This is a genomic window from Halostella salina (genome assembly GCF_003675855.1).
GTDB lineage: Archaea > Halobacteriota > Halobacteria > Halobacteriales > Natronoarchaeaceae > Halostella > Halostella salina.
This window is the reverse complement of record NZ_RCIH01000011.1, coordinates 54,286-95,578: the sequence shown is the minus strand read 5'-3', so window position 1 is coordinate 95,578 and position 41,293 is coordinate 54,286. Positions and strand designations below refer to the sequence as shown.

Here is a 41,293-nt window from a genome sequence, read left to right as displayed (position 1 = left end):
AGCCCTCCCTCGCTTCGCTCGGGAGGACGGGGAAGGGCAGGCTGTCGACCAGTACGGCACCCGTGAGCGAGTGAGCGGAGCGAACGAGCGAACGGTCCGACGACTGAACGGAGCGAAGCGAAGTGAAGGAGGAGTGATTTTGGTCGAGCTTTTGCCGAGGGAGCGCGCCGACGGCGCGCGACCGCAGCGCAAAAGGTCGTCGTTAAAAGCTCGTCTTTAGTCCTCGTACGCCAGGTTCATCATCCACTGCGAGAAGGCGTCGCTGTTGGCGTCGACCTCCTCCTCGCCGATGAACGGCGAGAGCATGTCGCCGGCCATCAGCAGCGAGAAATCGAGGTCGCGGGCGGTCGGCGAGATGAGGTAGGTGTTGTGGCCGTCGTACACCGTCTCCTCGCGCTCGACCAGCCCTTTCTCGACCAGCGACTCGGCGATGCGGCTCCCCTTGCGGGAGTTGACGTCGAGCTCCTTCCAGAACTCGCTCTGGTGGATGCCACCCGTCTCGCGGACGAGTTCGAGCGCCCGCCGCTCGTCCTCGCTCAACTCCTCGTCGGTCGCCGACGCGCTCACGCGGGACACCTCCGGACGGAACTGCTCGGGGCTACCATGTGTCCCCAGTATGTGGTTCCGGCCGGTTTAAATCTGCCCTTCAACCTCGCGGTAGGCGGTCTCGCAGGGCGGCCCGTCGGCGAAGCGGTAGCGCGCCCCGTCCGCACCGATCGCGATCAGCGACGACGAGCGCGTGCCGAAGCCGTCGCCGTGGACGCAGACGCCGTACTCGTGGTCGCCGAGCACGTCCCCGGCGCGGTCGAGCCACGCCGCGGCCGTCTCGCCCGGTTCGGGCGTCAGCGCCGTCCGGACGCGCCGGGCGTTGTCAGCTTGCTCGCCGCCCGCCTCGGGACGGGCATCCGGTACGTCGAACCGGCCGTCCGCGCCGACGTTGACGACGACGTGGACGCCCGGGTCGAGCCGGGAGAACCGGAGGCTCCCGTCCCACTCGAACAGCAGCGCTGCGTCGGCGTCGGCCAGCAGGAGGTTGAACCCGTCGAACTCGTGGTCGCCGGCTTCACGTTCGACGAAGCGGGCGGCGGCCTCGGCCGAACCGTGCCGGAGCGCGTCGCGGACGAGCAGGCCCCGCGAGCGGTCGCCGGCGAGGTCGGCGTCGACCCAGCGGTTCGTCACCGCGACCAGCAGGCCATGTTCGTTGTAGCCGATCCACGTCCCGCCGGCCTCGGCGTCGCGCGGCGCGACGACGCGAGGGTCGTCCTCGATGGCTGCGGGCGGCTCCGAGGGCCGGTCGACCAGCTCGTCGCGGTTCGCCGCGACGGCGACCGGCGCGTCCTCGAACACCCGCCAGGCGAGGGTGAGCGTGCACACGGGACGGGGTACGGCTGGGCGGCGCTTAAAGTTCGGCGACGAACCCCGGATCAGCGCTCGCCGGGGGCCTCGCGCAGGCGCTCGCGGACGGCGGCGCGGTCGACGGTGCCGGAGGCGGTCCGCGGTATCTCGTCGGCGAAGGCGACCGTCTTGGGGTGTTTGAAGCCGGCGAGCCGGCCGGCACAGAACTCCCGGACGGCACGCTTGGAGAGGTCGCCAACGACCAGCGCGGCGACGCGTTCGCCCCACTCGGGGTCGTCGAGGCCGACGACGGCAACGTCCTCGACGGCGGGATGGTCGCGGATCGCGCCGGCGACCTCCCGCGGGTCGACGTTCTCGCCGCCGGTGACGATGCGGTCCTCGCGCCGGCTGTGCATCCACAGGCGGCCGTCCTCGTCGCGGTAGCCCACGTCGCCGGTCCGGAGGCCGCGCTCGCAGAACGCCTCGGCGGTCGTCTCCGGGTCGTCGTAGTACCCCGGCGTCACGGTCGGTCCGCTGACGACGAGTTCGCCGGGTTCGCCGGGCGGGCACGGCTCGCCGGTATCGTCGACCACCGTCACCTCAGTCATCGAGAGGGGCCGGCCGACCGTCCCGACGTGGTCGACGGCCTCCGTGGGGGTCGCCGTGGCTATCTGCGACGCCGCCTCCGTCATCCCGTAGGTGGGACAGACCGGGACGCCGAGGTCGGCACAGCGCTCGATCAGGGCGTCCGGCGCGGGCGCGCCGCCGAGCAGGACAAAGCGGAGCGAGTCGGCCAGCCCCTCGCGCTCGTCGAGCATCCGGCGGAGCATCGTCGGGACGAGCGAGACGGCCGTCGCCCCGCGCTCGGCGATTGCGTCGGCCGTCGCCGCGGCGTCGAACTCGCGCTGGACCACGACGGTCGTCCCGTACGTCGCCGAGCGGACCACCGGCGCGAGGCCGCCCATGTGGTACATCGGGAGCGGGTCGAACCAGCGGTCGTCGGGGACGACGCCGAGCCGGAACGCGGAGCCGGCGGCGTTGGCAAGCAGGTTGCCGACGGTGAGCACCACTGGTTTCGGCCGCCCGCCGGTCCCCGAGGTCGAGAGGATGCAGGCCGGGTCGTCGAGCCCGCGCGCGACGGGGTCGACGGCGTCGGGGTCGACGTCCGCAAGGGCGGCGAGCCGGTCGTCGGTCACGGCCGCGGCGTCCGGCGGCGCGTCGACGGAGGCCACCGGCGTCTCGCCCGCGGCGTCTATGGCCGTCAGTTCGGTGTCGCGCTCGGCGACGAGCAGGTCGAGGTCGACGCGGTCGACCTGCGCGTCGAGTTCGGCGGTGGTCAGCCGGACGTTCAGCGGGACCAGCGTCGCGCCGAGCCTGGCGGTCGCGTGGATCAGCCGGACGAAGGCGAGGCGGGAGTCCATGAGGACGCCGATGTGGTCGCCCGCGCCGACGCCGAGCGCGGCGAGGCGGCCGGCCGTCTCGTCGACCGCCCGGTCGAGTTCGGCGTAGGTGCGCGACTCGCCCGACCCGTGGACCACGACCGCCGTCGTGTCCGGCGCGCTCTCTGCCTGTCTTGTCACCGGGTCTCGAAGCTGCCAGGTCACGCCGACCACGCCCCCGTCGTTCCGTTGCCCGGCAGCTGTGGCACGTGGACCGCCCCGTCGCTCACCGGTGCCGGGTCGGCGGTGAGGTCACGCTCCAGTCGGCCGCCCGTCGCCAGCCCGCAGGGGGCGACCGGCGCGAGCGAGGCCGCGAGGTGGACCGCCGCGGTCCGCGCGACGACGGCGTCTATCGTCGTCGTGACGACCGGCGTGACGCCCGCCGCCCGAGCGCGGAGCGCAGCCTCGCGGGCGCGGTCGACGCCGCCCAGCGCCATCGGCTTGAGTATCAGCGCGTCGGCCGCGTCCGCGTTCAGGACGGCGTCGACGCCGCCCGCGGCGAGGCTCTCGTCGGCGGCCACGCCGACCGGACCGCCGCGGAGCGCGGCCAGCCCGGACAGGTCCTCGGTCGGGAGCGGCTGCTCGACGAACTCGACGCCGAACTCGGCGAACGCGTCGAGCGCCCGCTCCGCAGTCGCGCGGTCCCACGCGCCGTTCGCATCGGCCCGGAGCGAGACCTCTGGACCGACGGCGTCGCGGACGGCCCGGAGCCGCCGGGCGTCGGCGTCGACCGCGCGCGCGCCGACCTTCACCTTCACGCAGTCGACGCCGTCAGCCACGGCGGCCTCGGCGGCCGCTGCGGTCTCGTCCGGCGGCGCGTCGCCGACGGTCGCGTTGACCGGGACCGCGGTGACGGCGTCGTCCCCGCCGAGGTAGCGGTAGAGCGGGAGGCCGGCCTCGCTTGCCCGCAGGTCCGCGAGGGCGAGGGAGAGTCCGTGGCGCGCCGCGGGGCCGTCGACGGCGGCCAGCGCGGCGTCCGGCCCCTCCGGCAGCGCACGGGCGGCGCGGTCGAGCCCGGCGCGGCAGTCGGCGAGCGACTCGGTCCAGCCGGGGAGCGGCGACGCCTCCCCCAGCCCCCGGTTGCCGTCGTCGGCCACCCGGACGAGGACGCCCGTTCGCTCGGCTATCTCCCCCCGCGAAGTTCGCAGGGGGCGGTCGAGCGGCAGCGCGAAGTCGCGGCGGTCCAGTTGCATCACCACACCAGCCCCAGCGCGAACAGCGCCGAATGGGCGGCGAGCAGTTTCCCGGTCCGTTCCAGCGCGGGGTTGAGCGCCTCACCCGATCGCTCCGTGCAGACGGTCCGCGCGACGACGGCGGCGTAGGGGAGCGTCAGCAGCGGCAGCAGGGCTGTCGGCCCGAAGTCGGTCGCGGCGAAGTAGACGGGCACGGCGTAGGCCAGCGCGAGCAGGCCGACGTACTCGACCCGGCTCCAGCGGTAGCCGAGCAGGACTGCAAGCGTCGTCTTGCCCGCCTCGGCGTCCGTCTCCATGTCGCGGACGTTGTTCACGACGATGATCCCCGTCGAGATGGCGGCCACGGGGAGGCTGGCAAGCAGCGCCGTCGTCGTTACCGTCCCGGCTGGTATCGCGACGGTGAGCGGTTCGGCCAGCACCGCGGCAGCCTGCACGTAGTAGGTGCCCGTCACCGCGATCACGCCGAAGAAGACGAACACGAACAGGTCGCCCAGCCCGTGGTAGCCGAGCGGGTACGGCCCGCCGGTGTAGGCGATGCCGCTCGCAACTGACAGCAGGCCGATCGCGAGGATCGGCACGCCGCCGACGTAGACGAGGTAGGTGCCGGACAGCACCGCGAGGCCGAAGGTGAGAAACGCCGCGCGCTTGACCTCCGCGGCGGAGATGAGGCCGGACTGCGTGACGCGGGTGAACCCCTCGCGGTCCTCGGTGTCAGCGCCCTTCGCCGCGTCGTAGTAGTCGTTGGCGAAGTTCGTCCCGACCTGTATCAGCGCCGCGCCGACGAACGCGACCAGCGCCGGCAACGGCGCGAACACGCCGTCCCGGGCGGCCAGCCCGGTCCCGACGATCACCGGCGCGGCCGCCGCGGGGAGGGTCTGTGGCCGGGCGGCCATCAGCCACGCCCGCGTCCGCGAAACGTCCGCGGCGTTGGCGACTTCGGTCATTGTCGGCGCTAGGGCCGGGCCCGCCATATCCCCTGTGGTTGCGGGGCGGTCCGTCGGGGTTCGGTCGCTGCGGCGGGCACTAGCATACGCCGCCTACGGCGGCGTTTCTCCGTCAGAGCGAAGCTCTGACGAGCCCTCACTCACTTCGTTCGTGAGGACCCCGCGAGCGCCCGCGGCGCTCGCGGCCTTTTTCATCGAAGTTTTTGCCGGGAGGGTACCCGCAGCAGGCCGAAGGCCTGTGAGGACACCCGACCGGGAAAAAGTTCGTTTAGTAGTGCCAGGGGAAGTCGTCGAAGTCGGGCTCGCGGTCCTCGACGAACGCGTCGCGGCCCTCCTGGGCCTCGTCGGTCATGTAGCCCAGCCGGGTCGCCTCGCCAGCGAACACCTGCTGGCCGACCATGCCGTCGTCGGCCGCGTTGAAGCCGAACTTCAGCATCCGCATCGCGGTGGGGCTCTTGCTGGCCATCGTATCGGCCCACTCTAGCGCCACGTCCTCCAGTTCGTCGTGAGGGACCGCCTCGTTGGCCATGCCCATCTCGACGGCCTCCTCGGCGTCGTAGTTCTTCCCGAGGAAGAAGATCTCGCGGGCCTTCTTCTGGCCGACCTGCCGGGCGAGGTACGCCGAGCCGAAGCCGGCGTCGAAGCTCGCCACGTCGGGGTCGGTCTGCTTGAACACGGCGTGGTCGGCGCTGGCGAGCGTGAGGTCGCAGACGACGTGGAGGCTGTGGCCGCCGCCGACCGCCCAGCCCGGGACGACGGCGACGACGGGCTTCGGCATGAACCGGATGAGCCGCTGGACTTCGAGGATGTGGAGGCGGCCGGTGTCCGAGGCTCCTTCCTCGTCGCCCTCGTACTGGTAGCCGTCCTCGCCGCGGATCGTCTGGTCGCCGCCCGAGCAGAACGCCCAGCCGCCGTCCTTCGGCGACGGGCCGTTGCCGGTGAGCAGGACGCAGCCCACGTCGGTCTGCCGGCGGGCGTGGTCCAGCGCGTCGTACAGTTCGTCGACCGTGCCGGGGCGGAAGGCGTTGCGCACCGCGGGGCGGTCGAAGGCGATCCGCACCGCGTCCACGTCGACCGCGCGGTGATAGGTGATGTCGTCGAAGTCGAACCGCTCGACCGGCTCCCAGCGCTCGTCGGCCATCAGTTCCGAAACCATCGTTTCCCGGGAGTCGGGCCGGCAGGGAAAAATAGGTTCCCGTCGCGGTCGCCCGCCTCGCTTCGCTCGCCTCACGACCGCGACGGAGTTCGCAAACCCACCGCGTTTGCTCACTCCCGTCGCGGCCGCACGTCGCGACGCCACTCGCGGCCGTGACGACGTTCGTCGGGTCGCGCCCGTCGGATGGCCGGGGCGCTTTTGTCACCGCGGCGGCAACAGGCCGGGAAGCGCCGCATGGCGGAGACGTACTACGACGTGCTCGGGGTCGGGCGCGACGCCTCGCAGGACGAGATCGAGGACGCCTACCGCGAGAAGGTCAAGGAGACCCACCCGGACGTGAGCGACGCGCCCGACGCGAGCGAGCGGTTCCGCGAGGTGACCCGCGCCGAGGAGGTGCTGGGCAATGCCGACGAGCGCGCCCGCTACGACCGCCTCGGCCACGACGCGTACGTCCGCCACATCCACGGCGGCAACGCCGCCGGAACCGAGCAGTCGCCGTGGACGGCCGAGCGCGAGGACGCCGCCGACGCGACGAATTCGGCCGACTCGACGGATTCGAATGGCTCAACGGATCCGAGCGACGCCGCCGAGCAGTGGGCGACCGACGAGGCGACCGGCTTCGGGAGCGACGACGGAACTGCGACCGACCGACGCGAGGACCGGTCGACCGCGGGCGAACGCGGGGCGACCGCCGCCGGCGGCCAGTCGCGCTCCAGCCGCCGCCAGCAGTTCTACCGGGAACGCACGGGCCGGGAGGAGTCGTCGTCCTATGCCGTTCGGGACTGGGGCCAGGCGGCGGCGCGCGAGGACCGGGTCAGGGTGCCGCTCACGCCCGACCGCGTGATGTTCCTCGCCGGCATGCTGTTCCTCTACCCGGTGATGGTCGCCAGCACGTTCCTCCCGGCATTCCCGCTGCTCGCCCGGCTGGTCGTCGGCGGCTGTACGCTGCTGGTCACCGGCTACCTCCTCACCGTCCCGCCGCTCGGCACCGTCCTGTTCGGCGTCTGGAGCGTGCTCGCGCCGCTCGGCGTCGTCGCGCTCTCGGCCGACCCGTTCTCGCTGGCCGCGGTGGCGGCCGTCGGCGGGGCGTGGTCGCTGTTCGCCTTCGCTGTCGGCCTCGAACGGGCGCTCAGCCCGTGATCAGGCCAGGTCAGCGACGACGGCGTCGCGGATCGCCTCGCGCTCGCGGTGGCTCCGCTCGGCGTCGAACGGGACTTCGATCACCTGCGTCCCACCGCTGTCGAGCGACGCCCGGTAGGCCTCGCGGAACGCGTCCCGGTCCCGGGCGCGGACGAACTCCAGCCCGTACAGCTCCGCGGCGGGCGCGAAGTCCAGCCCGTGGGGCGTCTTGAACTGCTCGGTGAACGGGGGATCGAAGGCCTCGACCGGGAGCATGTGGAAGATACCGCCGCCGTCGTTGTTCACGACGACGACCGTGGCGTCGACGCCGCAGCGCCCGACCGCGAGCAGGCCGTTCATGTCGTGGTAGAAGGCGAGGTCGCCCGTCACCAGCACGAGCGGGTCGGCCGTCGCGCTCCCGGCTCCCAGCGCCGTGCTGACGATGCCGTCGATGCCGCTCGCGCCGCGGTTGCCGAGGACGGTCAGGTCGGCCGCCCACGGCGCGCCGAAGCGGTCCAGGTCCCGGACCGGCATGCTGTTCGACACGAACAGCGTCGCGGGGTCGGGTGCGTCCTCGACGACAGTCGCCAGCACGTCGCCCTCGAACCGGCGCTCGCCGCGGGCGTCCGCGACGGTGGCCCAGTGCCGGTCCTCGGCGGCGGTCCAGCGCTCGCGCCAGCCGGCGTCGGCACCGTCGTCGACGCGGTCGGCGAGGGCGTCGAGCAGTCGCCCCGGGTCGGCGACGACGAGGTCCGTCGCCGCGAACTCCGCCTCGCGCCAGCCCCCGGCCGGATCGACGACGAACTGGCGCGGGCCGGTTCGTCGGAGGTACTTCCGCAGGGGCTTGGACGTGGGCGACGCGCCGACTCGCACGACGAGATCCGGGTCCGGCCAGTCGTCGGTCACTGCCGGGTCGACGAAACTGTCGTAGCCGCCGAGCACCGGCGCGTCGTCGACGTGTGGCCCGTACCGCACGCCGGACAGCGGGTCGGCGAGCACCGGGAACCCGGTCGTCTCGGCGAAGTCGGCGACGGTCCCCGGCTCGGGCGCTGCGTCGTCGGCCGGCCCCGCGACGACGAGGCCGCGGTCCGCGTCCGAGACGGCCGCGGCGAGGTCGGCGACGCGGTCGTCGGAGAGCGCCGGCCGGCCGGCAGTCGTCCGGACGTGCGGGCGCTCGGGTGCGGCCGTCCGGCGGTCCTCGTTCTCGGTTCCCTCGGGCGGTTCCAGCCGCTTCCGGAACGGGCAGTTGAGGTGGACCGGGCCGGCGGGCGTCCCGGTCGCCTCGGCGAGCGCGCGGGCCGCCGTCGTCCGGAGCGAGCGGAGGGTGCGGCCCGCCGCTTCCGGTTCTGGCAGTTCGCGGAACCAGCGGACGGCGTCGCCGTACAGCTTCGTCTGGTCGACGGTCTGGTTCGCGCCGCTGTCCCGCAGTTCGGGCGGGCGGTCGGCAGTGAGCAGGAGCAGCGGGACGCGCGCCTGGCTGGCCTCGATGACGGCCGGGTGGAAGTTCGCGGCGGCGGTGCCGGAGGTGCAGACCAGCGGCGTCACCTCGCCCGTCCGGCGAGCGCGCCCCAGCGCGAAGTACGCCGCTGAGCGCTCGTCCAGATGCGAGTAGACCCGCACGTCGTCGTTGCGTGCAAAGGCCATCGTGAGCGGCGTCGACCGGCTCCCGGGCGCGATGCAGACCGCGTCGACCCCGCCGGCGGCGAGTTCGGCGACGAGGGCGTCGGCCCACGCCTCGTTGTGTTCCGCGGCGGTCATCGTTCGAGGGCGTCCAGAACCGGCCGGTACTTCAGCTGGATCTCGTCCCACTCGCGTTCGGGGTCGCTGTCGGCGACGATGCCGGCTCCGGCAAACAGCGTCGCCGCGTCGCCGCGGGCGACGGCCGACCGGATCGCCACCGCGAACGTCCCGTTGCCGGCCGCGTCGAACCAGCCGACCGGCGCGGCGTACCACCCCCGGTCGAACGTCTCGGTCTCGCGGATGGTCCGCAGGGCGCGGTCCGGCGGCAGGCCGCCGACAGCGGGCGTCGGGTGGAGCGCCTCGACCACGTCGAGGACGTGTTCGGCGTCGTCCAGATCCGCCGAGACGGGCGTCCGGAGGTGCTGGACCGTGTCTAACTTCCGGACGGTCCGCGGACCGGTGCGGACGGATGCGGCGAAGGGAGCGATCTGCTCGCGGACCGCCTCGGTGACGATCTCGTGTTCGCGCACGTCCTTCTCGCTGTCCAGCAGTTCCCGGGCGAGCCACTCGTCCTCCTCGGGCGTGTCGCCCCGGCCGGTCGAGCCGGCGAGCGCCTCGGTCTCCAGCCGCCGGCCCGACACCGACGCGAGGCGCTCCGGGGTCGCGCCGAACAGGGTCGACCCGTCGGCCCGACCTGCGTCGCCGGCGTCACCGGGCGCGCGCCCGTCGATGAGAAAGCGGTGGCAGTCCGGGTACGTCGCCCGGAGCGCGGCGAGCGCGTCCGGGACCGAGAGGTCCCGTTCCAGCCGCGTCCCGAGCGCCTGCGCGAGGACGACCTTCGTCAGGTCGCCGCCGTCGATCCGGGCGAGCGCGCCCTCGACCTGCTCGCGCCACTCGTCGCGTCCGGTGGTCGGTCGCCGTTCCGCGACACCCGGTGGTGCCGCCGGCGGGCCGGGGCCGGGGAGGTCCTGCAGGGTTGCCGCGGCTGCGTCGAGTCGGTTATCGACCTCGGACTGGTCGTCCGGTCCGACGGCGTTTACCGTGACCCAGGCGTCGTCGCCGTCGGTCGTGACCTGCACGCGCGGCAGGACGAAGTAAGCGGGCGGAAATCCCTCCCACGGCGGTTCCGGGTCGTGGTCGTCGTGGAAGGCAAACCCCCCGAACAGTCGCGGGCGGGCAGGCGGCGCTGCGCCGTCGTCGAACGAGCCGAACAGGTCGTCGGCCGCCTCGCGGACCGCCGCGAAGCGGTTCTCGTCCGCGACGACCGTGGCGGCCGCGCCACAGCCGGCGACGGTCGGCTCGCCGGGCGCGGCCCAGACGGCTCTCGGGGCGTCGAAGGCGTCGAGAGCTGTCCGGACCGGGACGGCGGGTATCGCCCGGCTCCGCGTTACGAGCGGGGCGTCCGCGGCCGGTCCGCTGCGCTGTGTCTCCATCGCCGAGAAGTTAGGGTTGTCCGCCCTTCAGGCTGTCCCATTCGGGCGGTTCGAGCGCTCAGTCCTGACAGCAGCCGCCGGCTTCCTCGCCGAAGTCGACGGCCAGCGGCTCCGAGATCGCCTCGTTGACCGCTTCGAGGCGCGCGTCGAGCGCGTTCTGGGCGTCGTGGTACTCCGCCATGACGGGGATCTCGTGCAGTTCCTGCTGTGCGCGCTGGACCTCGCGGAGGTCCTCCTGGCTCGCCTCGCCGGTCTGCCGGGCGAGCATGAACTCCTGGCGGATCTCCTCGAACTCCTCTATCTTCGCCTGGGCCTCGTCGGACGCCTCGACGGCCGCTTTCTTCTCCTCGAACTCCCGATACTCGGGCAGGTCGGCGATCGCCTCGCCGAGCTCCCGGCCGAGCGCCTCGACGTCTTCGTCGGCCGTCTCCGCGGCAGCGTCGGTCTCGATGCTCATGCTCGCCGGTTAGGACCCGATCCGTTTGAACCTGCCGGAACACCGGGGTCTCGGCCGGCAACGGTGCCCGATCCTGCTCGACGAGATCGGTTAATATTTCCGAGAAACGGACTCCCATACGACAGTGTGACGTGGTACCGTTACTTCGAGAAAATTGATGCATACGGGGTGATTACGGAGTATATCCCCGCGGTCTCTCGCAGGAGGAGTTTACAATGGATATATACAAATTCAGAAACGTCTGGACGTTCGTCGCTCTCGCCGTCGTGTGGGGGTCGTCGTTTATCGCGATCAAATCGGGGCTCGCGTCGCTCCCGCCGGTGCTGTTCGCCGCGCTGCGGTACGACATCGCCGCGCTGGTGGTGCTCGGGTACGCAGCCATCCGGTCGGAGCGCTGGATCCCCCGTGCCGGCCCCGAACTGCGTCTCGTCGCGACGGGCGGAACGCTGATGGTCGGGCTCCACTTCGCGCTGCTGTTCTCCGGCCAGCAGTACGTCAGCTCCGCGATCGGCGCGATCGTGCTCAGCCTCACACCCGTCGTCACGCCGCCGATCGCCTTCCTGCTGCTGGACGACGAGACGCTGTCGCGGCCCGGGGTCGCCGGCGTCCTGCTCGGCCTCGTCGGCGTCGCGGTCGTCGCGAACCCGACCGGCTCGTCGCTCGACGGCGGGATCCTCGGCGTCGGGCTGCTGTTCCTCTCGGCGCTCTCCTTCGCGCTCGGGTCGGTGCTGACGCGGCGGTTCCGCGTCGGCCTCGGCACCGTGCCGACGCAGGCGTGGATGCTGGCCGTCGGTGCGCTCGTGTTGCACGCCATCAGCGCGGCGACAGGGGAGTCGCTCGCGGCCGCCTCGTGGTCGCCCCGTGTCGTCGCCGGCCTGCTGTATCTCGCCGTCGTTGCCGGGGCCGGTGGGTTCCTGCTCTACTTCGACCTGCTGGAGCGCACCGGGCCGAACGAGGCGAGCCTCGTCAACTACGCCACGCCGGCCGTCGCCGCGGTCGCCGGCTGGGCGGCGCTGGGCGAGACGATCACCGCCTCGACCGTGGCCGGGTTCGCCGTCATCGTCGCCGGGTTCGCGCTGCTGAAGTGGGAGTCGTTGTCCGCGCTCGTGAGCGATTCCGAGCCGACCTCCGACCGTCGGCCGGCGGGTGGCGGCTCCGTCGTCGTGCAGGGGAACGTCTACCTGAAAGACGCCGAATAGGCGACCGCGACCCCGCCGCAGATCGTTCCCGTACCACCGGAACCCCGAAGCGTCGCCGTTAAACGGCCTCGGTGGCTACAACGGTCCAATGAGCCAGGAGTCGGAGTTCTCGGAGGGGGACCTGCGAAACACGGGCATGTCCCTCAAGCACGACCGCGAGTGGGACTACGAACTCGACCGCATCGTCGAGGCCGTAGAGGAGCGCGACGCGAAGAAGGTCGGCCTGCAGTTCCCGGAGGGGCTGAAACGTCGCGGCCCTCGGGTGGCCGACGACATCCGCGAACTCGTCCCCGACGACGTGACCGTGATGCTGTCGGGCCAGCCCTGTTACGGGGCCTGTGACCTCGACACCTTCCTGATGAAGCGGACCGACGTGTTCGTCCACTTCGGCCACTCGCCGATGAAGAACACGGACAAGGTGATCTACGTCCCGCTGTTCTCGAACGTCGACGTGTTCCCCATCATGGAGGAGGCGCTGGAGGAACTGCCGGGCGACGAGGTCGGCCTCGTCACCACCGCCCAGCACATGAACCAGTTCGAGGACATGAAGGCGTGGCTGGAGGAGCGCGGCTACGAGGTCCACACGCGCCGCGGCGACGACCGCCTGACCCACGAGGGACAGGTGCTCGGCTGCAACTACGCCTCCGCCGAGGTCGACGCCGACCAGGTGCTGTACGTCGGCGGCGGGAAGTTCCACCCGCTCGGCCTCGCGATGGAGCACCCCGACAAGAAGGTCGTCATCGGCGACCCCGTCAACAACGTCGTCACGGTGGCCGACACGGAGAAGTTCATGAAGCAGCGCTACGCGTCGGTCCACAAGGCGATGGACGCCGAGAAGTGGGGCGTCATCTTCTGCACGAAGATCGGCCAGGGCCGCTGGGAGCAGGCCCAGGACATTCTGGACGACAACGACAACGCCTACCTCATCACGATGGACGAGGTGACGCCGGACCGCCTGCGCAACTTCGACATGGACGCGTTCGTCAACACCGGCTGTCCGCGGATCACCACCGACGACGGCCCGCAGTTCCACAAGCCGATGCTGACGCCCGGCGAGTACGAGATCGCGGTCGGCAACAAGCCACTGGACGAGCTCTCCTTCGACACGTTCCACGGCACCTGGTAACGGCGCTTCCGCCGACTCCTTACGCCGGGTTCTCGAACACCAGACAGTACGAGTGGTCGAAGCCGTAGCCGTAGCTGCCCTCGCGGTCGGGGTAGCCGTCGCCCTCCCACGCCACGACGACCTCGCCCCGGAACGCGAGCGACTCGGCCGCGCTGTCGGCCAGGTCCCACGCGAGCGTCGTCACCTCGCCGTCGTGGCGCATGTTCACCACCTCGATCACGAGGTGGCCGCCCGGCGCGAGCACGTCGGCGACGTTGGCGAACGCGGTCGCGGCGTCGTCGAGGTACTCCGCGTACGTACTCTCGCCGGCGTAGTTCTCGAAGGGGTTGCGCTCCATCCCCTCGACACAGAACGGCGGCGAGGTGAAGGCGAGTTCGCAGGCCGGGAACGCGTCGGCGTCCAGTTCGAGGACATCGGCGTTGCGCACCTCGCCCCCGTCCAGTTTGTCGCGGACGTACTCGACGCGGTCGGGTTCGTACTCGATGCCGTAGGGAACGCGGTCAAGGCGTTCGGCGGTCCGGAGCGTCGTCCCGAATCCGGCGAAGGGGTCGAAGACGCGGTCGCCGGGGTCGGTGTACTCGCGGAGAAAATGCTCCACGAGCGCATCCGGGGTTCGGATCTCGTCGTGGCCCTGGGGCATCTCGTGGCGGTGGTCGTACTCGAACGAGAGTACCGTCTCCATGGCCTCGGATCCGGGAACCCACGTCAAGTGCTTTCTCCCGGTATGAGAGACAGAACCACGCGGCCCGTCTTTCCACGCGGCCAGCGCGAGCGCGCGGCGCTCCGACGCGCCGCGTGCGAGCGTCCGGGGAAGGGCAGGCACTCGAAGCGTGCGCCAGCGACCGCTGGCGCTCGCGCAGACTAGCGGTACCTGGAACGAGCGCCCGTGGCGCTCGTTGGCGGACATAGAAAGGGCGACGCGGCGGACGCCAGTCCGCCGCGAGGGCTTTCTGCCAAAGAATGATAGTAGTGGCCTCAGTATGCCTCCGATAATGGTTGAAAGTAAGGAAACCGACAACCGTCTCTTCGAGTGGTACCGGACCTACATCGGGGAGCCGGACGCCCGCACGGACGTCTACCTCGGGTTCGGGCTGTTCTTCGGTGGGATCGCGCTGGGGGTCATCGCACTGGTACTGTTCCTCTGGGGGAGCGCCGCGGAGCCGCGAACGGCCGCCTACTTCGCGCGGATGGGACCGGCCTACACGCTCGGCATGCTGTCGCTGCCGGCGGCGATGATCGGCATCGTCGTGTTGCTGCCGGTCGAGCAGCGGGCGCAGTACGCCGCCGCGGTCGGCGGCGCGATCAACCTCGCCGCAGTGGTCGGCTTCAACGCCGTGTACCCCGACGACTGGAACGGCTACGGCGCGGACTACACGCTGGAGGTCGTCGCCGCGTACGCCACCGGCCTGACCGTCGTCGTCGGCGCGACCGGCGCGGCGCTGGTCGCCCACCAGCTCGCGCGGGTCCAGCCCCAGCCCGGCGACATCGAGCCGGTCGAGGACGAGGACGACGACGGCGAGGCGATCTCCGACGAGCAGATCGAGTCCGACATCGAGAGCGCGATGGAGGACGTGGAGCTGTCGTGGGGCGGCGTCGAGAAACACGAGGGCCGGAAGATCTCGGTCAACACCGACGCCGACATCGACGTGTCCGGGATGGACGTAGACGCCGAGACCTCGCGGTCGACCGGCGTCGACTCGCAGGTCCAGGGGCTCCGGCAGATGAAAGGCGGCGAGAAGAAAACCGCAACGTCGGAATCTACTGTCGACGACCAGACGGCGAAGTTGAACGAACTCCGACAGCAAAAGCGGGAGGACGACGAAGCGTCGAGTTCCGACGACGGCGGCCTGCCGGGGCTGCTCTCCCGGCTCCGTAGCAAGCTCGGATTGAGCTAATATATAAAATAGATAGATATATTCGATTATTTAGATAGGTGCGGTTTTCGGCGCTCGAATAAATTATAGGAGTCGATTTCTTGAGTTTTTTCACATAGATTTATTATCGGGGGGTGGACTTGTATCACCCATGGCCAAAGGCCTAGACGTCGGCACGATGAACATCCTGTCGGCCCAGCAGGACGGCAGCGACACGGTGTTCGTACAGCAGCGCAACTCCTTCGTCGAGATCGAGTACTCCGATATGGCGGAGCAGATGCTCTCCCGGAGCGAAGTCCTCCACATCCGGAAGGACGATACGGTGTACGTCGTGGGCGACGACGCCCTGAACTTCGCCAACATCTTCAACCGCGAGACGCGCCGCCCGATGAAACACGGGATCCTCTCCAGCGACGAGCAGTCCGCGATCCCGATGATGAAGCTCATCATCGAGCAGGTCGTCGGCGAGCCCGACCGCCCGAACGAGAAGCTCTACTTCTCGACGCCGGCCGACCCGATCGACTCGGACCTCTCGACGCTGTATCACCAGAAGACGATCGAGTCGTTCCTCGACGACATGGGGTACGACGCCGAGCCGATCAACGAGGGGATGGCAGTCGTCTACTCCGAACTCGCGGACAACAACTTCACCGGCCTCGGCATCTCCTTCGGCGCGGGCATGACGAACGTCTGCCTGTCGTACTACGCGGTGCCCGTGATGAAGTTCTCCGTCGCCCGCGGCGGCGACTGGGTCGACGAGCAGGCCGCGCAGGCGACCGGCACGCCCGTCGACAAGGTCACCTCCATCAAGGAGGAGGACTTCGAACTCGACTTCACCACCGACGTGGGCGGAGTCGAGGGCGCGCTGTCGATCTACTACGAGAACCTGCTCGACTACGTCATCGAGCGCGTCGTCCAGGAGGTCGACGAGGAGGACGTCGAGGAGGGGCTCGACGTGCCCGTCGTCGTCACCGGCGGCACCTCCAGCCCCGACGGGTTCGAGGAGCTGTTCCGTGACCATCTCGAGGACGCGAACATCCCGTTCTCGATCAGCGGCGTGACCCACGCCAGCGAGCCGCTGTACAGCGTCGCGCGTGGCGGCCTAGTCGCCGCGCGGTCGGACGAGGAAGACCCCGACGCGGGCGGCGCGGCGGACGACGCGGAGGCCGAAGCGGCCGCCGCCGACGAGTAACCGGGGTCGAAGCGCAACTCACTCGGCGTTCTTTTCGTTGAACCTGCGGAACGCGTCCTGCCAGGACTCGACTTCGACGGGTTCGCTCTCGTGTTCGACCGAGACGCCGACGTAGCCACACCGCTCGCACACCTGCGCGTCGTGGCCCTCCAGCGTGTACCGCTCCACCTCGGCGTCACACCGTGGACAGTCCATAGTTGTCGTTGCGGCCGTCGGTCACTAATAACCTCGTTTTCAACGGTCTGTCGGCGTAAATTGACCGTGCGGAGGTTGTTCGGCGCGTCCGGGAGCGATCCGGGGGACTATTAATTACCAATAGTTATCAGCAAAGCTTTTTGTATACGCAGTAGATATGGGTTGATACCATGAGTACGACGCCGACGCCGAACGTGGAACACGCCGTCGAGAGCTGTCAGCGGACGAACGTCGAACCCGTGAGCATCCCCGCGGACACGCTCGACTCGACCGCGCCCGAGTACCTGCGCGACCTCAAGCGCGAACTGAGCGAGGAGGGGCTTCACCCCGCCGACCTGCGTATCGAGGCCTGCTTCGACGAGGACTGCTCGCTCGCGACTCAAGAGGAGATCGACCGCGTTCGCGGCTACGTCCGCGCCGCCGCCTTCCTCGGAGCCGCCCGCATCACGGTCGATTTCGACGAGGTGGCCGACGAGCGGAAGGTCCGGCCTGCGCTCGAAGCGTGTGCCGAGCGCGCCCGCCGCGACGGCGTGACGCTGTCAGTCGACGGCCCGATCGCGCTGTGAGCACCCGGAGCGCGCTCTCCCGCCAGCTCGGCGTCGTCACGGGGTTCGACGATCCGGACGCCGCCCTCGAACAGTACCCCACGCCGCCGGATCTCGCCGCCTCCATTATCCACGTCGCCGACCTCCGCGGCGACGTGGAGGGCCGAACCGTCGTCGATCTGGGGACCGGGACGGGGATGCTCGCACTCGCCGCCGCGCTCCGCGGTCCCGAGCGCGTCGTCGGCATCGACCTCGACCCGTCGCCGCTCCGGACGGCGCGGGACAACGAGCGCAAGGTCGCCGCCTCCGCCGACGTGGGGTGGGTGCAGGGCGACGCCACCGACCAGCCGCTGTCGGTCGACGGCGTCACCGTCGTGATGAACCCGCCGTTCGGCGCGCAGGACGGCAACGAGCACGCCGACCGCGCGTTCCTCGAAGCCGCCGCCGGGATCGCCGCCGTCTCCTACTCCGTCCACAACGCGGGCAGCCGCGAGTTCGTCGAGTCGTTCGCCGCCGACGCCGGCGGCGAGGTGACGGAGGCGTTCGCGGCGGAGCTGGCACTCGACCGGCAGTTCGACCACCACGACGCCGACCGCGAGACGATCGACGCCGAGGTCTTCCGGATCGACTGGACCGCGCAGTAGGTGGTTGTCGGGTCCCCGTTCGGCGTGGGTTTCTAAACGTCGAGCTCCCACCGCTGGTCCGTGCGCCGGTCCAGCGCGTCGCTCGCGCGCTCGGCGATGCGATACGTGCGTCGCTCCGCGACCACTGCGCCCGTCCGCGCCAGATGTTCGAGGTGGGCGTACGCCTCCCCCGGTCCGTGGAGGATGTGGATGCCGGATAGCTCCCCGAACAGCTCGGCGCTGACCGCCCACGGGTCGAGCGGCCCGGACTCGTCGAGCGCAGTGAGGACGCGCCACGCGCGCTCCTCGTGATGCCGGGCGATGTGTTCGGCGCGGGCAGTCGGGTCGTCGATCGGGTCGCGGTGTCCGGGCCAGGCCCGCGAGTACCCCGCGTCCGCGATACGACGGAGGGCACGGAGGTATTTCTCCAGCGGTTTCCGCACCCGGACGTCGGCCCCGCCGACGTTCGGCGTGTACTCGGGAAGCAGCGCATCCCCCGTGAACACGACGTCGGATCCGTCGAGCGTCGTCTCGAACATACACAGTCCTGCGGCGTGGCCCGACGTGTGGACGACGCGCAGGTCGCGCCCGTTGACAGTGAAGGTATCGCCGTCGGACATCGGGGTAACCTCCGGCGCGTCGAGCGTCGTGGGGTCGACCATCCGGTCCCGGAGTTCCGCCCGTTTCGGCTCCGGGATCCCCCACTCCTCGAAGTAACGTTCCTGCGCGTCGTGGAAGGCAGCCCACGCGTCGTCGTCGCCGCCGACCAGCGGGGCGTCCTCGGCGTGGACGAACACGTCAGCGCCGCTCGCCGCCTGGATCTCCCCGGCCAGTCCGGTGTGGTCGTGGTGCCAGTGAGTCAGCAAGATCCGGTCGATGTCCGCGACCGACACCCCGTGGCTGTCGAGCGCGTCCGTTAGCTGTGTCCGCGTCGCCTCCATCCAGTCGCCGGTGTCGAGCAGGACCGTTTCCGGTCCGTCGTCGAAGAGATAGGCGTTGTTGTTCCCCTCGAACGCCGAGTTCGACAACATGATGCGTTCCATTCCGGATACTACCCGAACGTCGTCCTTCGAGAGTATCACTGTTCCGGCGGCGGCTCCCGGCGTCCGACTGCCTACCGGAACCCCTCGCGTTCAGCGACCCGGACGCGGGTGCCGTTCGCCACCGCGAACAGCGCGTCGTCGTCGCGGGCGAACGCCACGCCGGCGACCGTCACCGACCCGTTGGCCGAGGGCATCGGCTCCCTGGCGAGCAGGCGGTCCCCCTCCGTCACCCGCAGGGCGAACCCGCCCCGCTCGGTGGCGACGACGCTGACATTCGTCCCGCCGACGCGTGGCTCCGCATTCGCCGGCGATGAGTTGAACACGTGTTCGGGGGCCGCCCCGTCGGCCCGGAGCCAGACGTTGTACGCCGTCCCGCCGCCGACGGCCGACCAGCCGACCCGGCGCGCGTCGACCGTCGAGTCCCAGCCGACGCCGCCGAGGCGGATCCGCTCGAACCCGTCGTAGGCGAGCGCCTGTTTCGACGCCGCCTGCGTCCAGATGTGCCGGTCGTCGTTGACGACGATCACCCCGCTCGTCGTCACGTTCGTCGACTCGCCGAACAGCGACACGTCGACCGCCGGGATCATCCGGTTGCGCACGTCCTCGGCGTACGTGACGGTGTACCCGTTCACCGTCACCGCGTCCTCGGTCGGCGTCGCACCGTCGTCCACGGTCATCGCGTTCGTCGGGACCGCCGGCCCGGCGAGCGCCGCCAGCGAGACCAGCAACACGGCCGCCGCAACGCGCCTGCGCGACAGGTCGCTGCCGGATCGCGGGAGCGGCCGCTCCGAGGCGGTGACTGCGACGGTGACGATGACCGCCAGCCCCGCGACCAGCGCCAGCCCGAGCGCCTGATAGAGGACGTACTCCCCGTTCCCGCGGAACCAGTACACCGCCCACAGCCCCTGTGGAACCGAGAACGCGACGACGGCAGCCCAGAGCCGCGTGGGACTCGGACTCCGGTCGCGCCGCCGCGCCACCGCGACCCCGATCAGGATGCCGATCAGCAGGCCGAGCGCGTGCCCCTGGATCGCGATCTGCGCCCACCAGGGGGCCGAGGGCCCGCTCGCGGAGACGCTCCCCGTCAGCACGGGGTCAAGCAGCGCCCGGTACGTGCGCTGGAGCACCGCCTGCCCCCCGAGGGCCGCCACCACCGTCGTCAGCGGGTAGTGGACCAGCGCGAAGCCGGCGAAGGCAAACACCACGCCCGAAAAACCGATCACGGGCCCCAGCGCGAACGCGCCGGTGAGCAGGCCGACGGCGACGACCGCCGCGGGGAAGACGACGAACGCGCGGACGTACGGGTTCGTCCGGAGCGACGAGAACGACGCCGCGCCGCGCTCGCTGGGGTAGTGGCCCCACGCGTACTCGACGATCGGCGCGAGGACGAGCGTCCCGGCGAGGTTGCCGAGCAGGTGCCCCGGCCCGCCGTGGGAGAACGGGGCCGTGACGACCCCGAGCGGGTAGAGGTACGACCAGGCGCGGAACGGCAGCGTGACGGGGTTGTTCCAGTGGTCGACGCCGCCCTGCACGAGCAGATACACCGCGAGCACGAACGCGACCGAGACGAGAGTTCCCCACGGGACGCCGAGTAGCAGTCGGGACCGCAACCGGTCGTGCAACTGCCGGCGGCGACCGTCGGTGAACCAGGCGACGGCGGCCGACGCGACCAGTGCCCCGACGACCACGGCGACCCAGGGGGACGACATATCGGGCGACAGGCACCCGTGCGACATATGCCTGCTGTTCGCGGGCGGGGTTCGTAAGCTACAAACGGCGCTCGGCAGTACCGTACCCCATGGAACTCCGCGTTATCGACAACACCGAGGGCGAACTCTCCATCGAGATCGGTGGAGAGGACCACACGTTCATGAACGTCCTCAAGGGCGCGCTGCTGGAGACCGACGGCGTCTCCGCCGCGACCTACGACGTCAACCCCGAGCAGTCCGGCGGCCAGACCGAGCCGATCCTCACCGTCAAGACCGAGGACGGCACCGAACCGCTCGACGCGCTGGAGCAGGCGACCGAGCGCGTCACCGAGAAGACGACCTCCTTCCGCGACGCGTTCGAGGCCGCGGCCTAACACGCCGTCACGGTCACGTACACCGCCCCGTCCGGCGCGACGTGGACGTCGACGCCCACCGCCTCGCGGTCGGCGTCGAGCAGCCCCTCGCCGTCGGACCGCATCGTGAAGTCCATCACGACCGTCGCCGCGAGTTCGTCCTCGCTCCCGTACGTTTCGAGCGGCCGCTCGTCGTTCCGAGCCGGGATCACGCCCGACTGCGTCACCGGCTCGCGGCTGCAGTCGTACCCGACCTGCCGGTAGCTCTCGCTCGGCCGTTCGGCCTCGTAGTCGCCGTAGCGCTGGCCGACCCGGAGCTTGTTGTAGCGCTCGGCGACCGCGTCGAGGTCCCCGCCGCTCCGGAGGTCGCCGACGCCGTCCTCGGCGCGGCGCTCGTTGATGCCGTCAGCGATCCCCGACTCGACCGCCGTCAGGTCGAACCCGTCAGCCGACTCCGCATCGCCGGGCACGTCGGCGAGGTCGGGGCCGCCGAGGCCGGGCACCGGGATCACGCCCGCCGCGACCAGCGCGACGACGGCGACCAGCGCGACGCCCGCCGCGACGTACTCCTTGCCCACGTCGAGGTAGCTGGCGCTCCGTAGCTCCGACTCGTCGAACTCCTGGACCTCCTTCCGGAGCTGCATGTGGCCACAGCGGCTACACGGCGGCGAGTTCTTCGGGTGGTTGCGGCCGCACTCCTCGCAGACCCAGACCAGCATCGAGTTCTCGTCGTCGGTTTCGGGGACCTGCACGACCGCCTCCTCGAACTTCCCGTGGCCGCACTCGTCGCAGGGCGGGTCGTTCTCCTCGTGAGGTTTCCCGCACCACTCGCAGCGCCACTCCATTCTGGTTACCAGTTCGGCGACGCGGAGAAAAAGCTGCCGGCGGGCGGTCGGTATCTCGCTCGCCCCACCCGCTCGGGGTTACAGCCGCACCGGCACGTCCCGCTCCGCGAGGTACTCCTTGACCTCCCGGATCGAGTACTCGTCGAAGTGGAAGATGGAGGCGGCGAGCGCCGCGTCGGCGTTCGCCTCGGTGAACACCTCGTGGGCGTCCTCCGGGCCGCCACAGCCCGACGAGGCGATCACGGGCGTCGAGACGGCGTCGCAGACGCCCTTCGTCAGCGGGATGTCGTACCCCTCCTTCGTGCCGTCGGCGTCGATGGAGTTGACGAACAGTTCGCCCGCGCCGCGCCGTTCGGCCTCGCGCGCCCACTCGATCACGTCGACGCCGGTGCCCTCGCGGCCGCCCTTGACGGTGCACTCGAACCAGCAGGACTCGCCGTCGACCTGCGCGTAGTGTTCCCCGGCCTCGTCGAAGCGCCGGCGCGCGTCGACGCTGATGACGATGCACTGGCTGCCAAAGGACTCCGCGCCCTCGGTGATCAGTTCGGGCCGTTCCAGCGCGCCGGTGTTTATCGACACCTTGTCCGCGCCGGCCCGGAGCGTCTCCTTCACGTCGTCGCGGGTGCGGATGCCGCCGCCCACGGTGAGGGGGATGAACACCTCGTCGGCCACGTCCTCGACGACGCCGAGCATCGTCTCGCGGCCGTCCGCCGAGGCGGTGATGTCGAGGAAGACGAACTCGTCGGCCCCCGCCTCGTTGTACCGCTTGGCCATCTCGACGGGGTCGCCGGTGTACTTGAGGTCCTCGAAGTTGACCCCCGTGTACACCGCCGGGTTCCCGTCGTCGTCGACGTCCACGTCGATGCAGGGGATGATGCGCTTCGTCAGCATTTACTACCGGGACCTTCGCACGTGGGGCGTTTGACCGTTTCGACACCGGCGGTCGGATGCGCGCGGACAGGTGCCGCGCCGGCGACCCGTCGGAACCCCGAGCGGTACCCCGGACGCGTTTCCCCGGGGCCGTCGTCCCGCCGGTATGGGAACCGACGGACTGCAGTCCGACCACGCTCGCCTCGGGTGGTTGCTGTTCGTGAGCGCGCTCGCCGCCGTCGCCGCGTACGTCGCCTACTCGTTCGTGGGGCTGCTGACGCTCGGCGTCTTCGGCTACTACGCGACCCGCCCGATCTGTCGGCGGATCAGCGCGGCGGTCGACTCCGACGGGATAGCCGCCACGCTGACGGTGCTGACGGTCCTGCTGCCAGTGATCGGCCTGCTCCTCTACATCGGGGTCCAGCTCTTCAACGCGGTGCAGGGGGTCACCGGCGGCGCGGGCGGGCCGCCGGTCGGCGGAGCGCTGGACGCGCTCCCCGAGCAGCAGCGCGAGGCGCTGCTGTCGGCCGTCCGAAGCCCGCGGCAAGCCGTCTCGGACCCACAGGGGACGCTGCTGACCGTGCTTCAGGCCGGGCGTACCGTGGTGTCGGCCGTCGCCGGCGGCGCGCTGCTGCTCGGGCTGGCGCTGACGCTGACCCACTTCCTCCTGTCGAACGACGGTGAGCTTTCCGACGCGCTCGTCCGGCTGTTCGGCGGCCGCGACACCGTGGTGTACGCCTACGCCGAGGCGGTAGACACCGACCTCTCCTCGGTCTTCTTCGGCAACTTCCTGTTCGTCCTCGCCATGTCGGTCATCGCCGGCGTCGCGTACTGGGCGACGAACCTCCTCGCGCCCGGCGGGCTGGCCGTCCCCGTCGTCCCCGCGCTCGCGGTGCTGACCGGGTTCGCCAGCCTGATCCCGCTCGTCGTCGGGAAAGTGGTGTATCTCCCGGTGGTCGCCTACCTCGCGGTGCAGGCGTTCCGGGGCGACGGCGCGTCGCTCGCGTTCGTCGGCGGCGTGCTGGTCGCCTACTTCCTGGTCCTCGACATCCTCCCGCAGACGTTCCTCCAGCCGTACATCACGGGTCGAAAGATCGACACGACCATGCTGCTGTTCGGCTACCTCCTCGGCCCGGTCCTCTTTGGCTGGTACGGCTTTTTCCTGCTGCCGATCCTGTTCGTCCTGATTCTGGAAGCGGTCCGCGTCGTCCTCCCCGAACTGCTCCACGGGGAGCCGCTCACGTCAGACGTTGAGATGGGCGATTCGGTCGGCGCATCGGTCGCGGAGACGAGTGACGCGGCCGGCCAGAATGGGACCGAGGCTGCCGACGCGTCGTCCGAGAACGGAGGGGCGGCTTCCGGGGATAGCCCGGCGGACGGCGAGTGAGCCCGGCCCGAGTCAGTGCAGGTCGTACACCCGCGCCTCGTACGGCCGGAGCGTGAACGCGGCCGGATCGTCGCCGGCGTCGTCGTAGTTCGCGAGGAGCAGGTCGGCATCGTCGTACTCGACCTCGTCGGGCAGTTCGAACGTCGGCTCGCCGTCGAAGAAGTTACAGACGGTCAGCAGGCGCTCGTCGCCGAGCGTTCGGGTGAACGCGTACACTTCCTCGTGGTCGGGCAGGAGCAGGTCGTAGTCGCCGTACACCACGACGTCGCGCTCCGTGCGGAGGTCGATGAGGTCCCGGTAGTGGTGCCAGACGGAGTCCGGGTCCTCGCGAGCGGCCGCGACGTTGACGGACTCGTGGTTGTCGTTGACCTGAATCCACGGCTCGCCGTCGGTGAACCCGGCTCGCTCGCCGTCAGTCCACTGGACCGGGGTGCGGGCGTGGTCGCGGCTCCGGTCGTTCAGCAGCGGGAGCACCTCGTCCGCCTCGTCGAACTCGCCGCGCTCGACGGCGTGCTCCGCGAAGTTGGTCGACTCCACGTCGCGGAACTCGTCGACGCTCCCGAACTCGTTGTTCGTCATCCCGATCTCCTCGCCCTGGAAGACGAACGGGGTCCCCTGCAGGGTGTGGAGGAAGGTGGCGAGCATCTTGGCCGACTCGACGCGGTACTCGCCGTCGTCGCCGAACCGCGACACCTGCCGGGGCTGGTCGTGGTTCGAGAGGTAGAGGCAGTTCCACCCCTCGCCGTGGAGTTCGTTCTGCCACGCCGAGATCACCTCCTTCAGTTCGAGCAGGTCCAGCCCGGTCACGTCCCACTTCCCGTCGCCGGTGTCGACGCCCATGTGCTCGAAGTGGATCAGCATGTCGAGGCCGTCGTCGCCGGCGACGTACTCGCGGCCCTCGGCGGCGTCCACGTCGATCATCTCCCCCACGGTCATGATGTCGCGGTCGGCGAGCACGCGCTCGTCCATCTCGGCCATGTACTCGCCGAAGCGCGGCCCGCTGACGTAGTGTTCGGCTCTCGGCAGCCCCTCGTCCGGGTCGCCGCTGGGCAGGCCCTCGGCCTTCGAGATGAGGTTGATGACGTCCATCCGGAAGCCGTCGATCCCCTTCTCCAGCCACCAGTTCATCATCTCGAACACCTCGTCGCGGACGGCCTCGTTGCGCCAGTTGAGGTCCGGCTGCTTCTCGTCGAACAGGTGGAGGTAGTACTGGCCGACCGCCTCGTCGTACGTCCACGCCGACCCGGAGAAGAACGAGCGCCAGTTGTTCGGGGGGTCCTCGCCATCCCCGTCGCGCCAGTAGTAGTAGTCGTGGTACTCGCTCTCCGGGTCCCGGGACCTGACGAACCAGTCGTGCTCGTCGGAGGTGTGGTTCACGACGAGGTCCATGATGAGGCGCATGTCCCGGGAGTGGAGTTCGTCGAGCAACTCCTCCCAGTCGCCCATCGTGCCGAACTGCGCCTTGATGGAGCGGTAGTCCGCGATGTCGTAGCCGTTGTCGGCGTCGGGCGACTCGTACACCGGATTCAGCCACACCACGTCGACGCCCAGGTCGTCGAGGTAGTCCACCTTCTCGATCACGCCGCGGAGGTCGCCGACCCCGTCGCCGTCGGTGTCGTTGAAGCTCCGCGGATACACCTGATAGACGACGGCCTCCTTCCACCACTCGCGTTCGATGTCCATACGCCGATCCGTTCCATCGGCGACTTATCGCTGTCCATCCGCGAGTGCTTCGGGTTTTTCAGAGTGTCTCCCCACGTACGGTAGTCGCCGGTGGCGGTGCAGGCGATCACCGGGACACAGTGAGAGCAAACAGTATAAGTTCCACAGCGCGAAACGTCCGGCCATGACGAGCGACCACGACTCCGACGTGCCCGAGGACGAGGACGCCGGGCGGAGCACCGCACCCCAGAGCCCGTACACCAACCGGCAGGTCGGCATCGGCTTCGCCGTGCTGGCGGTCGGCCTGCTGGTGGCGTTCGCGGTGCCGCTCCTGCTCTGATCAGGCCGCGACGAGCCACCCGAGCGCGACGGCCGCGAGCGAACACGTCAGGTTGAGGACCGCGTTCGCGGCCGCCGCCCGCCGGTTCCCCGCGTCCCACAGCTGTACCGTCTCCACCGAGAACGACGAGAACGTCGTGAACGCGCCGCAGGCTCCCGTCCCGAGCAGCAGGGCGGCCGACTCCCCGACTCCGGCCGCCGTCAGCGCGCCGAGCGCGAAACTGCCGACGACGTTGACGGCGAGGGTCGCCCGCGGCACGTCGTCGCCGTCCTTCAGCCCGACGTACACCAGATGGCGAGCGACCGCGCCGAGGACGCCGCCGACGCCGACGAGGTACGCCGGACTCACGCCGCTCGCCAGCGAAGCCGTCTTCGTCATTTCGCAGCCCCCGCGACGGACAGTGCCGCCCACCGACCGAGCGCGACGCCCGCGAAGCCGAGCGCGTAGTTGCCGAGCACGTTTACCAGCGCAAGCCCCGGCGAGAGCGACGCCGTCTCCACGGCGAAGGTGCTGTAGGTCGTCAGCGAAGAGAGAAACCCCGTCCCGAGCGCGACCCGGAACTGCCGCGAGAACGCGCCGAGATACGCTTCCTCGTAGAGGACGAAGCCGAGTAGCGCGCTCCCGACGACGTTGACCGAGAGCGTCGCCCACGGCACCGGCAGGGCGAGGCCGGAGACGTAGCGCGCGTTCGCGCCGGCGAACCCCCCGAGCGCGACGAGCGCCAGCGACTCGACGGTCGCGAGCGGTCCTCGATCAGTCATCACTCCGGGCGACGCATGGCGACCTGAAACCGGTTCCGAATCCGCCTGCGTGCCCGCAGCACGCTCAAAAAATCTGCGTGAAAATATTACACCAAGCTTTATACGGCCCCTTGAGCGTGTGATCCTCATGCAACTTCGCGTCGCCATCGAGGCGTTCAAACGCGACAGGGGCGGTCGGTTCCCCGAGGAACTCCGAACGACCGGGGCCTTCGCCGGCGACGGGGACCGACTGGTTCACGTCGACCCGGACGGCGGACTCCGCGACTACGGCTACCCACTTTCCGGGCTGTACGGCATCCGACGGTCGCGGTTCGGCGTCGAGTCCGACGGCGCGGTGCGCTGGTTCGACGATATGGAACCCATCCGCCAGCGCTACGTCGGCGAGACGGCGCTCGTCGAGACGGTGCTGGACGCCGGCGACTACGCCGTCCACCAGTACGACCTGACGCTGGACGAGCGACACCTGACGCGCGTCGAACTGCGCGGCGACGTACCGGACGAACCGACCCTCGTGGCGGTGGCGACGTTCGCCCCGGACGGCGTCGACGCGCGAGTCGGGACGCTGTTCCACGAGGACGCCGTCGAGACGTTCCACCGGACCGAGTCCGACTTCCTCGGCGCGTCGACGGCGTTCGACGCTGGTGGGGACGTGCAGGCTGGCTTCGCCGGCCTGCTCGACGACGACCCCGCGCCGTTCCCGACCGACTCCGACGCCGGGCCGTACGAGACGGGGAACCTCACGCCGAACGTCGTCCTTCGCGCGCCGATGGAGCGGGGCGACCGGACGGCGGCTGCGACGCTCTGCTCGCTGCTGTCGGACCGCGACGAGGTCGACCGCGGCGAGGCTATCGACCGCGTCACCGACGCGCTCGACGCCCACGACGACCGCGACGCGCTGCTCGCGAGCGCCCGCGACGCCGTCGCCGTGCGCGTCCCGGACGACCAGCCGTTCGGCTCCGTGGTCGCCGACGACGTGCGGACACTCGACCTGCTCGCCGCGGAGAACGGCGCACACATCGCCGGCCCCGACTTCGACCCGTTCTACGCCAACTCCGGCGGCTACGGCTACACCTGGTTCCGTGACGACGCCGAGGTCACCCGGTACGTGGCCGCGGCGGGCGACGACCTCGACCTCCCGGTTGGCGACCTCGCGAAGAGCGCCGCGTTCTACTGTGAGACCCAGCGCGAGGACGGCACCTGGCCCCACCGCGTCTGGCCGAGCGACGCCTCCCTCGCGCCGGGGTGGGCCAACGCCAGACTGGAGGACGGCGACGACGTGGACTATCAGGCTGACCAGACCGCGAGCGTCGTCACCTTCCTCGCGGAGTACCTGCGCGAGGTCGGCGAGGACGAGCGCGTGGCCGAGGCGCTCGGCGACGCGCTCGACGGCCTGAACGACTCGCTGGCCGAGGACGGGCTGCCGGTCCGCTGTCAGAACGCCTGGGAGAACATGGACGGTCGCTTTACTCACACCGCGGCCACGTTTCTGCAGGCGTACGCGTCGCTCGCGCTCGCGCCGGTCGACGGGGCGGTCCGGGAGCGCGCCCGAAAGCGGGCCCGCAAGGTGTACGAGGGGCTGGACCGGCTCTGGGTGCCCGACCGCGGCGTCTACGCGCTCCGCGAGGACCGCGGGGAACTCGACGACCGACTCGATTCCGGCACGTTCGCGCTGGTCGAGGCCCACCGCGCGTACGACGAGGCCGTCGGCGTGGACGACGAGCGCGTCGACCGCCTCGCCTCGCACGTCGAGACGACGGTCGACGGCCTCTGGCACGACCCCGACGGCTCGTCCGTCCGCGGCCTCCGTCGCTTCGAGGGCGACGACTGGCGAACCGCCGACCAGGACGGCGAGAAGATCTGGTCCGTCTCGACGGGGTGGGGCGCGGTCGCGCTCGCACACCTCGCCGACCTGACCGGCGACGATGGCTACCTCGACCGCGCCGCGGAACTGCTCGAACCGCTCCTGCCCGGCGGGCCGCTGACGACGGAGACCGACCTGCTCGCCGAGCAGGTGTTCGACGACGGGACGTTAGACTGCGCGACGCCGCTCGGCTGGTCACACGCCCTCCGCCTGCGCGCCGTGGCGATGCTCGACGCCCGCGACGCGCTCCCTCGGCCCTCGGATCGCGTCCCGACCGGCCCGACCGACGACCGCGTCTGGACGACCGGCGAGACGTACGGCTTCGGCACCGCCGCCGACCACGGCTCCGACGACCCGTCCGAAGTGTGGTTCGCGTGCTCCGAGGGCGCGATGACGGAGGTGCGCTACCCGCGGGTCGACCTGATGAACCTGCGCACCGTCGACTTCCTCGTCGTCGACGCCGACGGCGGCTACGCCGCCCGCACCTTCGACGAGCGCCGGACCGACGGGTGGGCGGACACGCTCCGCCGCGAGACCGAGCCAGCGGCGGACGGCTCGCTCGCCTTCCGGCAGACCGTGACCGAACCCGGCGACGGCCGCGGCCACGCGTGGACGCTGACCGCCGAGTACGCGACGGACCCGGCGAACGACGCCGTCCTCGTCGACGTCGAGTTCGCGGCCGAGGACGGCAACGAGTACGACGTGTACGCCGTCGCCGACGCCCACCTCGGCAACCGCGCCGGCGGCGACGCCGGTCGGCGCGTGGACGCGGCGGGCGACGCCGGGTATGCCCTCGCGCTGTCGGCGGACGGCGGCGCGGTCCTGCGACACGACGACGGGGGCGTCGACGTCGACGTGGCCGCGGCGCTCGCTGCGGGCGGACGCTTCGACTGGGTGACCGTCGAACCCGCCGGCAGCGACGCGCTCCGCACGCTGTGCTCCGGTACCGACCGCCCGGCGGAACGGGAGCGACTGGACGACGAGCACGTCGTCGCAGTCGGCCGGATCGCCGCGGGCGTCGGGGAGCGAACCGAAACCCTGGCCCTCGGCTTCGGATCGGCCGACGACGACGCTCTCCGGACCGCCCGAGCGGCGCTCGACCGCGGCTACGACGGCGTTCGGGAGGAGTACGACGCGACGTGGCGGGCGTATCTCGACGGTCTCTCGCTTCCCGACAGCGTCGCGGGCAACGAGGGGCTGGCGGACCAGTATCGGACCGCGCTCATGACGCTGAAGGCCGTCGAGTCCAAGCGCTACCCGGGCGCTGGCGTCGCCAGCCCCTGCGTCCCGTGGGGCGAGTCGGTGTCCGCCGACGTGGACCGCGGCCGCGGCTACAACTTCGTCTGGTCGCGGGACCTGTACCAGGCCTTCACGGCGTTCGACGCCGTCGACGACGTGGCGAGCGCCCGCGAAGCGACGGAGTACGTGTACGAGCACCAGCAGCGCGATGACGGGTTCGTCCCGCAGAACACGTACGTCGACGGCCGGACCCGCTGGGGCGGCGAACAGCTGGACAACGTCGCCTTCCCGGCGGTGATGGCCCACCGGCTCGCCGGGCGCGGGGTGTCGTTCGACGAACTCGCCTACGGCTACGACGACGTGGCCCGCTCCGCCGACTACGTCGTCCGGAACGGTCCCGACTCCGAGCAGGAGCGCTGGGAGGAGGAACGAGGCTACTCGCCGTCGACGATCGCCGCGGAGATAGCAAGCCTCGCCTGTGCCGCCGATCTGGCCGCCGACGCGGGCGAGCGCGGCGACGCGCTGGTCTACCTCGCGGTCGCGGACGAGTGGGCGGCGTCGGTCGAAGAGATGACCGCTGCGGCCGACCCGACCGGCGACCGCGACCCGCCGTACTACGTCCGCGTCAGTCGCGACGGGGACCCGGACGCCGCCGACCCGCTGGAACTCGCGAACGACGGGCCGACCCTCGACGAGCGCGACTGTCTCGACGCCGGCTTCCTCGAACTCGTCCGGCTCGGGATCAAGTCGGCCGACGACGAGACGGTCCGCAACTCCGTCGTCGCAGTCGACGACGCGATCCGGGTCGAGACGCCGCACGGACCCGGCTTCTACCGGTACGTCGGCGACAGCTACGGGGAGCTACTGACCGGTCCGGAGGGTGCCGACTGGGACATCACCGACGCGGGGAAGGGTCGGCTGTGGCCGATCTTCACCGGCGAGCGCGGCGAGTACGAACTCCGCCGCGAGGGCGGCGACGACCCGGCCGACCTGCTGTCGGCGATGGCGGGCTTCGGCAACACGGGGCGGATGATCCCGGAACAGGTGTGGGACGCCGAGTTCCCCACGGAGTTCGGGTGGTCGTTCGGCGAGGGAACCGGCTCGGCGACGCCGCTGTCGTGGAGCATGGCGGGGTTCGTCCGCCTGGCCCACGGCGTCGACGCCGGCGAACCGGTCGAGACGCCGACGGTGGTCCGCGAGCGCTACGCCGAGGGCGACCGCGGCGCGGGACCGTCGCTGACCGTCACGGTCCGAAACGCGGCGGAGCCTGCCGGCAACCGCGCGGACGGCGGCACGGTGACGGTCGCGGGTGAGACGGATGGCGTCGTCGTCGCGTGCAAGACGCGACGCGAAACCGTGGCGGAACGCGTCGACGGCGGCGAGTTCGAGTTCGAGGTTCCCGCCGACGGTCACGTCACCGTCGCTGCGGCGACACACGACGATCCGTTCGCCGGCGGGACGAGCGTTCGGCGGTTCGAGCCGTAGCCGACGCTGGCCGACTGGAAAAACGATAGCGGAGATGTGGGAGAGCGGTTAAAAGACGTACTCGTCTTCGTGGCCCATCATGCCGTCGTCTTCGAGCCCGTGGTCCTGGTCGTCGTCCATCGGGCCGCTCGTCTTGTAGGCCTTCATGCCCGTCGACAACAACTCCTCGACTGCTTCCTCACGGTTCACGAACTCGCCCTGTTCGACCATCTGGGCGACCTGCATCTCGAGATGTTCGGGGATATTGATCTCTACTTTCGGCATCGGATAGTGGAACTTCGGCGGAGGGGTATTTAATTCTGACGGGGTATTGCGCCACTTCGCCAAAAATATTCAATCAGCAGAAACAAAAAGTTCTGTTAGGGCTAATCAAATTTCAGATGTGAAAAATACGTATTGGGTATCTTATACTGTTCCGGCGGCGGATCACCGGTTCCGCATCACGTCCTGCACGGCGTCGCGGATGGTGCTGCCCGGACGGCTGATCCGCTCTACCTCCTCCTGGATCTCGTTTATTTTGAAGTAGCTCCCGAGCGCGAGAAACGTCGGCGGCCACAGCCCGACGAACAGCCCCATCTGCTTGTCGTCACGCGCGAAGAAGTAGTACCACGACAGCCCTATCGACCCGATCGCAGCCCACGATAGCGGACTCATGCCCGTACTCTCGGCTCCCTCGGCGACCCGTTCCGTTCGCTCCTCCTGGTCTCGTTGTTCCTCTAGCATCGCCTCTGTACCGAGGCCCAGTCGGCACTTTGTTATTGAGCGCGTGTCCGACGGTATCCCGCGGTTAGCGCAGCGAGGAAACGCTTCCTCGGCGTTTCAGACGGTGGAACCGGCTGCCCCCGGCGGTAATCCGTCGTTACTCGCGTCGGAGTCGACACGCCTACTACCGTCCCGACCGATCGACCGCGTATGACCAGCGACGTGACGGACCTCTACGAGGAGTTCGGCGACGACCGCCTGCCGCCGGGACAGCGCAAGACCGAGAAGTTCCCGGTGCTCTCGAAGAGCGGTACCCCCGAGTTCGACCCCGCGACGTGGGAGTTTTCCGTCACCGGGGCCGTCGACGAGGAACTGACGTTCTCCTGGGAGGAGTTCCGCGAGCTGCCGAGCGTGACCCAGCGGCAGGACTTCCACTGTGTCACCGGCTGGAGCAAGTTCGACTGTGCCTTCACCGGCGTGACGTTCCCGGAGCTGGCCGAGCGCGCCGGCGTCCGCGACGACGCCGTCCACGTCATGTTCCACGGGATGGACAACTACACGACGGACCTCCCGCTCGACGACTGCATGCGCGAGGAGGTGCTGTTCGCCTGGGGGTACGACGGCGACGACCTGCCGCGGGAGCACGGCGGACCGCTCCGCGTCGTCACGCCACACCGGTACGCCTACAAGGGGTCGAAGTGGGTGAACGGCGTCGAGTTCCTCACTGAACCGGAGCGAGGCTACTGGGAGAAGCGCGGCTACTCCGACACCGCGAACCCCTGGAACGAGGAGCGGTACAGCTAGCGCGGCCGGCGGACGGTCGGTCCCGCCGCGAACGCAAGGCTTAGGCGAGTACTGTGGGGAGTGAGAGACATGACAGTGAGCGACTGGGGCGACTGGCTGCCCCGTGCTGTGGAGGACGCCGACCCTGACACCGTCGCCGTCTGGTATCTCGGCTGCAACGGCTTCGTCCTGAAAGGCAGCGAGGGGACGACCCTGTTCGTCGACCCGTACGTCGGTCTCGGCGACCCGCCCCGGACGATCCGGATGATCCCGGTGCCGTTCGACCCGGCTGACGTGACCGAGGCCGACGCCGTCCTCGCCACGCACGAACACACCGACCACGTTCACGGACCGAGCCAGGCCCCCATTCTCGAAACGACCGGCGCAACGCTGTACGCCCCCGACGACAGCCTCGCCGTCGCGCGCGAGGACGAGGACTGGCAGGCCGACCACGACATCGACGACGACCAGTTCGCCGAAGTCGCGGCGGGCGACACCGTCGAGATCGGCGAGTTCACGGTTCACGTCGAGCCGGCTCACGACCCCGACGCGACTCACCCCGTGAGCTACGTGTTCGAACACGACGCCGGCACGCTGTTCCACGGCGGCGACACCAAGCCCAGCGACGAGTTCGCCCGGATCGGCGAGACGCACGATATCGACCTGGGGATCCTCGCGTTCGGGACGGTCGGCAACGTGCCGGACAAGGAGACCCGCGAGCCGGTCCGAACGCGCTGGTACAACGACGAGAACCAAATCATCGAGGCCGCGAGCGACCTCCGGATCGACCGGCTGGTGCCGAGCCACTGGGACATGTGGAAGGGGCTCACCGCGGACCCGACGGCGCTCCACCACCACGCCAATAGCTTCGACTACCCGACCGACCTCGAGATCGTCGAGATCGGCGACCGGATCGACCTGTAGGATTACTGCCATCTCAGGTTGCTGTCGACACCGTCGACTCGACGGACCGCCACACGGCGACGCTCCGTCCGCGTTCGGGCCGGGAACGTATCCGCGCCGTTCCATTTAAGGTCGTGCTACCGGTACGGAACCCTATGAGTAGCCAGGTCGACACGGACGAAGAGATAGCGGTCGCCGCCGACGGCGTGACCGTCCGCAAGGCGTTCGAGGCGGACGAGTTCCCGGTTCCCGCGATCCGGTTTGCCGTCGCATCCGACCGTGACACCCCGGTCACAGTTCGTCTCTCGGAGGACATCCCCGAGGAGTTCCCCATGGACGGCGTGGGCTTTCACCCGAACTTCGAGGACGAGAACTGGACGGCCTACGAGGACCACCGCGTCGAGTTCGAGCGAACGCTGGAGCCCGGCGAGGAGATCGTCACGGTCTACGGCATCCGCGTGGACAGCGCCGACGAGGTCGAACCGTTCCTCACCGAACCGACGATCGCCGACGTGCGCTCGGCGGACGGCGCGGCCGACGGGACGGCGGACATCGACGAGATAACCGACGAGGAGAGCGACCAGGCGGTCAAGAACATGATCGCCGGCGAGGACGACAGCGTTCCCGGCCTCGACGATACGGACGCCGAGGCTGCGGACGACGAGGCCGACGCGGACGACGGCGACGACTCAGGCGGACTCGACCTCGACCTGGGCGACGTCGACACCGATCCGGACCCCGACACGGGCGACGAAGCCGACGCCACCGAGGCGGACGACGGCGACGACGAACCGGAGATCGACCTCGGCTTCGGCGACGAGGAGATCCCGGACGAGGAGTCCGACCCCGACGTGGCCGACGATAGCCCCGAGATCGACCTGGCGCTCGGGGACGAAAGCGAGGACGAGGACGACGCGGTGACCGTCGGGGCCGAGGACGAGCCCGAGGCGGCGGACGACGACGCCGAGGAGAGCATCGACCTCGACCTCGAAGCGGCCGCCGAGGAGGTCGACATCGGCGACTCGGACGACGACGCAACCGAGTCAGACGCCACGACGGCCGCCGACGAGCCCGAGACCCCGGCCGTCGAGGACGAGTCCGACGAAGTCGAGGCCGAGACGGCCGATTCGGACGAGCCGGTTGCAGCCGACGCAGCCGAGGCGGAGACGGACGACGCGACCGACGCTGCGGAAGCCGACACGGCCGAGACGGTTGCCGCCGACGCGGCCGAGGCGGACGCAGCCGAGACGACAGATGCGGACGCCGACGACGCGTTCGCCGCCGAAGCCGACGACGACGTGGACGAAGACGAAGCCGACGAACCGGCCGCCGACGAGTCCGAACCGGCGACCGAGGCGGAGCCGGTCGCGGCCGAACCCGCCGAAGCGACCGACGACGAACCGGCCGAATCGGCGGTCGACGCCGAACCCGTCGAGCCGGCAGCCGAGGCAGATGCGACCGCTGCGGCAGCCGAGACGGACGAGCCAGAGTCCGAAACGGCCGAGACGGACGAACCGGAGTCCGAGGCCGACGTGCCGGCGGACGACGGGACGGACACGGAGCCCGCAGTCGAGGAGCCGGCCGAGGCCGACGAACCCGAGACCGAACCGGCGACGGAAGCGGACGCGGACGAGCCAGCGGCCGACGTGTCCGACGCGGACGAAGCCGTGGCGGACGATTCCGCACCCGAGGAACCGGTAGCGGAGGCGGATGCGTCCGTCGAGGACGCCGACGAGGATGCGGACGAGGAAACGGCCGACAACGTTGCAGTGACGGCCGACGCCGACGCGGAGCCGACCGACGACGCAACGGCGGACGCGACCGCCGCGGCGGCCGAGGGCGGCGTCGCGGCCGCGCTGGCGACCGAACTCCGCGAAGGCCGGGTCTCAGAGGACGACAAGGCCGTGCTCCGCGAGGAACTCGACGCGGAGCTTTCCAGCGCCGACGCCGCGCGGATCGACCACCTCCGGTCGCAGGTCGACGACCTCGCGGCGTACACCGACGCCCTGGAGGAGTTCCTCGACGAGGAGGGGACCGGCGAGGAGATCATCGACGGGTTCCAGGAGCAGGTCGAGGAGATGCGCACCGAACTCGACGACCTCGCCGCGACGGCGGACGACAACGCCGCGGAACTCGACGAACTGGGCGGGTCGCTCGCCGAAACGAACGACCGGGTCGACGCAGTCGACGACAGGGTCGGCGAGGTCCGGTCGGACGTGGAGGCGGCGATCGACGACGCACGCGACGACCTCCAGTCGGAGATCGAGGCTGCGCGTGAGGACCTCCGGAGCGAGGTTGCGGACGCCCGCGAGGAGGTCGAATCGGAGATCGACGAGACTCGTGACGACCTCGAATCCGAGGTCGCGGACGTGCGCGAGGAGATCGACGAGGCTCGCTCGGACCTGCAGTCCGACGTGGACGACGTCGCCGACCGCGTCGAGGAAACGGAGATGCAGGTCGAGGCCCTCGAAACCGCAGTCGACGGCGTGGTGGACAACGTGCAGGTCGTCGAGGCCGAACTCGACGCCCTGGACGACACGGTCGCCGACGTCGACGACGACCTCTCCGCGGTCGAGGACGAGGTGGAGGGCGTCTCGGCGGATGTCTCGGAACTCGACGAGGAACTCGCCGACCTCCGCGAGACCGTCGAGGAGATCCAGGCGTGGCGCGACCAGCTCGGCGAGATGTTCTCGGGCTGACCTCGCGAGCCGCTCTTTTCCCGAAACGCAACTCGTTTACCGTCCCGCGGCCTGACACAGTACAATGACCGAGACGATACGCGTCGCCGTCCCGCGGAAGGGACGTCCGCTGGAGGCCGTTCTCGACCGACTCGCCGATCGAACCGGGGACGCCGACCTCGCCGACGACATCGTCTCGACGCTCCGCTACGAGAAGGCGGTCACGAAGGGAAATCAGCACGACGAGCGCGACGCCTACGAGCGCCTCGCGGCGTACAGCGGGGTCTCGGACCCCTCGATGCCCGACTACACGCTCCTTCGCGACGACCGCGCCGGCATGCCTCGCCGGATCGTCTTCGACAGCGTCACCGTCGAGGCCGACGGCGTCCCCGTGCAACTGGTCGGCCGCGAGGAGCCGTTCCGCGCGGTCCGGACCCACGAGTTCGCGCTCGGCTTCGACAGCGCCGACCTGGTGCTCGAAGAGGTCGTCCAGCTCCGCGAGGACCCCCTCGAATCCATCGCCGACGTGAACGCCCGGATCGACCCGCGGGACACCGACGTTCGCGTCGTCAACGGGCTCGGTGACACCGTCTACCACACGCTGATGGGAACCCCGGACGTTCGCCGCCGCGGCCCCGGCGAGAAGCTCACCAGGGAGTTCATCGCCGACTACGAGGGGCCGCTCTGTATCTCGCCGCGCTACGAACGGCTCGTCCGGGCGGTGCTCGGGACCGAGGCGATGACCGGCGTGGACTTTTGCTACCCGGACGAGGGCGACGAGGAGGAGGCGACGATCGCCGACGTGGGACTCGGCGTCTACCTCACGATGACCGGCTCGACCGCCCGCTCGCACGGGCTGGAACTCGGCGAGCAGCTGTTTCCCAGCGAGACGGTGCTCATGGAGAACGCCGTCGAGACGACCGACCGGTCGGGCGTCGTCACCGACCTGTTCGCCCCCGGCGAGTTCGAGACGGCGCTCGCCGTTCAGTGAGTCGCAGTCTCGTTGGTGCCATCATCGGCCGGGGGCCCGCCGACCGTGCGCTCGGTCACAGCGCCGGACTCGTCGACGACCCAGACGAAGACGGGACAGGAGTCACAGACGTCGTCGACGGATACCCGTGCCGTATCCGTCGATCCGTTCACCGAACTCGTGCCGAGCCGGGCGTCGGCCACGCCGAGCAACCAGACCACCCGGTGCAGGTCGCCGTCAGGGTCGGCCACGTCGACCGAGAGGTTCGCCGTCCCGGTCGCCGAGAGCGCCCCGCCGCTTCCCTCGGAACTACGTAAACTATCGTTTCCGGCGGCGGGCGACCCCGTGATTTCGGGTGCTGTGTTCCCGTTCGGCGCTACCGTAACCGCCCACTCAACCGTGCCGACGCGGTCCCCGTTCGCGTCGACGACGGTGGCGGTCACGGTGTGTGGTCCGGTCTCCTCGAACGACTGCTGGAGGAACACTTCTCCCTCCCGACCGTATTCGCTTCCGAAGCCGGCCACGGACGCGGCGAGTTCGCCGTCGACGGTCCACTCGGCGAGCACGTAGTCGCCGCCGTAGTCCGTCGCGGCCGCCTCGAACAGCATCTCGCTGCCGGGCGCAACCGTCACGTTCCCGCTCGTGGGGGTCAGCCGCTCGACCGCGGTTCCCGATCCGTTTTCGGCATCCGTCTCGGTCTCGGCCTGCGCTCCTGCTGCCTGCTGGGAGTCAAGGCCTCCTGCGTCTCCCATTCCGGGGGCAGCCCCTAGTCCGCTTACGGCGATCAGGACGATGACGCTCAGTACGGCGATGCGTGGCAACAGTGCCGCGGTTCTCGGTCGACGCATATCGGCTCGCTCCCACGCCGGCCGCTTTGTTATCCACGGCTTGCCGGTCGACAGGCCGGGCTGAACCGGCACTCGACGCGTTCCCGGCTGATGGGATGAACCGTGAAAACGCGTGTCATGGCGGCTGAACGGTACGAATGCCGCTAAGCCGGGCTTAGGCTGTTCGTGGAACCGATACTTTTTGAATTCCCGCCGCGAAGAACCACTACTGATCCTCCCCTCGGCCATCGGGGCCGGTGTTGAGTATCGCGAAATGTGGTTTACAGGTGTGGGATCGGACGAAGCCACGCAGCTATCTGTCCCATCTGTCGCCTGCTGAGAACCGCAATCGGATTACCGGAACAGTAGCCCATCCGGGGATGCCCGATTCAACTCCCAACGATATCGGACCAACTCCGTCACCGCCAGTTAGTGTACCAACCTGACCACAGTAGAGTTGGCCCGCGACCCGCTACCGGACAGCCGTGGTTCGTTCGCTGTTGAAGCCGCTGTGACGGCGTTCGTCGCCGTCGGCTCTTGTTCATACAGTCCGGGGACAGAGACGGCCGCAACGCGGTGAAACCGCACTGACGCCTTGGACGACGAGTCTCAGTCGAGTAACCCAGCCAGTTCGGATAGCTTCATGGCTGGCACAGGGGTAGATAGAGAGCTATCAACTGAAGCGGTCACCCGTTGAACGAGTTCGCACGCTCAGATCGTGATCGGACTGGTGTGGAACAGGCGTCCACGATCGAATCGTGCGCGGGCCACTCCGAAACGTGTCGTTCCTCCGGTGGCAGAATTCCTAATATTTTAGCCGTGTGGGTAGTACTAGTAGTGGCTATTTTAGTACCACTTTCAAGGATATAGTAGTTTAGCGCGCCGAAAGACAGTACCAATATCCCCAATAAGGTTATTTATTCGGTTATGTGGGACAAGTTGAAGTACCGGCCCTGCGAGGGGCCGAACATGGCTGCCGAGGGAGACGAGACGGAGCGAACCGTGGTGAAGACCTACGTCCCGCGACACCAGAAAGAGCAGTGGACCGACCACGCGGACGACCTCGACATGAGCCAGAGCGAGTTCGTCCGGACGATGGTTCAGGCCGGCCGCCGCGGCTTCGACCCCGACGACACGCCGTCGAACGGCGACGAGCCCGCCTCCGAGGAACCCGGTTCTCCGGGGTCGAACCCCAGGGGTAGCGCCCTCGAAGACCGGATCCTCTCGGTGCTCGATTCGGGGGCATATCGCGACTGGGACGAGCTTGTTGAGGCGCTCACCGGCGACATCGAGAGTCGGCTGGAAGATGCACTGCAAGATCTCCAGTCGGCGGACGAGGTCCGGTACAGCGGTCGCCACGGCGGGTACACGAAGGTGGACGGATGAGCACGGCTGGCCCCACACCCGAGGAGGTCGACGATCCGGTGGCGTACTTCCTCCAGGACGTCGCCTACCACGGGAAAAGCGACCGGACGCGGGACGCCTACGAGCGCGTGCTGCGGCGGTTCGAGCGGTTCCTCGCCGACGCCGACCGCAACCCTGCCGGCACCGAGACGACGCTGGCCGGGGCGACACACCGGGACTGCATGGCCTGGGTCCACGAGATCCGCGGCGACGTCGCCGAGAGCACCGTGGCGACGTACGCCTCCTACCTCCATCGGTTCTACGCCTACATGACCCAGGTCGGGGCGTTCGACGCCAACCCGATGACCCTGGTCGTCGAGGAGATGGACGAGACGATAGACACCGACCCCGCACGGCGGGACGTGCCGCTCCCCGACATGCGTCGGTTCGTCGCGGACATCACGCATCCGCTGGAGCGTGCGGTCGTCGTGACGCTGCTGAAAACCGGGATGCGCGTCGGCGAACTCTGCAACTTCGACCGGCGGGATCTGCATCTCTCCTCCGTGCCGCTCGACGACGAAGCGGCCGCTGTCCGACCGCAGATCGCAGAACGTCCGGATTCGATCTACGTCGCCGCCGAACCGGCCCGCGGGGCGGTCGTCAACGGTGAGGAACGCACCGCCTCGAACAAGCGCAAGCGGGCGACGGTGGTCCCGGTCGACGACGAACTGCGTCGGGTGCTCGGTCGCTGGCTGGCGATCCGTCCCGATACGCCGTCGCAGGCGAACCCGCTGTTCACCAGCACCAGCGGCGACTGGGGTCAGCGACTGACGCCGGACATGGTCCACCACGCCGTCGAAACTCACGCCCGGGACCGCGGCTGGTACCGGACGGGTGGCGGCGCGGCGGTAAACGTCACGCCGCATTACTTCCGGCACTTCTTCACGACGCATCTCCGGGACCGGACCGGCGACCGTGGGGTGGTCAAGTACCTGCGCGGCGACGTGGCCCAGGACGTGATCGACACGTACACCCACAACTGGGGCGATAGAGTCCGCGAGACGTACGAATCGAACGTGTACCAGTTGCTGGCGGACGACGCCTGACCGACTCATGAATCTTATCTCGCTATATTGAATTGAGAGGGTGCAGTTCCACGGAGCCGCCGCCCCTGCATCGCGTATTGGCAGTAAGCGGCGGTTACTCGGCTGATTCCGTCGCAGACGTGGCGGGTTCGACAGTGACCGTCGACGTGCCACACCGGAGGAACGGGTCGGCGTCGGCCGCGTGGACGTACACCGTGCCCTCGCGAACCCCGTCGTCGACGGTGGCCGTCGCCTCGATGATCGTGTCGCCGTCCGAGACGACGGCTCTGGCTCCCGGTTCGATTCCCCGGTCGCCGGCGTCGTCGGGATGGATCCGCAGCGTTCGCTCCTCGTCAGGCCGCGGTGCCTCGATATCGCTCGCTCGGCCGCCCGTTACGAGGGTGAGTCCGGGTTCCCGGTCCGTCTCCGGGATCCGGCCCGGCGGGGCAAAGCCAGTGAGGCCGTCGCCGGTGTCGAACCGGTCGCGGTACAGCACGCCGTCGCGGTCGACCGGCCAGCGTCGCGGGGACTCGCCGATATCGTCGTAGATGACGCCGGCGTGTGTCGGCGCGACGCGAGTCAGTTCGTCGAACACCTCGCCGACCGTCCCGTGGTCGAACTGGCCGTCGCCGACCAGCCGGCCCCCGAGCTCTCGGAGGACCGCCACGTCGGGCCGTGCCGCTCCCGGCGGCGCGGCCGTCGGGCGGAGCCGCTGCACGTGTCTGTCGAGGTTGGTGACGGTCCCCTCCTTCTCGACGCCCGCCGCCGCCGGGAGGACGACGTCGGCGTGTGCCGTGGTCTCGGTGGGGGCGATGTCGAGAACGACGAGGAGGTCCAGTGCGTCCAGCCGCCCGCGCACCCAGTCGGCCTCGCGCTTCGAGACGGCCGGGTTCTCCCCGACGACGAGCGCGCCGCGGACGCCGTCGCCGAACGCGC

At 69.7% G+C, this 41,293-nt stretch carries 38 protein-coding genes and 1 pseudogene (1 of these 39 cut by a window edge); 17 read left to right on the top strand and 22 right to left on the bottom strand.

Going from position 1 to position 41,293, the window contains the following annotated elements; translation table 11 throughout:
• Positions 1-216: 216 nt before the first annotated feature.
• From D8896_RS18290 to D8896_RS18265, 6 genes are all read right to left on the bottom strand, one after another.
• On the bottom strand, positions 217-567 hold the full coding sequence (locus tag D8896_RS18290; RefSeq protein WP_121823549.1) for a helix-turn-helix transcriptional regulator: 351 nt from the start codon (positions 565-567) through the stop codon (positions 217-219).
• Between the two features lie 66 nt (positions 568-633).
• Positions 634-1,374: an NRDE family protein gene (locus D8896_RS18285; RefSeq protein ID WP_121823548.1), complete on the bottom strand. Its 741-nt coding sequence runs from the start codon at positions 1,372-1,374 to the stop codon at positions 634-636.
• 50 nt (positions 1,375-1,424) lie between these two features.
• Complete coding sequence (gene menE, locus D8896_RS18280) at positions 1,425-2,915, bottom strand: o-succinylbenzoate--CoA ligase (RefSeq protein ID WP_240452091.1); 1,491 nt, start codon at positions 2,913-2,915, stop codon at positions 1,425-1,427.
• 20 nt (positions 2,916-2,935) lie between these two features.
• Positions 2,936-3,967 carry a mandelate racemase/muconate lactonizing enzyme family protein gene (locus tag D8896_RS18275; RefSeq protein ID WP_121823547.1) on the bottom strand — a complete coding sequence of 344 codons (1,032 nt, stop codon included), beginning with the start codon at positions 3,965-3,967 and terminating at the stop codon, positions 2,936-2,938.
• On the bottom strand, positions 3,967-4,911 hold the full coding sequence (locus D8896_RS18270) for a 1,4-dihydroxy-2-naphthoate polyprenyltransferase (protein ID WP_121823546.1): 945 nt from the start codon (positions 4,909-4,911) through the stop codon (positions 3,967-3,969). Before D8896_RS18270 ends, D8896_RS18275 begins: the two co-directional genes overlap by 1 nt.
• Positions 4,912-5,179: 268 nt before the next feature.
• Entirely contained in the window at positions 5,180-6,067 is an 888-nt protein-coding gene (locus D8896_RS18265; RefSeq protein ID WP_121823545.1) for a 1,4-dihydroxy-2-naphthoyl-CoA synthase, read from the bottom strand.
• A gap of 183 nt (positions 6,068-6,250) precedes the next feature.
• Here D8896_RS18265 and D8896_RS18260 point away from each other — a divergent pair, with 183 nt between their 5' ends.
• Positions 6,251-7,207 carry a DnaJ domain-containing protein gene (locus D8896_RS18260; protein WP_121823544.1) on the top strand — a complete coding sequence of 319 codons (957 nt, stop codon included), beginning with the start codon at positions 6,251-6,253 and terminating at the stop codon, positions 7,205-7,207.
• Here D8896_RS18260 and menD read toward each other — a convergent pair whose 3' ends face one another.
• The 3 genes from menD to D8896_RS18245 are packed head-to-tail and all read right to left on the bottom strand — an operon-like array spanning position 7,208 to position 10,756.
• Complete coding sequence (gene menD, locus D8896_RS18255) at positions 7,208-8,944, bottom strand: 2-succinyl-5-enolpyruvyl-6-hydroxy-3-cyclohexene-1-carboxylic-acid synthase (RefSeq protein ID WP_121823543.1); 1,737 nt, start codon at positions 8,942-8,944, stop codon at positions 7,208-7,210.
• Positions 8,941-10,299: an isochorismate synthase gene (locus D8896_RS18250; RefSeq protein WP_121823542.1), complete on the bottom strand. Its 1,359-nt coding sequence runs from the start codon at positions 10,297-10,299 to the stop codon at positions 8,941-8,943. The genes menD and D8896_RS18250 overlap by 4 nt, the downstream gene beginning before the upstream one ends.
• Before the next feature lie 58 nt (positions 10,300-10,357).
• A complete protein-coding gene (locus tag D8896_RS18245; RefSeq protein WP_121823541.1) occupies positions 10,358-10,756 on the bottom strand; it encodes a YlbF family regulator in 399 nt (132 codons plus the stop codon).
• 215 nt (positions 10,757-10,971) lie between these two features.
• On the opposite strand from D8896_RS18245, the gene D8896_RS18240 reads away from it, so the two are divergent.
• Both D8896_RS18240 and dph2 read left to right on the top strand, forming a co-directional pair.
• The gene (locus tag D8896_RS18240) at positions 10,972-11,955 is read left to right on the top strand and encodes a DMT family transporter (RefSeq protein WP_121823540.1); all 984 of its coding nucleotides are present in this window, start codon (positions 10,972-10,974) and stop codon (positions 11,953-11,955) included.
• 88 nt (positions 11,956-12,043) lie between these two features.
• The gene (gene dph2, locus D8896_RS18235) at positions 12,044-13,081 is read left to right on the top strand and encodes a diphthamide biosynthesis enzyme Dph2 (protein WP_121823539.1); all 1,038 of its coding nucleotides are present in this window, start codon (positions 12,044-12,046) and stop codon (positions 13,079-13,081) included.
• Between the two features lie 19 nt (positions 13,082-13,100).
• Here the strand turns inward: dph2 and D8896_RS18230 are convergent, their stop codons facing one another.
• On the bottom strand, positions 13,101-13,988 hold the full coding sequence (locus D8896_RS18230; protein ID WP_121823538.1) for a DNA methyltransferase: 888 nt from the start codon (positions 13,986-13,988) through the stop codon (positions 13,101-13,103).
• A gap of 85 nt (positions 13,989-14,073) precedes the next feature.
• On the opposite strand from D8896_RS18230, the gene D8896_RS18225 reads away from it, so the two are divergent.
• Both D8896_RS18225 and D8896_RS18220 read left to right on the top strand, forming a co-directional pair.
• A complete protein-coding gene (locus D8896_RS18225; RefSeq protein WP_121823537.1) occupies positions 14,074-14,976 on the top strand; it encodes a DUF7139 domain-containing protein in 903 nt (300 codons plus the stop codon).
• Between the two features lie 130 nt (positions 14,977-15,106).
• Entirely contained in the window at positions 15,107-16,147 is a 1,041-nt protein-coding gene (locus D8896_RS18220) for a disk-shape morphogenesis protein volactin (protein WP_121823536.1), read from the top strand.
• A gap of 18 nt (positions 16,148-16,165) precedes the next feature.
• Here the strand turns inward: D8896_RS18220 and D8896_RS19670 are convergent, their stop codons facing one another.
• Positions 16,166-16,342 (bottom strand): hypothetical protein, encoded by a 177-nt coding sequence (locus tag D8896_RS19670; protein WP_162991647.1) that lies wholly within the window; start codon positions 16,340-16,342, stop codon positions 16,166-16,168.
• 170 nt (positions 16,343-16,512) lie between these two features.
• Here D8896_RS19670 and D8896_RS18215 point away from each other — a divergent pair, with 170 nt between their 5' ends.
• Together D8896_RS18215 and D8896_RS18210 are read left to right on the top strand one after the other, a co-directional pair.
• On the top strand, positions 16,513-16,908 hold the full coding sequence (locus tag D8896_RS18215; protein WP_121823535.1) for a hypothetical protein: 396 nt from the start codon (positions 16,513-16,515) through the stop codon (positions 16,906-16,908).
• Positions 16,905-17,531 carry an METTL5 family protein gene (locus D8896_RS18210; RefSeq protein WP_121823534.1) on the top strand — a complete coding sequence of 209 codons (627 nt, stop codon included), beginning with the start codon at positions 16,905-16,907 and terminating at the stop codon, positions 17,529-17,531. The genes D8896_RS18215 and D8896_RS18210 overlap by 4 nt, the downstream gene beginning before the upstream one ends.
• Positions 17,532-17,563: 32 nt before the next feature.
• Here D8896_RS18210 and D8896_RS18205 read toward each other — a convergent pair whose 3' ends face one another.
• On the bottom strand, positions 17,564-18,553 hold the full coding sequence (locus D8896_RS18205; RefSeq protein WP_121823533.1) for an MBL fold metallo-hydrolase: 990 nt from the start codon (positions 18,551-18,553) through the stop codon (positions 17,564-17,566).
• 71 nt (positions 18,554-18,624) lie between these two features.
• The gene (locus tag D8896_RS18200; RefSeq protein ID WP_121823532.1) at positions 18,625-20,262 is read right to left on the bottom strand and encodes a rhomboid family intramembrane serine protease; all 1,638 of its coding nucleotides are present in this window, start codon (positions 20,260-20,262) and stop codon (positions 18,625-18,627) included.
• An 89-nt stretch (positions 20,263-20,351) separates the two neighbouring features.
• Between D8896_RS18200 and D8896_RS18195 the strand changes: the two genes are divergently transcribed.
• Positions 20,352-20,636 (top strand): DNA-directed RNA polymerase subunit L, encoded by a 285-nt coding sequence (locus D8896_RS18195; protein ID WP_121823531.1) that lies wholly within the window; start codon positions 20,352-20,354, stop codon positions 20,634-20,636.
• On the opposite strand, the gene D8896_RS18190 is transcribed toward D8896_RS18195, so the two are convergent.
• Positions 20,633-21,460 (bottom strand): hypothetical protein, encoded by an 828-nt coding sequence (locus D8896_RS18190; protein WP_121823530.1) that lies wholly within the window; start codon positions 21,458-21,460, stop codon positions 20,633-20,635. The two genes, D8896_RS18195 and D8896_RS18190, sit on opposite strands and share 4 nt — an antisense overlap.
• A gap of 78 nt (positions 21,461-21,538) precedes the next feature.
• Positions 21,539-22,351, bottom strand: a complete 813-nt coding sequence (gene hisF / locus D8896_RS18185) for an imidazole glycerol phosphate synthase subunit HisF (RefSeq protein WP_121823529.1) — start codon at positions 22,349-22,351, stop codon at positions 21,539-21,541.
• Between the two features lie 145 nt (positions 22,352-22,496).
• Here hisF and D8896_RS18180 point away from each other — a divergent pair, with 145 nt between their 5' ends.
• Positions 22,497-23,717 carry an AI-2E family transporter gene (locus D8896_RS18180; protein WP_121823528.1) on the top strand — a complete coding sequence of 407 codons (1,221 nt, stop codon included), beginning with the start codon at positions 22,497-22,499 and terminating at the stop codon, positions 23,715-23,717.
• Positions 23,718-23,729: 12 nt separating this feature from the next.
• On the opposite strand, the gene D8896_RS18175 is transcribed toward D8896_RS18180, so the two are convergent.
• Positions 23,730-25,400, bottom strand: coding sequence for a glycoside hydrolase family 13 protein (locus tag D8896_RS18175; RefSeq protein WP_121823527.1), 1,671 nt, complete (start codon positions 25,398-25,400; stop codon positions 23,730-23,732).
• 163 nt (positions 25,401-25,563) lie between these two features.
• Here D8896_RS18175 and D8896_RS19665 point away from each other — a divergent pair, with 163 nt between their 5' ends.
• Positions 25,564-25,719 (top strand): DUF7550 family protein, encoded by a 156-nt coding sequence (locus tag D8896_RS19665; RefSeq protein ID WP_162991646.1) that lies wholly within the window; start codon positions 25,564-25,566, stop codon positions 25,717-25,719.
• Here D8896_RS19665 and crcB read toward each other — a convergent pair whose 3' ends face one another.
• On the bottom strand, positions 25,720-26,097 hold the full coding sequence (gene crcB / locus D8896_RS18170; RefSeq protein WP_121823526.1) for a fluoride efflux transporter CrcB: 378 nt from the start codon (positions 26,095-26,097) through the stop codon (positions 25,720-25,722).
• Positions 26,094-26,480, bottom strand: coding sequence for a fluoride efflux transporter FluC (locus D8896_RS18165; protein WP_121823525.1), 387 nt, complete (start codon positions 26,478-26,480; stop codon positions 26,094-26,096). The genes crcB and D8896_RS18165 overlap by 4 nt, the downstream gene beginning before the upstream one ends.
• Before the next feature lie 127 nt (positions 26,481-26,607).
• Here D8896_RS18165 and D8896_RS18160 point away from each other — a divergent pair, with 127 nt between their 5' ends.
• Positions 26,608-31,065, top strand: coding sequence for a glycoside hydrolase family 15 protein (locus D8896_RS18160; RefSeq protein ID WP_121823524.1), 4,458 nt, complete (start codon positions 26,608-26,610; stop codon positions 31,063-31,065).
• A 48-nt stretch (positions 31,066-31,113) separates the two neighbouring features.
• Here the strand turns inward: D8896_RS18160 and D8896_RS18155 are convergent, their stop codons facing one another.
• Complete coding sequence (locus tag D8896_RS18155; protein WP_121823523.1) at positions 31,114-31,329, bottom strand: DUF7120 family protein; 216 nt, start codon at positions 31,327-31,329, stop codon at positions 31,114-31,116.
• A 162-nt stretch (positions 31,330-31,491) separates the two neighbouring features.
• The gene (locus D8896_RS18150) at positions 31,492-31,788 is read right to left on the bottom strand and encodes a hypothetical protein (protein ID WP_121823522.1); all 297 of its coding nucleotides are present in this window, start codon (positions 31,786-31,788) and stop codon (positions 31,492-31,494) included.
• A gap of 113 nt (positions 31,789-31,901) precedes the next feature.
• On the opposite strand from D8896_RS18150, the pseudogene D8896_RS18145 reads away from it, so the two are divergent.
• From D8896_RS18145 to D8896_RS18130, 4 genes and pseudogenes are all read left to right on the top strand, one after another.
• Positions 31,902-32,571: pseudogene (locus D8896_RS18145) on the top strand (sulfite oxidase-like oxidoreductase).
• A 69-nt stretch (positions 32,572-32,640) separates the two neighbouring features.
• On the top strand, positions 32,641-33,474 hold the full coding sequence (locus D8896_RS18140; protein ID WP_121823520.1) for an MBL fold metallo-hydrolase: 834 nt from the start codon (positions 32,641-32,643) through the stop codon (positions 33,472-33,474).
• Between the two features lie 134 nt (positions 33,475-33,608).
• The gene (locus tag D8896_RS18135) at positions 33,609-36,152 is read left to right on the top strand and encodes a midas domain-containing protein (protein WP_121823519.1); all 2,544 of its coding nucleotides are present in this window, start codon (positions 33,609-33,611) and stop codon (positions 36,150-36,152) included.
• A gap of 64 nt (positions 36,153-36,216) precedes the next feature.
• Positions 36,217-37,122: a hypothetical protein gene (locus D8896_RS18130; protein ID WP_121823518.1), complete on the top strand. Its 906-nt coding sequence runs from the start codon at positions 36,217-36,219 to the stop codon at positions 37,120-37,122.
• On the opposite strand, the gene D8896_RS18125 is transcribed toward D8896_RS18130, so the two are convergent.
• Entirely contained in the window at positions 37,116-37,853 is a 738-nt protein-coding gene (locus D8896_RS18125; RefSeq protein WP_121823517.1) for a hypothetical protein, read from the bottom strand. The genes D8896_RS18130 and D8896_RS18125 overlap by 7 nt on opposite strands.
• Positions 37,854-38,897: 1,044 nt before the next feature.
• Between D8896_RS18125 and D8896_RS18120 the strand changes: the two genes are divergently transcribed.
• Both D8896_RS18120 and D8896_RS18115 read left to right on the top strand, forming a co-directional pair.
• Positions 38,898-39,314, top strand: a complete 417-nt coding sequence (locus tag D8896_RS18120) for a DUF5805 domain-containing protein (RefSeq protein WP_121823553.1) — start codon at positions 38,898-38,900, stop codon at positions 39,312-39,314.
• The gene (locus D8896_RS18115; protein ID WP_121823516.1) at positions 39,311-40,378 is read left to right on the top strand and encodes a tyrosine-type recombinase/integrase; all 1,068 of its coding nucleotides are present in this window, start codon (positions 39,311-39,313) and stop codon (positions 40,376-40,378) included. Before D8896_RS18120 ends, D8896_RS18115 begins: the two co-directional genes overlap by 4 nt.
• Before the next feature lie 94 nt (positions 40,379-40,472).
• Here the strand turns inward: D8896_RS18115 and D8896_RS18110 are convergent, their stop codons facing one another.
• Positions 40,473-41,293: the end of a molybdopterin oxidoreductase family protein gene (locus D8896_RS18110; protein ID WP_121823515.1), read on the bottom strand. Its footprint extends 1,132 nt past the window's final position; the window shows 821 of its 1,953 coding nt (coding positions 1,133-1,953); the start codon falls outside the window, past its right edge; its stop codon occupies positions 40,473-40,475.

What these genes read in the sequence shown, in the direction of transcription:
- D8896_RS18215 (WP_121823535.1), top strand. Translation starts at nt 16,513, where the DNA reads ATGAGTACGACGCCGACGCCGAACGTGGAACACGCCGTCGAGAGCTGT.
- D8896_RS18225 (WP_121823537.1), top strand. Translation starts at nt 14,074, where the DNA reads ATGGTTGAAAGTAAGGAAACCGACAACCGTCTCTTCGAGTGGTACCGG.
- menD (WP_121823543.1), bottom strand. Translation starts at nt 8,944, where the DNA reads ATGACCGCCGCGGAACACAACGAGGCGTGGGCCGACGCCCTCGTCGCC.
- D8896_RS18150 (WP_121823522.1), bottom strand. Translation starts at nt 31,788, where the DNA reads ATGCTAGAGGAACAACGAGACCAGGAGGAGCGAACGGAACGGGTCGCC.
- D8896_RS18140 (WP_121823520.1), top strand. Translation starts at nt 32,641, where the DNA reads ATGACAGTGAGCGACTGGGGCGACTGGCTGCCCCGTGCTGTGGAGGAC.
- D8896_RS18115 (WP_121823516.1), top strand. Translation starts at nt 39,311, where the DNA reads ATGAGCACGGCTGGCCCCACACCCGAGGAGGTCGACGATCCGGTGGCG.
- D8896_RS18175 (WP_121823527.1), bottom strand. Translation starts at nt 25,400, where the DNA reads ATGGACATCGAACGCGAGTGGTGGAAGGAGGCCGTCGTCTATCAGGTG.
- D8896_RS18270 (WP_121823546.1), bottom strand. Translation starts at nt 4,911, where the DNA reads ATGACCGAAGTCGCCAACGCCGCGGACGTTTCGCGGACGCGGGCGTGG.
- D8896_RS18240 (WP_121823540.1), top strand. Translation starts at nt 10,972, where the DNA reads ATGGATATATACAAATTCAGAAACGTCTGGACGTTCGTCGCTCTCGCC.
- D8896_RS18245 (WP_121823541.1), bottom strand. Translation starts at nt 10,756, where the DNA reads ATGAGCATCGAGACCGACGCTGCCGCGGAGACGGCCGACGAAGACGTC.
- D8896_RS18130 (WP_121823518.1), top strand. Translation starts at nt 36,217, where the DNA reads ATGACCGAGACGATACGCGTCGCCGTCCCGCGGAAGGGACGTCCGCTG.
- D8896_RS18155 (WP_121823523.1), bottom strand. Translation starts at nt 31,329, where the DNA reads ATGCCGAAAGTAGAGATCAATATCCCCGAACATCTCGAGATGCAGGTC.
- D8896_RS18160 (WP_121823524.1), top strand. Translation starts at nt 26,608, where the DNA reads ATGCAACTTCGCGTCGCCATCGAGGCGTTCAAACGCGACAGGGGCGGT.
- D8896_RS18165 (WP_121823525.1), bottom strand. Translation starts at nt 26,480, where the DNA reads ATGACTGATCGAGGACCGCTCGCGACCGTCGAGTCGCTGGCGCTCGTC.
- D8896_RS18195 (WP_121823531.1), top strand. Translation starts at nt 20,352, where the DNA reads ATGGAACTCCGCGTTATCGACAACACCGAGGGCGAACTCTCCATCGAG.
- D8896_RS18265 (WP_121823545.1), bottom strand. Translation starts at nt 6,067, where the DNA reads ATGGTTTCGGAACTGATGGCCGACGAGCGCTGGGAGCCGGTCGAGCGG.
- hisF (WP_121823529.1), bottom strand. Translation starts at nt 22,351, where the DNA reads ATGCTGACGAAGCGCATCATCCCCTGCATCGACGTGGACGTCGACGAC.
- D8896_RS18135 (WP_121823519.1), top strand. Translation starts at nt 33,609, where the DNA reads ATGAGTAGCCAGGTCGACACGGACGAAGAGATAGCGGTCGCCGCCGAC.
- D8896_RS18125 (WP_121823517.1), bottom strand. Translation starts at nt 37,853, where the DNA reads ATGGGAGACGCAGGAGGCCTTGACTCCCAGCAGGCAGCAGGAGCGCAG.
- D8896_RS18190 (WP_121823530.1), bottom strand. Translation starts at nt 21,460, where the DNA reads ATGGAGTGGCGCTGCGAGTGGTGCGGGAAACCTCACGAGGAGAACGAC.
- D8896_RS18120 (WP_121823553.1), top strand. Translation starts at nt 38,898, where the DNA reads ATGGCTGCCGAGGGAGACGAGACGGAGCGAACCGTGGTGAAGACCTAC.
- dph2 (WP_121823539.1), top strand. Translation starts at nt 12,044, where the DNA reads ATGAGCCAGGAGTCGGAGTTCTCGGAGGGGGACCTGCGAAACACGGGC.
- D8896_RS19665 (WP_162991646.1), top strand. Translation starts at nt 25,564, where the DNA reads ATGACGAGCGACCACGACTCCGACGTGCCCGAGGACGAGGACGCCGGG.
- D8896_RS18205 (WP_121823533.1), bottom strand. Translation starts at nt 18,553, where the DNA reads ATGGAACGCATCATGTTGTCGAACTCGGCGTTCGAGGGGAACAACAAC.
- D8896_RS18250 (WP_121823542.1), bottom strand. Translation starts at nt 10,299, where the DNA reads ATGGAGACACAGCGCAGCGGACCGGCCGCGGACGCCCCGCTCGTAACG.
- crcB (WP_121823526.1), bottom strand. Translation starts at nt 26,097, where the DNA reads ATGACGAAGACGGCTTCGCTGGCGAGCGGCGTGAGTCCGGCGTACCTC.
- D8896_RS18260 (WP_121823544.1), top strand. Translation starts at nt 6,251, where the DNA reads ATGGCCGGGGCGCTTTTGTCACCGCGGCGGCAACAGGCCGGGAAGCGC.
- D8896_RS19670 (WP_162991647.1), bottom strand. Translation starts at nt 16,342, where the DNA reads ATGGACTGTCCACGGTGTGACGCCGAGGTGGAGCGGTACACGCTGGAG.
- D8896_RS18180 (WP_121823528.1), top strand. Translation starts at nt 22,497, where the DNA reads ATGGGAACCGACGGACTGCAGTCCGACCACGCTCGCCTCGGGTGGTTG.
- D8896_RS18275 (WP_121823547.1), bottom strand. Translation starts at nt 3,967, where the DNA reads ATGCAACTGGACCGCCGCGACTTCGCGCTGCCGCTCGACCGCCCCCTG.
- D8896_RS18220 (WP_121823536.1), top strand. Translation starts at nt 15,107, where the DNA reads ATGGCCAAAGGCCTAGACGTCGGCACGATGAACATCCTGTCGGCCCAG.
- D8896_RS18230 (WP_121823538.1), bottom strand. Translation starts at nt 13,988, where the DNA reads ATGTCCGCCAACGAGCGCCACGGGCGCTCGTTCCAGGTACCGCTAGTC.
- D8896_RS18200 (WP_121823532.1), bottom strand. Translation starts at nt 20,262, where the DNA reads ATGTCGTCCCCCTGGGTCGCCGTGGTCGTCGGGGCACTGGTCGCGTCG.